At 43.5% G+C, this 57,671-nt stretch carries 49 protein-coding genes and 2 riboswitches (1 of these 51 running past the window's edge); of the genes, 27 read left to right on the forward strand and 22 right to left on the reverse strand.

Annotated elements, in window-relative coordinates; all coding sequences use genetic code 11:
* The first annotated feature begins 204 nt into the window (after window positions 1–204).
* A complete protein-coding gene (locus JMY00_RS06585; RefSeq protein ID WP_201579553.1) occupies window positions 205–762 on the forward strand; it encodes a hypothetical protein in 558 nt (185 codons plus the stop codon).
* A gap of 424 nt (window positions 763–1,186) precedes the next feature.
* Here the strand turns inward: JMY00_RS06585 and JMY00_RS06590 are convergent, their stop codons facing one another.
* Window positions 1,187–1,516 carry a hypothetical protein gene (locus JMY00_RS06590; protein WP_201579554.1) on the reverse strand — a complete coding sequence of 110 codons (330 nt, stop codon included), beginning with the start codon at window positions 1,514–1,516 and terminating at the stop codon, window positions 1,187–1,189.
* Between the two features lie 379 nt (window positions 1,517–1,895).
* On the reverse strand, window positions 1,896–2,672 hold the full coding sequence (queC, locus tag JMY00_RS06595) for a 7-cyano-7-deazaguanine synthase QueC (protein ID WP_201579555.1): 777 nt from the start codon (window positions 2,670–2,672) through the stop codon (window positions 1,896–1,898).
* 287 nt (window positions 2,673–2,959) lie between these two features.
* Between queC and ttcA the strand changes: the two genes are divergently transcribed.
* Window positions 2,960–4,129 carry a tRNA 2-thiocytidine(32) synthetase TtcA gene (gene ttcA, locus JMY00_RS06600; RefSeq protein WP_201579556.1) on the forward strand — a complete coding sequence of 390 codons (1,170 nt, stop codon included), beginning with the start codon at window positions 2,960–2,962 and terminating at the stop codon, window positions 4,127–4,129.
* Window positions 4,130–4,254: 125 nt separating this feature from the next.
* On the opposite strand, the gene JMY00_RS06605 is transcribed toward ttcA, so the two are convergent.
* From JMY00_RS06605 to ccoN, 6 genes are all read right to left on the reverse strand, one after another.
* Entirely contained in the window at window positions 4,255–4,836 is a 582-nt protein-coding gene (locus JMY00_RS06605; protein ID WP_201547827.1) for a FixH family protein, read from the reverse strand.
* A 212-nt stretch (window positions 4,837–5,048) separates the two neighbouring features.
* Entirely contained in the window at window positions 5,049–6,458 is a 1,410-nt protein-coding gene (gene ccoG, locus JMY00_RS06610; RefSeq protein ID WP_201579557.1) for a cytochrome c oxidase accessory protein CcoG, read from the reverse strand.
* Window positions 6,459–6,985: 527 nt separating this feature from the next.
* Window positions 6,986–8,134, reverse strand: coding sequence for a c-type cytochrome (locus tag JMY00_RS06615; RefSeq protein ID WP_201579558.1), 1,149 nt, complete (start codon window positions 8,132–8,134; stop codon window positions 6,986–6,988).
* Window positions 8,134–8,313, reverse strand: a complete 180-nt coding sequence (locus JMY00_RS06620) for a CcoQ/FixQ family Cbb3-type cytochrome c oxidase assembly chaperone (protein WP_057760804.1) — start codon at window positions 8,311–8,313, stop codon at window positions 8,134–8,136. Before JMY00_RS06620 ends, JMY00_RS06615 begins: the two co-directional genes overlap by 1 nt.
* Window positions 8,313–8,951: a cytochrome-c oxidase, cbb3-type subunit II gene (gene ccoO, locus JMY00_RS06625; protein WP_102093628.1), complete on the reverse strand. Its 639-nt coding sequence runs from the start codon at window positions 8,949–8,951 to the stop codon at window positions 8,313–8,315. Before ccoO ends, JMY00_RS06620 begins: the two co-directional genes overlap by 1 nt.
* A 9-nt stretch (window positions 8,952–8,960) precedes the next feature.
* Window positions 8,961–10,442, reverse strand: coding sequence for a cytochrome-c oxidase, cbb3-type subunit I (ccoN, locus tag JMY00_RS06630; protein WP_057760799.1), 1,482 nt, complete (start codon window positions 10,440–10,442; stop codon window positions 8,961–8,963).
* An 866-nt stretch (window positions 10,443–11,308) separates the two neighbouring features.
* Between ccoN and JMY00_RS06635 the strand changes: the two genes are divergently transcribed.
* Window positions 11,309–11,698, forward strand: a complete 390-nt coding sequence (locus tag JMY00_RS06635; RefSeq protein ID WP_057760797.1) for an SCP2 sterol-binding domain-containing protein — start codon at window positions 11,309–11,311, stop codon at window positions 11,696–11,698.
* Between the two features lie 146 nt (window positions 11,699–11,844).
* Here the strand turns inward: JMY00_RS06635 and JMY00_RS06640 are convergent, their stop codons facing one another.
* Window positions 11,845–12,819: a hypothetical protein gene (locus JMY00_RS06640; protein WP_201579559.1), complete on the reverse strand. Its 975-nt coding sequence runs from the start codon at window positions 12,817–12,819 to the stop codon at window positions 11,845–11,847.
* A gap of 443 nt (window positions 12,820–13,262) precedes the next feature.
* Between JMY00_RS06640 and JMY00_RS06645 the strand changes: the two genes are divergently transcribed.
* From JMY00_RS06645 to JMY00_RS06655, 3 genes are all read left to right on the forward strand, one after another.
* The gene (locus JMY00_RS06645; protein ID WP_102092330.1) at window positions 13,263–14,498 is read left to right on the forward strand and encodes a lipoprotein-releasing ABC transporter permease subunit; all 1,236 of its coding nucleotides are present in this window, start codon (window positions 13,263–13,265) and stop codon (window positions 14,496–14,498) included.
* Between the two features lie 57 nt (window positions 14,499–14,555).
* Complete coding sequence (gene lolD, locus JMY00_RS06650) at window positions 14,556–15,236, forward strand: lipoprotein-releasing ABC transporter ATP-binding protein LolD (protein WP_057760792.1); 681 nt, start codon at window positions 14,556–14,558, stop codon at window positions 15,234–15,236.
* A 177-nt stretch (window positions 15,237–15,413) separates the two neighbouring features.
* Window positions 15,414–15,719, forward strand: a complete 306-nt coding sequence (locus JMY00_RS06655) for a hypothetical protein (RefSeq protein ID WP_057760791.1) — start codon at window positions 15,414–15,416, stop codon at window positions 15,717–15,719.
* A gap of 58 nt (window positions 15,720–15,777) precedes the next feature.
* On the opposite strand, the gene JMY00_RS06660 is transcribed toward JMY00_RS06655, so the two are convergent.
* On the reverse strand, window positions 15,778–16,350 hold the full coding sequence (locus JMY00_RS06660; protein ID WP_240990674.1) for a DUF2062 domain-containing protein: 573 nt from the start codon (window positions 16,348–16,350) through the stop codon (window positions 15,778–15,780).
* Window positions 16,351–16,595: 245 nt separating this feature from the next.
* Here JMY00_RS06660 and JMY00_RS06665 point away from each other — a divergent pair, with 245 nt between their 5' ends.
* The 4 genes from JMY00_RS06665 to JMY00_RS06680 all read left to right on the forward strand — a co-directional run bounded on the left by JMY00_RS06665 (window position 16,596) and on the right by JMY00_RS06680 (window position 22,859).
* Window positions 16,596–19,556: a ComEC/Rec2 family competence protein gene (locus JMY00_RS06665; RefSeq protein ID WP_240990675.1), complete on the forward strand. Its 2,961-nt coding sequence runs from the start codon at window positions 16,596–16,598 to the stop codon at window positions 19,554–19,556.
* Window positions 19,557–19,778: 222 nt separating this feature from the next.
* Window positions 19,779–20,831, forward strand: coding sequence for a signal peptide peptidase SppA (gene sppA, locus JMY00_RS06670; protein WP_201579561.1), 1,053 nt, complete (start codon window positions 19,779–19,781; stop codon window positions 20,829–20,831).
* 280 nt (window positions 20,832–21,111) lie between these two features.
* Window positions 21,112–22,002, forward strand: coding sequence for an alpha/beta hydrolase (locus JMY00_RS06675; protein WP_201579562.1), 891 nt, complete (start codon window positions 21,112–21,114; stop codon window positions 22,000–22,002).
* 68 nt (window positions 22,003–22,070) lie between these two features.
* The gene (locus tag JMY00_RS06680) at window positions 22,071–22,859 is read left to right on the forward strand and encodes a CPBP family intramembrane glutamic endopeptidase (protein ID WP_240990676.1); all 789 of its coding nucleotides are present in this window, start codon (window positions 22,071–22,073) and stop codon (window positions 22,857–22,859) included.
* Between the two features lie 81 nt (window positions 22,860–22,940).
* On the opposite strand, the gene dusA is transcribed toward JMY00_RS06680, so the two are convergent.
* The 3 genes from dusA to JMY00_RS06695 all read right to left on the reverse strand — a co-directional run bounded on the left by dusA (window position 22,941) and on the right by JMY00_RS06695 (window position 27,217).
* Window positions 22,941–23,924, reverse strand: a complete 984-nt coding sequence (gene dusA, locus JMY00_RS06685; RefSeq protein ID WP_201579563.1) for a tRNA dihydrouridine(20/20a) synthase DusA — start codon at window positions 23,922–23,924, stop codon at window positions 22,941–22,943.
* 131 nt (window positions 23,925–24,055) lie between these two features.
* Window positions 24,056–25,360, reverse strand: coding sequence for an MFS transporter (locus JMY00_RS06690; protein ID WP_201579564.1), 1,305 nt, complete (start codon window positions 25,358–25,360; stop codon window positions 24,056–24,058).
* Between the two features lie 222 nt (window positions 25,361–25,582).
* Entirely contained in the window at window positions 25,583–27,217 is a 1,635-nt protein-coding gene (locus JMY00_RS06695; RefSeq protein WP_201579565.1) for a phospholipase D family protein, read from the reverse strand.
* A 446-nt stretch (window positions 27,218–27,663) separates the two neighbouring features.
* On the opposite strand from JMY00_RS06695, the gene JMY00_RS06700 reads away from it, so the two are divergent.
* From JMY00_RS06700 to JMY00_RS06715, 4 genes are all read left to right on the forward strand, one after another.
* Window positions 27,664–28,938, forward strand: coding sequence for an O-succinylhomoserine sulfhydrylase (locus JMY00_RS06700; RefSeq protein ID WP_201579566.1), 1,275 nt, complete (start codon window positions 27,664–27,666; stop codon window positions 28,936–28,938).
* 111 nt (window positions 28,939–29,049) lie between these two features.
* A complete protein-coding gene (locus JMY00_RS06705) occupies window positions 29,050–29,379 on the forward strand; it encodes a YbaB/EbfC family nucleoid-associated protein (RefSeq protein ID WP_045445429.1) in 330 nt (109 codons plus the stop codon).
* A 117-nt stretch (window positions 29,380–29,496) separates the two neighbouring features.
* Window positions 29,497–30,090, forward strand: a complete 594-nt coding sequence (gene recR / locus JMY00_RS06710) for a recombination mediator RecR (protein ID WP_201579567.1) — start codon at window positions 29,497–29,499, stop codon at window positions 30,088–30,090.
* 135 nt (window positions 30,091–30,225) lie between these two features.
* The gene (locus tag JMY00_RS06715; protein ID WP_240990677.1) at window positions 30,226–31,581 is read left to right on the forward strand and encodes an HRDC domain-containing protein; all 1,356 of its coding nucleotides are present in this window, start codon (window positions 30,226–30,228) and stop codon (window positions 31,579–31,581) included.
* Window positions 31,582–31,676: 95 nt separating this feature from the next.
* On the opposite strand, the gene JMY00_RS06720 is transcribed toward JMY00_RS06715, so the two are convergent.
* The 5 genes from JMY00_RS06720 to gcvT all read right to left on the reverse strand — a co-directional run bounded on the left by JMY00_RS06720 (window position 31,677) and on the right by gcvT (window position 38,325).
* Entirely contained in the window at window positions 31,677–32,366 is a 690-nt protein-coding gene (locus JMY00_RS06720) for an alpha/beta fold hydrolase (protein ID WP_201579568.1), read from the reverse strand.
* Between the two features lie 206 nt (window positions 32,367–32,572).
* On the reverse strand, window positions 32,573–35,470 hold the full coding sequence (gene gcvP / locus JMY00_RS06725) for an aminomethyl-transferring glycine dehydrogenase (protein WP_201579569.1): 2,898 nt from the start codon (window positions 35,468–35,470) through the stop codon (window positions 32,573–32,575).
* 64 nt (window positions 35,471–35,534) lie between these two features.
* The gene (locus JMY00_RS06730) at window positions 35,535–36,293 is read right to left on the reverse strand and encodes a nitroreductase family protein (protein ID WP_201579570.1); all 759 of its coding nucleotides are present in this window, start codon (window positions 36,291–36,293) and stop codon (window positions 35,535–35,537) included.
* A gap of 352 nt (window positions 36,294–36,645) precedes the next feature.
* Window positions 36,646–37,026 (reverse strand): glycine cleavage system protein GcvH, encoded by a 381-nt coding sequence (gene gcvH / locus JMY00_RS06735; RefSeq protein WP_057760766.1) that lies wholly within the window; start codon window positions 37,024–37,026, stop codon window positions 36,646–36,648.
* A gap of 117 nt (window positions 37,027–37,143) precedes the next feature.
* Entirely contained in the window at window positions 37,144–38,325 is a 1,182-nt protein-coding gene (gcvT, locus tag JMY00_RS06740; RefSeq protein ID WP_201579571.1) for a glycine cleavage system aminomethyltransferase GcvT, read from the reverse strand.
* Window positions 38,326–38,493: 168 nt separating this feature from the next.
* Window positions 38,494–38,642, reverse strand: a riboswitch (glycine riboswitch).
* A 69-nt stretch (window positions 38,643–38,711) separates the two neighbouring features.
* Window positions 38,712–38,851: riboswitch (glycine riboswitch) on the reverse strand.
* A gap of 249 nt (window positions 38,852–39,100) precedes the next feature.
* Here gcvT and JMY00_RS06745 point away from each other — a divergent pair.
* From JMY00_RS06745 to JMY00_RS06765, 5 genes are all read left to right on the forward strand, one after another.
* Window positions 39,101–39,421, forward strand: a complete 321-nt coding sequence (locus tag JMY00_RS06745) for a YcgL domain-containing protein (protein WP_057760762.1) — start codon at window positions 39,101–39,103, stop codon at window positions 39,419–39,421.
* A 261-nt stretch (window positions 39,422–39,682) separates the two neighbouring features.
* A complete protein-coding gene (locus tag JMY00_RS06750; RefSeq protein ID WP_201579572.1) occupies window positions 39,683–40,279 on the forward strand; it encodes a hypothetical protein in 597 nt (198 codons plus the stop codon).
* A gap of 299 nt (window positions 40,280–40,578) precedes the next feature.
* Window positions 40,579–41,442: a MoxR family ATPase gene (locus JMY00_RS06755; protein WP_057760758.1), complete on the forward strand. Its 864-nt coding sequence runs from the start codon at window positions 40,579–40,581 to the stop codon at window positions 41,440–41,442.
* A 153-nt stretch (window positions 41,443–41,595) separates the two neighbouring features.
* Entirely contained in the window at window positions 41,596–42,819 is a 1,224-nt protein-coding gene (locus tag JMY00_RS06760; RefSeq protein ID WP_101205694.1) for a VWA domain-containing protein, read from the forward strand.
* A gap of 315 nt (window positions 42,820–43,134) precedes the next feature.
* Window positions 43,135–44,331, forward strand: coding sequence for a globin domain-containing protein (locus JMY00_RS06765; protein ID WP_201579573.1), 1,197 nt, complete (start codon window positions 43,135–43,137; stop codon window positions 44,329–44,331).
* Window positions 44,332–44,471: 140 nt separating this feature from the next.
* Here JMY00_RS06765 and JMY00_RS06770 read toward each other — a convergent pair whose 3' ends face one another.
* Window positions 44,472–45,284 (reverse strand): phosphodiester glycosidase family protein, encoded by an 813-nt coding sequence (locus JMY00_RS06770; RefSeq protein ID WP_201579574.1) that lies wholly within the window; start codon window positions 45,282–45,284, stop codon window positions 44,472–44,474.
* 105 nt (window positions 45,285–45,389) lie between these two features.
* Window positions 45,390–47,204 carry an FMN-binding glutamate synthase family protein gene (locus JMY00_RS06775; RefSeq protein ID WP_201579575.1) on the reverse strand — a complete coding sequence of 605 codons (1,815 nt, stop codon included), beginning with the start codon at window positions 47,202–47,204 and terminating at the stop codon, window positions 45,390–45,392.
* A gap of 268 nt (window positions 47,205–47,472) precedes the next feature.
* Between JMY00_RS06775 and JMY00_RS06780 the strand changes: the two genes are divergently transcribed.
* Window positions 47,473–47,688 (forward strand): hypothetical protein, encoded by a 216-nt coding sequence (locus JMY00_RS06780; RefSeq protein ID WP_201547797.1) that lies wholly within the window; start codon window positions 47,473–47,475, stop codon window positions 47,686–47,688.
* 3 nt (window positions 47,689–47,691) lie between these two features.
* A complete protein-coding gene (locus tag JMY00_RS06785) occupies window positions 47,692–48,684 on the forward strand; it encodes a hypothetical protein (protein WP_201579618.1) in 993 nt (330 codons plus the stop codon).
* A 75-nt stretch (window positions 48,685–48,759) separates the two neighbouring features.
* Here JMY00_RS06785 and JMY00_RS06790 read toward each other — a convergent pair whose 3' ends face one another.
* Entirely contained in the window at window positions 48,760–49,587 is an 828-nt protein-coding gene (locus JMY00_RS06790) for an IclR family transcriptional regulator C-terminal domain-containing protein (protein ID WP_240990678.1), read from the reverse strand.
* Window positions 49,588–49,763: 176 nt separating this feature from the next.
* On the opposite strand from JMY00_RS06790, the gene JMY00_RS06795 reads away from it, so the two are divergent.
* Together JMY00_RS06795 and JMY00_RS06800 are read left to right on the forward strand one after the other, a co-directional pair.
* Window positions 49,764–50,948, forward strand: coding sequence for an acyl-CoA dehydrogenase (locus tag JMY00_RS06795; RefSeq protein WP_179799224.1), 1,185 nt, complete (start codon window positions 49,764–49,766; stop codon window positions 50,946–50,948).
* Window positions 50,949–51,152: 204 nt separating this feature from the next.
* Window positions 51,153–52,361, forward strand: a complete 1,209-nt coding sequence (locus tag JMY00_RS06800; protein ID WP_201579615.1) for a CaiB/BaiF CoA-transferase family protein — start codon at window positions 51,153–51,155, stop codon at window positions 52,359–52,361.
* Between the two features lie 52 nt (window positions 52,362–52,413).
* On the opposite strand, the gene JMY00_RS06805 is transcribed toward JMY00_RS06800, so the two are convergent.
* Window positions 52,414–53,184: an IclR family transcriptional regulator gene (locus JMY00_RS06805; protein WP_201579576.1), complete on the reverse strand. Its 771-nt coding sequence runs from the start codon at window positions 53,182–53,184 to the stop codon at window positions 52,414–52,416.
* 219 nt (window positions 53,185–53,403) lie between these two features.
* Here JMY00_RS06805 and JMY00_RS06810 point away from each other — a divergent pair, with 219 nt between their 5' ends.
* The 4 genes from JMY00_RS06810 to JMY00_RS06825 form a co-directional block, all read left to right on the forward strand.
* On the forward strand, window positions 53,404–54,867 hold the full coding sequence (locus tag JMY00_RS06810) for an NAD-dependent succinate-semialdehyde dehydrogenase (RefSeq protein ID WP_240990679.1): 1,464 nt from the start codon (window positions 53,404–53,406) through the stop codon (window positions 54,865–54,867).
* 201 nt (window positions 54,868–55,068) lie between these two features.
* Window positions 55,069–56,331 carry a 4-aminobutyrate--2-oxoglutarate transaminase gene (gabT, locus tag JMY00_RS06815; RefSeq protein WP_201579578.1) on the forward strand — a complete coding sequence of 421 codons (1,263 nt, stop codon included), beginning with the start codon at window positions 55,069–55,071 and terminating at the stop codon, window positions 56,329–56,331.
* Between the two features lie 114 nt (window positions 56,332–56,445).
* On the forward strand, window positions 56,446–56,595 hold the full coding sequence (locus JMY00_RS06820; RefSeq protein WP_166739214.1) for a hypothetical protein: 150 nt from the start codon (window positions 56,446–56,448) through the stop codon (window positions 56,593–56,595).
* A 60-nt stretch (window positions 56,596–56,655) separates the two neighbouring features.
* Window positions 56,656–57,671: the 5' portion of an APC family permease gene (locus JMY00_RS06825; protein WP_102083155.1), read on the forward strand. It continues 427 nt past the right edge of the window; the window shows 1,016 of its 1,443 coding nt (coding positions 1–1,016); the start codon lies at window positions 56,656–56,658; its stop codon lies beyond the right edge, outside the window.

A 57,671-nucleotide genomic window follows, 5' to 3' on the forward strand; every position in this document is an offset into this window, starting at 1 on the left:
GCTGAGTAGGTCGTCTTTTATATTTCTCTTTGCTTGGTTTAAAAGCATTGTACCTTTTCTATTTTGGACTGACTATATGAACATATCATGATTCATTTGTACTCTTAGTCGAAAAAAATAGGTTGGTGAGATGCTCTTCTTTTTTCAATAACTTTCGAGATTGAGATATACTTAGTAATTGTTTTTACAGATAAAGGATATGTAATGAAGAAAAAAATATTAATATTTGCACTGGGGTTTTTGGTGACAGGATGTACTACTACAAAACAATATAAATTGAGTTTTGATTCACAACCTCAAGGGGCCTCGCTAATTTGTAATGGACAAAGCATGGGCTATACTCCTCAAGTTCTTTACTATGACGATGTTGAATACAGTCCAGAAGGTCCAAACACCTTTGGAATAAGTAATCGTTGCCAAGGAGTATGGAGTAGTGGCGCTAGTGGATTTTATCCAACTCAGTTCCCAATATATCCATCAGGTGGTACGGTCTATACTTTACAAAGACCTAACGTACCTGGATATTCTCAAGATGCTGAATTTGCATTAAAAGTTAGAAATTTAGAAGCGAATCAAAGAGTTGCAGTAGCGGCACAAAGATCAGCGTCAGCGGCTGAGCAACAGAATTTTAATAAAATAATGAACCAAAATAATTCGTTTAACAACACTATAAACTGCAAGAAGATGGGAGTTTCTTTATATCCCGAAATAAAAACGTTTTCCAGTATGATTTGTCCGTTAGGATGGATGCAAGCATTTTAATTAAAGGCATATAATGTGAGCCCAAGCAAACATATATATTGTTTAAAAAAGCTAAATTAAAAACTAGATAGCCTAACTATTATTTGGAAAGGCTGTTGACGCTTAACCACACTAAAACAGATATACATAATATTTAAGTACTAAACCTAACTTCGAGAAAGAATTCAGGTTTTGATACGTTATCTGATATAAGTAATTGGTAGTGTTCTAAAAAGTATGATAGCGATAAAAGTTAATAAGAAGCCTTGAAAGCCCTCTGATTCTACAGGCCTTTCAAGGCTTCTAGAGTTGTTAAAATTTTAATCAGAATACTTTTGGATACACTACCAATTAATTTATTTCATAATTTGTAGCTCTATTGGTAATCGCTAGCAATTAAAAAGACTAACGACTGTTAGTCTTTGAGATTTTGTAAATTATCTGTTTAAGCAGGTTTTTGTGGTTGCTTAATGTTTAACCCTTCTTTACATTGCTGTCCTTCTTCATACATTTTTTTTACATATGGCAAGTTTGAAATATCTTTTTTGTCTTGCGCGTAACTTTCAATTTCCCACGTTTGACCAATGGTCATTTTACTGCGGATATCAATAGTACAGTTGCAAAGTTTGATGGCATCGCTTTTGTTAGCAACTTTGTATTTGACTGTGTTGTTGACGCAAGCATTAATATTATCCTGCTTAATATCAGTAGCGTTCGCTTGTGGTATCGCAAAGATGGCCGCTAAGGCTAGGGGTAATATTGGCAAAAGCTTCATAAATGTCCTCTTACAGATGGCGTCAGTTTGTAAATCTTAGTCAATAATCAAGTTATTCACATAAGAGTGACTAGGATATGTCTTGATTTCAAAAATATTTAAGACACAGCCTAGCCTAGCTATTTATGCTTTGGGATAGACATAATCGTTCATACAATAACAAGTATACGGATTAAAATACAATGGCGACGTGCTGTATTAATGCAAGCGAATGTTGCGCGAATGTTGATGCATATAATCATGCTACGCAACATTTAGCGCTAATACATAGTTAGCTTTATATGATTTGGGTACAAGATAGGCGAGTAAACGTAATACAAGTAGTAGACTAAGCGCGCCTGATACCGTACCCAACTTATATAGGACTGACTAAAATTAATTAAGACTGATAATGAGTAGGGTCGGTTACGCCAGCTTGGGCAAAGCCTTGACGACGCAATGCGCAACTATCACAAACACCGCAAGCAAGACCGTTGGCATCTGCACGATAACAAGAAATCGTCTGTCCGTAATCGACACCTAATGACAGACCAAGCTCAATAGTTTGGGCTTTTGATAATTGCTGCAATGGCGTTTGAATCGATAAGCGATGACCAGTAACGCCCGCTTTTGTCGCGAGATTGGCCATATGTTCAAAGGCAGCTATATACTCTGGGCGACAGTCAGGGTAGCCAGAATAGTCAACTGAGCTGACACCGATGACGATATGATTGGCATCAGCGACTTCGGCGACTGCCAACGCGTATGATAAAAAGATAGTATTGCGTGCAGGCACATAGGTATTTGGAATAGCGTCGTTATCGATTTCGTCGCGTTTTTTGCTAGGAAATTTATCCGAATCACCGTCTGGCACAATCATGCTGTGATCTGTTAGTGATGAACCACCCAGTTGTGCGATATCAATATCGATGACTCTATGATTGACGCCTGCTGTCTCAGCGATGGTCTTTGCGGCCACAAGTTCACTATTATGACGCTGACCATAGTTAAAGCTGACTGCGGTCACTGATGCATAGCGCGCTTTTGCCCAATATAAGCAAGTCACCGAATCGAGACCGCCTGATAGAAGGACAACCGCATTTTGGCTTTTGGTAAGGGCAGCTAAATCAGCATCTGATACTTGATTGGGGGTGTCTTGCAAAGTAACGTTAGTCATAGTGATATCTATTATTGGTTTACGAAAACGGCTATTTTAGCAAAAATACGTCTACTACAGAACCACGAAGCGACCAATCACCCGTCACTAAGCTGCCAAAGCAAATTTAAATAGCATCGTAATAAAATAAAGTCGGTATTACTGTCATCTTTTCAATCTGTTAGCAATATTTGTTATAATCGCAGCTTTTAAAGTATCAGTCACATGACATTGGTGATAATGCTTTAAAAGCCTTATCGCAAATCGCTTTATAGTAAAATCACCCTTATAAAGATATTGAGTAACTTATGACCGCAGCAACCTTATTTACGCCAAATATTCCTTCTCAAGCTGATGATGTATCGGATGCAACGAGCTTTGATAGTCAGGCTTTGGACACCGATACTGATAGCAGAGAGTACGATGACGTCTCTGAAGATGGCAATGATGAGGACATGATTGACGAGCAGTTTGCCGATGCGCAAGCACCTACCGAGTCAGCGTACTTTCGTAAACTACAAAAGAAGCTGCGTCGCCAAGTTTCTTGGGCAATCCGCGATTTTAATATGATCGAAGATGGCGATGTGGTGATGGTCTGTGTTTCGGGTGGTAAAGACAGCTATACCTTACTTGATATTTTATTGCTGCTAAAACGCATTGCACCGATTCATTTTGATATCGTCGCGGTGAATCTTGATCAAAAGCAGCCAGGCTATCCGGAAGACATCTTACCTGCGTATCTAAACGAGCAGGGCATCGCCCACTATATTTTAGAAAAAGACACCTATAGCATCGTCAAAAGCGTAGTGCCAGAAGGCAAGACTTACTGCTCGGCGTGCTCACGTCTACGCCGCGGCTCACTATATGGCTTTGCTAAACAAATTGGCGCGACTAAGATTGCCCTTGGCCATCATCGTGACGATATGCTGGCGACCTTCTTTTTGAACTTATTCCATGGTGGTGCGCTCAAATCAATGCCGCCCAAACTGCTGAGCGACGACAAGCAAAACATGCTGATTCGTCCATTGGCCTATGTTGAAGAAAAAGACATCATTGAGTATGCCAAGTTAAAGGAATTCCCAATCATCCCTTGTAATTTGTGTGGCAGCCAGACCAACCTACAACGTGCTATTATCAACGATATGCTACGTGAATGGGATGACGCTCACCCGCAGCGTCTAGCTTCTATCTTTAAGGCCATGCAAAACGTCGCGCCATCACAGTTAGCCGATCGTGAGCTTTTTGACTTTGAAACACTCAGTCTTGATCGCGATAATGATGAGCGTTTATTTGAAGGCGACAATATTCAAGCTGGGCAGACGGATAGTTTGGCTGAGATTGGTTTGCCTGTATCACCAAGGACGCAAACGTTCAATCCTAAATTCGCTAGTGATAAGCCTTATTCAACAGAGACGGATAAAGCCGTACAAAACGAGCGTAAAGCACAGAAAATCCCAACGATTAACCCAGTGATTTAGTAGTTTATAAATTAGTACGAGATTAAATAGTACCTATTAATTAGTAGAATACTAAATAGCTCAAAAAAACCAGCCAATCTTTGATGAATGGCTGGTTTTTTTATGTCTGGATGCTAATAACAGCATTAACTTTTAGCAAAAACGGGTAGTGGGTCAAAGCTGATCTTTGAGCGAGGCAATTTTGCAACATCTTGCATACGCCAATCATCTTTACCGTCATTGCTAACCTGTAGGTAATACTTGGCTTTCACAGGATCAATATCGACTTGGGCGCTGTATTTATTGCCCTCAACATGCTTAAGGACAACATCGCGGTCTTTTTTGATATCCGTTGCATGAGAAATAGAAAGTTCCAATGTATCAGGATAAGTAAGTGGTGTGCCGTTTAGCAGCTTGCCTGACTGGACGCTTTGCTCAGGGTAGTTAAGATAAAACACAATATCGCCATTTTCTGCAAACTGCATTTGTCCATGCAAGTCTAAGTCATACGTGAGCTTGTCACGAGACACATCGTGATAGAGCGTTTTGCCATCCATATACCAGTCGTCACGTACCACGCTATCACGGATCTGGTAAGAGTAATAAACAAACCAAATACAAGCGATCACGACCGCAGCAGGCATGCCAATCACAAAGATAACGACCATGTAATTTTTATACCATGGCTGCTTATCTTGATGTTTAAAGTTCGGTGCTGGAGTAGACATAAAATACCTATGCATCAGATACGCATTCAATAGATAGCCGTTCATTAGACATCTATAAATGGTATTAACGGATAATTTGGCGGCTAAGCGCTACCAGTTTAATGGTAAAAAATTTATTCGATAGTCTTTAGCTAGAATAGTTATTTAACTACTTGAACTAGCTAGACTACCGAATGATATACATGAAATTAAACAATAGGTCTGCTAATCATTTACTGACCTTGGGTCGTAAAGATATTTTGTTTGCTTACCTTATACTTACCGTTTTCGCTGCTCACATTTAGCGTGACAGGTGTTTGGCCAAACTCTATCACATCAGGATCACCATAAATACTGACTGGCATATCAAAGCTTTCGCCCGCTTCTAATGGTACATCATTAAAGCGCAGCTCTAAGCTTAGCCCTTCTTGCGGTGTCAATGTTATCGTGTAGGTATGAGCATCCTGCGTCTTATTGGTTAGCTTAACGATATAGCTATTTTCAATCATGCCTTGATTGTTGATAGACGATAACTGATTACGGTCACGGCGGATATCAATTTCCAGTGGCACGCGATCGGTTAACGCATATATAACGCCGCCACATAGTACAGCCAACAATGTTAAGTAAGCAAATAGTCGTGGGCGCAGTACGCGGCTTGGCTCTTTTTCTGCCAGCTGACGTTCGGTTGTATAACGAATCAGTCCACGCGGATAGCCGACCTTGTCCATCACTTCATTACAGGCATCGATACAAGCCGCACACTGGATACAGGCAACTTGTAACCCATCACGAATATCGATACCAGTAGGGCAGACCTGCACGCACATGGTACATTCAATGCAGTCGCCTAAGTGCTCTGGATTTGTACCTTTTTTACGAGCGCCGCGCGGCTCACCGCGTTCATAATCATAAGATACGATCAATGTGTCTTTATCAAACATCACACTTTGAAAGCGGCCATAAGGACAAATCTGTACACACATCTGCTCACGCATGTAGCCTGCATTGGCATAAGTAGCGAAGGTGAAGATAAACATTGAAACCCATACCCACGTTGGCCAGTCAGGGAATGGAATCACTCCTATTGACTGCCAGCTATGATATAGAGAGTCTGTTCCCGCCACATAACTAACAAAGGTCGCTGCTGTAATCACAGAAAGCAAAAACCAAATTGAATAAACAACCGTACGCTTGAATACCTTGCTCGCACTTAATGGTGCTTTATCAAACTTGATGCGTTTATTACGATCGCCAATCACCCATTTTTCAACATACTGGTATAGATGCGTCCATATCGTTTGAGGACAAGCATAACCACACCAAACGCGTCCTGCATATACCGTCACCATAAACAGCGTAAACGCGGCAATAATGGCAAATGCAGCAATAAAATAGAAATCTTGCGTCAAAAATGTCATGCCAAAAATATAGTAATGCTGTGATGGCACATCAAACCATATCGCTTGTCTATCATTATAGCGCAGCCATGGCAAAAGTAAAAAAGCCGCCAAAAGAGCATACATCGTGATGACACGAATATTTTGATAAAAACCTGTGACAAACCTTGGGTGTACACGATGCTTGGTTGCATCAAGATCGACTTGTTGTACAGGAATTTTATTGGATTGTTGTGCTGACATAAACGTGCCTCTTTAAAAAAAGAATCAGTCTGCTGGCATGATGAACAAACACCTCTAGCGTCGAGGTATATGAGTGTATGATGTTATCAATGTCAGTAAATAGCGGATAGAAAATGCAATAAAAAATCTTCTAATCTGCTTACCAAATGATCGATTGTAAATATAGTCGGTTCAACATAGTTTTGATGCAAGGAAAGGGGAGCAAAGGTACTACAAATAGTAGACTAAACAAGCCTGCATCTGATTTATGTGAAATTGACTATCGTGTTATGTGATTGAGTCAGAGCGATATAAAGCCATGACCAATAGACTATTTTAAAAAATAGCTATTTTAGCATTCTCCTTACTAATAATGGGGTGATAATCATAAAAAGCAACGAATATATGAGAACGATTTCTAGTGTTTATAGCCGCTCATCATTGTCATTTCTAAATGAAAATCAATACCACTATACGCAAAAGGGAGAACTGCAATAACAGTTCTCCCTTCATTAAATCTCGTCCATATTCAGTACAGTAACAACGTCTTAGTTAGCAGTTGCTTCTTCAGCTGCTACAGGCTGAGTAGCTGCAGCATTAACCGGTGCTGCTTCAGGTGATTTGCCTGTTTTATCTGATAGTGAGTAGATATAAGCAGCAAGTAGCATGATACGCTCATTACCTAGCTTAGTTTCCCACTGAGGCATAACGCCAGCACGGCCATAACGTAATGTATTACGTACAGTCTCACGCTCACCGCCATATAACCAGATATTGTCAGTCAAGTTTGGTGCACCTGCTGAAATCATACCTTTACCGCTTTCAGAGTGACATAGTGCACACTGTTGCTTAAAGATTGCTTCGCCTTGATTAACCAAAGTTTGATCAAGTTCACCGTTACTCTTGCTACCGTTGTTCGGAGATAGTGACAATACATATTCAGAAGCTGCACGTACACCGTCTTCGCCGATCTGATCGCGCCAAGCAGGCATACCACCGATACGACCATTATGTAGCGTGGTCAGAATGTTGCTAGCTTCGCCGCCATATAACCAATCATTGTCTGTTAGGTTAGGGTAGCCTGTCGCACCTTTAGCGTTAGAGCCATGACATACAGAACAGTTCTGTAGGAACAAACGGCTACCAACTTTTAACGCATTTGGATTTTCAGACAGTTTTTCGACATAAGGAGCAAGTTCTGCAACTTTTTCGTCAATTTTAGTCTGTAGATCTGCTGGCGGATTTTCACTACGACGCATGGTCGCTTGTAACTCGTTTAGCGTACCAAGTGTCGCAGTCGCACCTGCAGCGTCTGCTTTTACCAAAATGCTTTTTTCAAAGTTATCGGTAAATACTTTGTTGTTGCTTTCAAGCTCACTGAACAACTCGTTTTTAGAGGTCCACGGTACAGTCTCACCGTCAACTTCTACGGTGGCGATACCTTCCCAGTGTTTCGGGAACATAGCTGGAAAGAATACCCAGTACGCCACACCCCAAACGATCGAGCCAAAAAATATCACCAACCACCATTTAGGAAGTGGTTTGTCGTATTCTCGGATACCATCGTATTCATGACCAGTAGTACCGTCTTCCTCAACGTCTGGTTTGTATTTTAGTACAAACAGCAGAAGGCCAAGAATAAAAAGCCAGCAACCGAAACTGATTAGCGTGATCCAAGAACTCCAAAAAAATGTCATCATTTATCCTTATTGCGCTGCTCTTCAGACAGAGATTTTATATCCTCGTCATCAAGCGCAAGTTGTGCATCTTCTTCGAAGCGTTTTTTGTTTTTTGGCGAATACGCCCACCATGCAACGCCTACAAAGGCAATAAAGGCAGAAACGGTCGCAATTGTTTGTAATTCACCAATACCCATTAGCGCTGTCCTTCCATTGCGGTACCTAACTGCTGTAGATAGGCGACCAAAGCGTCAAGCTCAGTAGCGCCAAGCACTGCATCTGGAGCACCTTCAATGTCTTCTTCAGTATAAGGAACACCGAAGCGATCGCGGAATAGACGCATTTTAGCTTGAACGTTTTCGCCATCTACTTCGTTAGTCGCTAACCAAGGGAAACCTGGCATAACTGACTCAGGCACTAGCGAACGTGGTGCAATCAAATGCTGCTTTTGCCAGTCTTCAGAATAACGGCCACCAACACGTGCTAAATCTGGTCCAGTGCGTTTCGATCCCCATAAGAATGGATGATCCCACGTCGACTCAGCGGCACGTGAATATGGTCCGTAACGTTCAACTTCTGCACGTAGTGGGCGAACCATTTGAGTATGACAAACGTGACATCCTTCACGAATATAAATATCACGACCTTCAAATTCAAGCGCTGTCCAAGGCTCCATTGCAGGAAGGGGAGCGTTCACCCCACCTTCTTCAGGACCCTTGTTATCATAGATCAATGGCACGATTTCAACTAGCGTTGCAAAACTAATAGCAATCACGATACCAATGACTAACAAGCCTGTATTTTTTTCAATAATTTCATGCGGTGTACCAGCCATGATCGCTCCTTATACGTTAGCTGTCGAAGGTTTTTCGACACTAGGTTCATGATCCGTTGGATCAGCGACATCTACAGGCTTACCTTCTGGCATTTTGAGTGTTTTATAGCAGTTATAAGCCATTACAAACATACCCGATACATATAAGAAGCCACCAAATGCACGGCCAATATATGGGAAATGCGAGAATTCAACAGTATCAACGAAGCTATATACCAAAGTACCGTCTGGATTAGTAGCCAGCCACATCATGCCTTGGCCAATACCTGAGATCCACATAGACACGATATAGAAGATCGTTCCTGCAGTCGCAAGCCAGAAATGCGTGGTGATTAAGCTGATAGAGTACATCTTCGGTTTGTTATAAATACGTGGTAACAGTACGTATAGCGAACCAATCGTAATCATACCAACCCAGCCAAGTGCGCCTGAGTGTACGTGACCAACTGTCCAGTCAGTGTTATGCGATAGCGCATTCACTGTTTTGATAGACATCATTGGGCCTTCGAACGTCGACATCGCGTAGAACGACAATGCAACAATCATAAAGCGAATGATCGGATCGGTACGCAGCTTATCCCAACTACCTGATAGCGTTAGTACACCGTTAATCATACCACCCCAAGATGGTGCAAACAGGATGATTGAGAAGACCATAGCAAGAGACTGCGTCCAATCAGGAAGCGCTGAATAATGCAAATGGTGACCACCGGCCCACATATATGAAGCAATCAATGCCCAAAAGTGAACGATAGACAAACGATAAGAATAGATAGGACGACCAATCTGTACAGGAACGAAATAATACATCATTCCAAGGAAGGCTGCCGTTAAGTAAAAACCTACCGCATTATGCCCGTACCACCACTGCACCATCGCATCAGTTGCACCGCCAAATAGCGAGTAAGATTTGAACGCGCTAACTGGAATCGCCATGCTGTTTACGATGTGTAGTAATGCAATCGTAATGATGAAAGCGGCAAAGAACCAGTTAGCCACATAAATATGTGAGGTTTTACGTTTGATGAGCGTACCAAAAAATACAATGGCATAAGAGATCCATACCAAGGCAATTAGGATATCGATCGGCCACTCAAGCTCAGCGTATTCTTTAGTTGAGGTCAAACCTAGAGGAAGGGTAATAACAGCGGATACGATAACCGCTTGCCAACCCCAAAAGGTAAACCAAGCCAAATATGGCGCAAATAAACGCGTCTTACAGGTACGCTGAACGATGTAGTAAGACGTTGCGAACAGGGCAGAGCCACCGAACGCAAAAATCACCGCATTGGTATGCAGTGGTCTTAAACGACTAAAGGTCAGCCATGGAATGTCAAAGTTGAGTGCTGGCCATGCTAACTGTGAAGCAATGAACACACCAAGACTCATGCCGACGATGCCCCAAACGACAGCCATGATCGTAAAAAATCTTACGATAGTAATTTCATACTCACGGTCAACTGGGGCGACTGCTGTGTTTTGTAAACTCATTGGATGATTCCTTTACAGCCCGAATTATCAACAGAATTAACCAACAATCTATGTTGTCTGCACTATAAATACTCTCAAATTTGTATTTATACTAGCGCCAACACATGTTGTTTTTTGGCTTATTTAGCGCAATGACGTCATTAACTATCGATTTAGGCCCTTACTGTCTATTAGTTAATACTAATAAATAGAAATAGGCATTTCATGCACCTTACTCAAGGTCAATCGATAGTAGGATTGTTAATAGATCATCAAGGTAAATAAGAAGACGCGCCGTTTTGAGCATCAAACATCTCATAAGGCTAAATATGTATCTTAATTATTACGAAAAAATCTGTACTAATGAAGATAGATACCCATATCTATAGGGCTATTAAAACGCATTGACCATAGATGTATGCTAGCGGCGGCTGACAAAAAACACGATTATGTAATGTTTGGTTAAAACTCCCGACTCTGTTTAAGGGTATTGTAACGCAATCCTAATTAAATATCATCAGAACTATGCGCCAAAATACAAACTCTTTGGTATAAATGTTAGCGAGCAACTTATTATTGCTGTGCTACTCCTCTATTTTATACACAATTTTGTCACTATTCTAGATGCTCGTTTTAATTGACTAGGGGAAGCGCTCGCTAGACATAAGCGTAGGCCTGCAAAGAAGTTTTGTAACAATAACATTGCTGAGCCGATAAATAGGTTTTACTTCTTATCAAGTCGCCCTTTATAATGAGGCTGAACGTCATTAATGGCTATGTATCGCATAGGTCTATTGATAGCAATCATTTTAATAATTCTAATAGTTAGGCCAATAGTGCCTCAAGGGATATTGGTCTGACAGAATATCAATTAAGGATAATATAATATGGCAGTTTTTTTGACAGATGAATGGTTTGAGCAAGTAGAAAAAATGGGCAACGAAGCAGGTGAGTTAAATTTACCGCCAGTACTTGCCAATATGGTCGTCAATCTAAAAGTGGCTGAAGCTGATAAAACTATCGAAGCCAATTTTGCAAATGGTTTGCTGCATCGCGGTTTGAACGATAATGCAACAACGACACTGCTACTAGATCGCGATATTCTACAGTCTATCATCACTGATTTTGATACCAATCAAATCATGGGTGCGTTTATGAGTGGCAAAATCCGTGTCGAAGGTGATATGTCACAGTTGATGGCCGTACAGACTGCACGTCCAAGCGCAGAGCAAAAAGAGCTATACACTCGCATCAAATCAATGACGACGATGGCTTAATCGTATATTTGTACGATTTTTACGTTACGTTTTTGCGTTGTAAGTTAATAAGACACAAAAAAGCCCCTAATTCATATTAGGGGCTTTTTTATTGGGTAATTACATAAGTAGCAGCATAAAAAGCTGTAAAAAGTCTTTCAAAAAGACTAGCTAGCTTTTGACTGCTGCGTCGCATTTGATTGGTTTTCTTTGTATATTGCTGCTTGTAGCCATACGTTTGCTTGGACGTAGTCATGTACTTTAATACTATTGGTTTCAGCAGTATTAAGCGCACCAATACGCACTACAAAAGGATCTGCATCCTGCTCACGTAGCGTCACCACATCAAACAATATGATAGATTTACCATTAAATACGGTTTCTTGTTTGCCAAGTACTTGCCCCTGACACCAAGCCTCGTCCTCTTGTCCTAGCGTATCGCCAAACAAGTAAGCGCACATATGGCCCAAGTTAATCTCGACAGGCGCCATTTGTTCTTTGGTTTCAGGTTTCCATTCGCTGATTTGCTCTTGCAGGTTATCAGGGATTTTTCCGTCATTTGCTGCCACGATGTCGTTAAAGGCTCGATGGTAACGGATAGACTCTTGGTCTTCTACCATGATGACTTCGTTTTGCTCGCTTAGCTTAATTTCATGCGCCCAAGCACTAAAGTTTACATAGTAAGAGGTATCGCGTTGATATAGATGACGATTGGTCGTATAGAGTTGATCAAACGCATAAATAATGCTGCCATCAGCAGTACGTAAGCGCAACACAGCATCATGTGAGTTGTCATTGGCGATGACACGCTCAATTTTACAGTTCAATCCGTAAGGACTATCGACACAAGGATAGGCATTGATAAAGCATTCTGGCTTACCATCTTTCATCGCGAGCACTTGATTAATATGACATGGCTGATCTTCTGATAGAAGCAGGCAGCTGTCTTTTGCACTGACGTTGTTGTTCAGGCCTTTAGGCATCGCTGCGACTTCGATCATTTTTTGTAGCCATTCAGGCACATCATGACTCATATCATCGGTCAGAATACGCCAGTGATCGGCGTGACCTGCAGACTGCTCATCGGTCAACGTGATCTTGGTAGGAGATTGAATGTTTTTGTATTGATAATTTATGGTCATGAAAATACTCAAAATTAAGTCAGCGTGAGGTTTGTGTATAATACTGTGTTTGCTTGTGTGCCATCCAACATTTTAAATGATTGGTTTATGATGGTCAGCAGCCTAGCCAGTAAAAAATCAGAAACCTCAATGAGGGGTTAATGACAATTGTCTTTAGCATATAATATATAGGTATTGGTACAGCTAATAGCAAGCCCCCTATAAAAAATAATAACAAAACCCAGTTTTTTGGTAAAAAATACTCTCAGTTGTTGCTAATGACTGGCACATATCAGCTAGTTTGTGTCAAACTAGCTCCCTTTTGACAGCTATTATTGGCTCGTCTGACACCCTGTTTTTGTGTTTGATTTATATGTGAGTAGTAGCAACTGTATGATGCATTTACTACTGCTCGTTATGCAACCTATATAAAGTCGCACGTAGATAAGATAAAGAGTTTGAATATGTTTCGTCCTTTAGCGTTATTTATCGGCTTACGATATACCCGAGCAGAACGTAGTAATGGCTTTATCTCCTTTATATCACTCATATCGATGATTGGTCTGACGCTTGGGGTTGCCGTATTGATTACGGTGCTATCAGTGATGAACGGCTTTGACCGTGAACTGAAAACCCGTATTTTGGGAATGGTACCGCAGGCTACTGTGGTCTCATCAGAAATTATTGGCGACTGGGAACAGCTCGCTGATCAGATCAAAGAAGACCCAGAAGTGGCAGCTGTGGCACCATTCATTCAACTGCAAGGGATGCTGACATCAAATGGTCAGGTCGCAGGTATCATGGTGACAGGCGTCGAGCCTGAATACGAAAAAAACGTCTCCATCATCAACGAGCACATGATTGAAGGTAGTATTGACACCCTGAAGAGTGGTGATTTCAGTATCGTGTTGGGCGAGGAGATGGTGCAGTCTTTGGGTCTGCAAATAGGGGATAAAGTGACGCTGGTATTGCCAGAGGCGTCACCATCACCAGCAGGTGTGATACCGCGATTTAAGCGTTTTACTCTGACAGGCATCTTTACGATCAGCCCAGAAGTAGACAGTCTCATGGCGTTTATCCCGATGGGAGATGCGGCAAAATTACTGCGTTTGCCAGAAGGCGCGCAGGGCGTACGCATGAAGCTGAACGATATCTTTACTGCGCCGATAGCTGCGGAAAAAGCGGCTGCTATCGCACCTGAGAAGCTATATCCAAATGACTGGACACAGACCCATGGCAATCTGTTTGGGGCAATTCAAATGGAAAAAGCCATGGTCGGCCTATTACTATTTTTGATTATCTTAGTTGCCGCTTTTAATATTGTCTCAAGTCTGGTCATGCTAGTGACCGATAAAAAAGCAGATATCGCAATCTTAAAAACCTTTGGTGCCTCTCCTCGTTTGATTACGCAAGTCTTTATGGTCCAAGGTGTGGTCATCGGTGTTATCGGTACTATCGCTGGTACGATACTGGGTGTGATATTTGCACTTACGGTCAGCGATATTTTAGGCTTTATTAATCAAGCCTTTGGTCTGAACCTGTTTGATGCGTATTTTGTCAATTACTTGCCATCGCAGTTGCGTTTGTTAGATGTGGTATTAATCACAGGTGCATCGTTTGTACTGAGCTTTTTGGCAACGATTTATCCAGCGCGCCGAGCGGCTAAGATTCAGCCTGCTCAAACGCTACGCTATGAGTAATCGCAAACGCCTAAATATCGAAATAAATACCGAAATAAATAAAATAAAGGAAGCGCTATGTCTGCCATTTTAGAGGCGACCAATATCAATAAGATATACGATGAAGGCGCAGTCAGTACGCAAGTATTGACTGGTCTTGATCTGACTGTTCATGCGGGTGAGCGCATCGCTATCGTTGGAACTAGCGGTTCAGGTAAAAGTACGTTGCTACATTTGCTTGGTGGTCTAGATACGCCAACCAGTGGTGAAGTTTGGTTGCATGGTCAGTTATTAAATAGCATGAATGAAACTGAGCGCGGAGCTATGCGCAACAAGCATTTGGGCTTTATTTATCAGTTTCACCACCTTTTGGCAGAGTTTACAGCAATCGAAAACGTAGCTATGCCATTGCTGATGCGTCCAGAAGTATCAACAACTGATGCTCGTAAGCAAGCAGTTGAGATTCTAGAAAATGTCGGTCTGGAGCATCGTTTGATGCATAGACCAGGTGAGCTATCAGGTGGCGAGCGCCAACGTGTAGCGATTGCACGCGCGCTAGTGACTAAGCCATCGCTTATTTTGGCGGACGAGCCAACAGGTAACTTGGACTACGACAATGCACAAAGCGTCTTTGGCCTGTTGTCAGAGCTACAAAGCACCATGCAAACCGCGCTACTTATGGTGACGCATGATCGCAATTTAGCTGCTCTTGCTGACCGTCAGTTATTGCTACGCAATGGGCATTGGGAACAGTATTGATAGTTTTTTATATTAGGTCGAAAAACTGACTGAAACGCATCTATTGGCGTTTGTCATGGATGTGATGGCTGTCATATTCAAGAGTTATTGTTGTATTATTAATAAAATATATCATAGAAACTAGCGATTAAGCGGTTGTGAGCCAGCCGCCTTATCTATTTTATAAGGATGCGTAAAATGCGTGAAGATGATAATCCAATTGCGGCTTTTGGCAGTGCAGAAGAGGGTGATGAGCCGTTAAAGCCTTACATCGATCCAACTTTGTTCGAAACGCTCGATAGACAGGCGCAAACTGAGCTACTAACACCTGTGTTTGATGCCATCACTTTGGCTGGGGTTGATTATGACCTAAAAGTTCAAGACAGCGCGACAGGTAAACGTTATACGCTCTGCAAAAATGATGAAGTCATTGAGATTGTACCGATGGATAGCAATTTCACTGACAAAGTTTTGAATGCTATAGAGAACAGTAAAGAAGAATAAGCTTTGCTAGCTAAGCTTAGCTAGGGCGTAAGCGTTATAGCCGTGTAATGAAGATAGATTACTTATCTGCTTCGTCAGAAGGTTTTTGCTGACGTTTCTGCCAACTAGCCACGGTTTTATAACGCCAAATGGCCTTAAATGCCAATCCGCAAATAAGACTGGTGACCACAGCTAAAATCGTTAGCCCGATACAAAATGCAGCAAGCGATACTGTACCGCGATAAGTAATGAACGGATTGGCACCATTTGATAATGCCCATAAGCTAAAATCAGCAATCATTCTACCGATGAATCGTAAGCTAATCATAGGTGCATCAATAATCTTTGCACCGATATAATATCCAGCATAGAAGATGGGTAAGCTAGTGACTGGGTTAGTAATCCACGTCAAACCAAGCGCCATAGGAACATTGGCACGAAAAATAAGCGAGCCAATAAGTGCCAGTAACATCTGTCCTGGCAGCGGGAAAAATGCACTCAATACACCGATATAGACGGCCTTATTTAGGCTGTGTCGATTGAAATGCCATAACCTTGGATCAGCCAAGTGCGGTGCAAACAGCTTTAAAGTGCGACTTTCTAAGATTTTCTCTGGTGTAGGAAGTAGGTCTTTTAGACGTTTTTGGGGCACAGGATCGCCTTTAATCATTAACTACAGTCTACTCAATGGTATTGAGAAGCTGGTATAAAGTAATATATGGTGATTAGGATAAAGGTTAGAACACACAGAATGGTGGTGTCAGATAGTTACCACCTAATACGTTGCCTCAGTATAGGGTAATATAAATATAAATGCTATTGCATCGCGTGTCATTTGCTATAGTAAGTAACCATATTTGGCCGAATAATATTTAAGTCATCAAGCAAGGAGTGCTGGTGTACTGGTTGATTGGTAGTCTCATAATTATAGTTATGATGGGCGTATTGGCAGTCGCAGATAATGTGATAATGCCAACCGACTTATCTTTGCTAGATATGATTGATCCGTCCAATCTGTTTTTGGCGCTGATTGTATTTGCTATATTTCTGTTGGCTTCTGCTCAATTCAACATACCCTCGATAGACAGCCACAGCGCTGATAACAGTACCTTTAACAACGCATCTCGTCATACTAAACTTCCTTTCCGAATTATTAGACACTTGGTCTTAGCTTTGTTAGCGACTGCGTTAGTGATAGGCAGCGCATTGCAAGCTTTGGTTACTCATCAACAAGCAGAAACCACTGAAATAACTGCACCGATACGAGTACATGCATTCGTGCGTATCGAAGGGTTGAGCGACAGTGTTTATGATGCTGCTACAGATAGCGGTTATAGACAAGTAGCGGTGATAACGAATATCACTCCGTTAGTCGCTGAGCTAAAGCCCCAAGAGTTAGCAACTAAAACATCCGACTACTTAGATGTGAATAAAAATAGCCTAAGCAGAAATTACGATGTTAATTCCAATGAAGTCAGTATCAAAGTCAGCGAACACCGAGTCCTACTTAACGCCTATCCAAGAAAGTCTGCAAATGATAGCCAGTTTGCAGCCTTAAACGATTTGCAGCCCGGTGATGAGATATTCATGAGCCTAGCACTGGCGCCGTTAGCGACTTCTGAGCAAGCAGTCAATAACCCTACTGGCTTTGACAGTTATCGCTGGTTACGAGGTCGGCATATTGATGGCGTTGCAAATATTTTGGCCGTTAGCCCTACATTGGTAAATAGTCGCGAAATTAGCAATGAAATCAGCGATAGAAAACGTCTCAAGCAGTTGCTAGACTCTGATTCATATCTTCAGCGCTTTCGTACTCGTATCGATCAGGGGCGTTGGCGATTACGACAGCATTTCTATCAAGACTGGTCAGCACAAACGACAGCAGAGCAACAAGCAAAAGCCGTGACATTAAGTCTGCTCACGGGTGATCGTAGCTTGATTAATCGTGATACTAAGGACTTATATCAACTGGCGGGTATCTCACATCTGCTCGCTATTTCAGGCACGCACGTACTGTTTTTAGCTATTGTATTGGCAGGCATAGTTGTACTGCTGTTTGATCGTAATTATTCAACGATTTATCGTCGTATTCCGCGTTGGCAAGTGCGCTGGTGGGTAATGATCGGTGCCGCTTTTATTTATGCGCTATTTACTGGTTTTGACGTGCCTGCTGCTCGTACGGCTTGGATGTTATTAGCGATTGGATTCGTTAGACTAACATTACTTCCTATCAGTACGATGCGCGTGCTATTAGCGCTAGCTGTATTGATGGCTTGGGGTGACCCTTACGCATTGTGGCAGGCAGGGTATTGGCTATCTTTTATTGCAGTGGCGTTATTACTCAAGTATGACGATACGTCGTATCAGCACCAGACTACTGCTGCAACGAATTTATACGATGATAAGCCACGTACTCATATCAATAACGCGCTATCTAACCGTGTTTGGCAAATGATTAAGCGTGTGTTTAAACTACAGTTTTGGCTGTTTCTTACTTTATTACCCGTTACGTTGCTTCTATTTGGTAAGGCATCGTTATGGGGCCTTTTCATCAATTTATTTGCTATCGGGCTATTTGGTTGGGTGATTGTACCGCTCAATTTATTAGCCGGGTTGTATTATCTTTTGGTGCCAAGTATCGCTGATATTCTTTGGGTAATTATTAGTACGATAGTTGGTCATCTACACGATTTGATGAGTTGGCTGACGTCATTGCCAGCGCTATCGGATGCGTGGCTCTATACACCAGTTAATATCGCGATACTATCGATGGCTTTGCTAAGTGCATTGCCTTGGCTGTTGCCACGAGGTTTACTCAGTCGTTGGTTGATGTTGCCACCATTAACGTTACTGATAATGACAGTGTATGCTAATCAGCAGTCATTCGTCACGGTACCGACCCTATATATTTTGCCAACGGGTGATTCGTATATAACGGCGGCATTGCTGCAATATCCTACTTCTAATGAAGACAGTACCAATTGGTTGTTCTTAGCTGATCATAGACCAGCCTCTACACGAACGATGCCAAGTAACCTGACAGCAGACAAATTATCTGAAAATTTAAAGCAGCAATTGGGCAGTTTATCTGTCAATAATTTAGAGAGTATTGTCGTACAGAGTAGCAGTACCGGCCTGACGGATACGTTAATTCCTGACAATAAGAGTATTGCTAATACCGAAAATTCTGAATTACTACCGATGACTGTTGCTCAATTAAATGACCGCTTAACCATTAGCCAATATTGGCAAGCAGGGCGTTCTGATCGTTGGTCTACATTTCAGCAAGCTTATAAAACAGTTAGACAATCTGAAGATACGCCCACTATCAGTGCTCAACGTTGTGAGCAAGGCAAAACATGGCAGTCGACTAACGATGAATTGTCAGTACAGGCCATTACTGGTTGGACCAAGATAGGTGATACCAGCGTTTGGGATTGTACGATTGCTCTTGATACTAATCTGCCTATACGCGTTCTAAGATACAATGCGGCAGACCCACTCAATTCGTTACCTGCCAATTCACCTGTTAGCCTTCAAGCACAAATAGCCACTAATCAGTTAACTGGCAAACAGTCAGCGTCTTCCCAGTCGCGTTTGATTCTAGATACTGCTACTCATCAACGCGTTTGGCAACTGTGGTCATTACTATGTTCAGTTGAATCGGATAATGATGACATGCTATTCAAAAATACACGTTGGCTTGGTCATAGTGCCTCGCAAATTACAGGCGATGTCATAAGTCATCAGGGAGTCGATGAAGTTATAACCTATGATAATAAGCCGTTAGACGCGGCATTATCGCTAAATAACATTGATAACATTCCCACTGCCGAAACTACTAACCTTCAAAAGTAAGGCTTATATTATCAGCGTTACAATATAGTGATATTTCACAGTTATACTATTGAACCAATATCGAAATACCACCATACTTAGCAGCCTATTAATACAGGTCACTGACTATTAACATAAGTCACAAATATGGTGAGACAGTATCAGGTATACATCACCGCTTTAGCTGTATTTCTCGACAACCTCATTTTATTGTTTTAGATTGTTTCTAACTTAGGAAGTTATATGCCCAACTGGCCACCAGACCCTAACAAACGTCCTGATAACTCGGCAAATCAGCCAACGCAACTGCAGCAACCAAGCCCGCCAAGTGGACAAGAATGGAAGGTGCTGGAAAACACGTTATTAGCGAGTGTGGTTGAGCAGCGCCGCGCTCGTCGCTGGAGTATCTTTTTTAAACTACTGACTTTTGGTTATATCTTATTGATATTTTTGACTCTTGGTCGTGGTTGCAGCAGTGCGCCAACAGGTACGGACGCAGTCGATACTAGCGACCCACATTTGGCAGTGGTTGAGCTACAAGGTGTTATCAGTAATGATGATGTGGCGAATGCGTATGATGTTAACGAAGCCTTGAGAGACGCTTTTGCAAACAGTAACTCAAAAGCAGTGGCCTTAGATATCAATTCACCTGGCGGTTCACCGGTACAGTCTGACGAGATTTGGCAGACAATGATGGACTTACGCCAAGAGTACCCAGACAAAAAGCTTTACGCAGTGATTGGTGATATCGGTGCTTCAGGTGCTTATTATATTGCATCTGCCGCTGATGAGATTTATGTCAATCCATCAAGTTTGGTCGGCTCTATCGGTGTCATTATGCCAAGCTATAATGTTAAAGGCTTGATGGACAAAGTTGGCGTAGAAGATCGTACGATTACGGCTGGTGAGTATAAAGATATCTTAAGCTTATCTCGTCCGTTGACTGACTATGAAGAAAATCATGTCGAAAAAGTACTAGCAAACACGCACAAGCATTTCATCAACGCTGTCAAAGAAGGGCGCGGCGACCGTCTGAAAAATCCTGAACAAAACAAACTGTTCTCAGGGCTATTCTGGACAGGTGAGCAGTCTATTGAGCTAGGCCTAGCAGACAAAACAGGTAGTATCACAAGTCTAAGTAAGCAACTAGACCTTGATACGATCATTAGCTATAGCCCAACTGATCCGTTCCAAATGTTTATGGACCGTTTTGCAGTGAAGTTAGGTGCAGGTATTGGCTCTAGCGTTAGTCTTGATGTATTGCCACAAGAAAGCAACACTGGGCAGATGCGTTAAGCGTTTTATGTTTTAGATATAATGTGTATGATTGTTAAGGCTGAGCATATAATTGTGCTCAGCCTTAATTGTATGCAATACCAAATAAAAAACCTTGGTCTGAGTGATAGCCTGATTAAATTAGCTATACAACTATAACCATCAAACACAGTCGTCAAACTTGCCATATAAACGTTATTGGTTTTGATTAGGGTAGTTTTGATGGTATTAGTTTTAATAATGGTACAAGGTTCAATCATTAAAATAATATATAACATAAACGATCCTACGAGAGTCTGTCATGAGTGATGAAATAAATTCGCAGTCCTTTGCTAAACTACCTGTCTCTAAAATAACCAATAAACCTGTGCTGCATTTTGCTCATGCTAATGGAGTGCCAAGTGCGGTATATGAGCCGTTCTTTAAAGGTTTATCAGAATTTTTTACGATTGAGTATATTGCGATGTTGGGTGATACGCCCGATTACCCAGTGGACGATCATTGGCGCAGTTTGACGCAGCAAATCATTGATAGCGTAAACAGTGCCTGCAAAAAGCATGGCGTTGCACAGGTAGTAGGAGTGGGGCATTCGCTTGGGGCCATGTGTACGTTGCAGGCCACGTATCGTCAGCCTGAACTATTTGCACAAGCGGTGCTTATGGACCCGCCTTGGATTTATGGCAAAGTCAGTTTGTTATGGCATTTGGCAAAGACAGCAGACAGATTACCGCTCATGAATAATCGTCTGATGGACAAACTGTCACCAGCTGGCGTGTCTAAGCATCGCCGTGATGTGTGGGATAGCCGGGATGAAGCATATGAGAAAATGCGGCATAAAGGGTTTTTTAAGAATTTTAATGAGCGTAGCTTTCAAGGATATATCGATCACGGCTTGCATGAGCGCGCGGATGGCAAAGTGACATTGGCTATCCCTAAAGCCAGCGAAGTTGCTGTTTTCCGTACCAATCCATCTTGGTATTGGCTTGCACCAAACCGCGGCCCTAAAGTGCCTGTGACTTTAATCATTGGTCAAGACAGTATCTTTTTGAAACGTCGCTTTCCGCAGCAGATAAAATCGCGCTTGGGTATTCCTTATGAGACTCACGAAGGGGGCCATATGTTCCCACTTGAGCATCCAGAGTCTGTCTCAACGCAGGTGCTAGGATTGATCAAGCAGCAATTGTCAAAATAAACGCAACATATCATCAGTCATGCTTGTAATAGATACGAGCGACCAGAGTATTCTTAAGTGATACCTTTATGCCAAAGAACCTAACTGTACCATCTAGTACGACTGCCTCACCTAAGTCTCTGCCACTATTTTCGCGCGTGGGTACATTCGTGCTAACAGTGGGAATGGTGCTTGCGTTTTTTATCAGTCAGTTGGTAGGCGTTTATGTCGCTGGCAAGCTGATATTACCTCCCGATGAAAGGACATCGATAGGGCGTATATTCTATTTTGGTAGTAATGATGGAACGGTCGTGAGCCTGTCTATACTTATCGGCTGTGTATTGCTAGTGGCAATTAGCATGCTTATCATTCGTTTAAAAGGTGGCAGTCTGTGTCAATATTTAGCACTAAAACCGTTCTCACTGTCGGTGGGTATAGGCATGCTTGGGTTGCTACTGATATTTATGATTGCCAGTCAGGCGCTGACGTATGTACTCGATATGACGCCGTTGGTGTTTGTTGATCCACTCTATCAGTCTGTCATTTCGGTTTGGCTGTTGGTGTTTGCCATGGTGGTCGTCGCACCAATTTATGAAGAAGTTATCTTTCGCGGTATATTGTGGTCAGCCATCGCAGAACAGTTCACAGCTCCATCATATTCAGCGAATCATGGGGCGATTGTCGCAAGCATTGTGACAAGTTTGATATTTGCTGTGATTCATGTGCAATATGGTATCTATGAGATTAGTACTATCGTAGTATTGGCATTGATATTTTGCTATGCACGGATTAAGTCAGGCTCGCTATTACTGCCAATCGTACTGCACATTGTCAATAATGGTGCAGCGATGTGGCAGTATATTGTGCAAGCGGCGTAGATAAAATGCTGACCACAACGATGGCTGGCATGTAAATTCTATCGAGCCAGTTAGATATAAAAATTTGGCTGGACGATAAAATTATGCATCAGGATTTAATGATAGCACTTCATCGGCAGCTCTCTTAATATCATCAATCGTCAGCTGAGGTTTGCCGCTCAATGCTTGACGCCACTTACGCGCGCCCATCAGACCTTGGAAGAGTCCTAAATAATGCCGTGTCATCGTTGGCAGCGCTTCGCCTTTTACGAGTTGTTCTTCTAGGTAAGGATATAGCTGCTCTAAAATCTCTGAGCGCTTAGGTATTGTCTCGGACGTTGCCTCGTTCCATAAGCTATTGGCCTCTGCTAATAGATACGGGTTGTGATAAAACGCCCGGCCAATCATTACGCCATCGATATGCTGTAGGTGCGTTCGGATGTCCTCAATTGTATCGATGCCGCCATTGATTTCGATATCCAGCTCAGGAAAGTCTTGTTTTAGACGATAGACATCCTCGTAGCGTAGCGGTGGTATCTCGCGGTTTTGCTTAGGACTCAGCCCTTGTAGCCACGCGGTACGTGCATGAACGATAAAACGCGTACAGCCAGCAGCCGCAACGGTCTGCACAAAATCCACCATAAACTCGTAACTGTCAAAATCATCGATACCGATACGGTGTTTGACCGTCACGGGGATATCGACTGCAGCTTGCATGTGCTTGACCAAGTCAGCCACCGTTTTTGGCTCTGCCATTAGACAGGCACCTATCTTGTTGTGTTGCACACGATCAGAAGGGCAACCAACATTGATATTGACTTCATCATAGCCGTATTGCTGAGCAAATTCGGCGCATTGTGTCATCTCACTGATATCTGCTCCGCCAAGCTGCAATACCAGTGGATGCTCAAGTGTGTCAAAGCGTAGGTGCCGTGCGCGGTTACCGTGTATCAATGCACCGGTGCTAATCATTTCGGTATACAGGTACGTGTGCGGGTTAAATAGTCGCGCAAAGTAACGATAGTCTGTCGTTGTCCAATCAATCATTGGCGCAACAGAGAGGCGTTTGTTGGTCATATCAACCATGGTCATCAAGCCTTAATATTTGTGTCTTAAATAAATGGAGAAGGTGCAATGGATGAGACAACCCATTGCACCTTATTTTCAAGCGTTTCCACAGCTTCAAGCGTTATGCGAAGCGGCGATTGACTGTTTACTTATACAATAACGTGGTCAATCTTTTTCAGCTCGGGCAAATTATAGAAATACAGCCCCATGATAATACCGATAAAGCCAATAAAGGCAATGTATAGTGCTGGTGAAAAGCTTACTAAAGTTGTGGCATAACCAAGACCAAAAGGTATCAGTACACCAACGATACCGTAGGTCACATTATAACAAAAAGAGATACCTGTGAGACGCACGTTGGTTGGAAACAATTGCACCAAGATAGCAGGAACCATACCGACAATACCAGCACAGAATCCCAAAAGCGCGTACATAATTAAAATGTAATCGCCACCTGCTTGTAGATGATAAAAGAAGGCTAGTATTTGAGCAATGAGGAGTATCGAACCAATTACTAGAACCTTACCAAAATTCTCATGATTAGAAATTATCCCATAGAATATACAGCCAAAAATCATAAATACGATGCCCAAGCTATGGGAGAATCCAAACAAATCGCTGTCTAACGTAAAGTTTATCTCTATCAAGTCTGGCAATAGTAGAACAACCACAGAGGTAATGCTAGAAATCACTAACGTCAGCACCATGCCGACAAACACAGAGTGTTTGCAGTGTTTAAAGAGTATGGTAAGCGGCTTGCCTGAGTTTTTGCCGGCATTTAATTTTGTAAGTGCCAGAAAAAAGGGTGTTTCTCCGATGAATCGCCAAAATAAGAGTGGTAAGAAACTAAGAGCCGCCGCTACTAAAAATGGTAAACGCCAACCATAATCAGTTAGCTCAGTCGTCGTCATAAAGCTAGATAACCACATAAAAAAGGCATTTGAAAACAGCACACCTACAAAGAAGCTAGCAGTCGCATAGCTACAGGCAACTGACAGATATTGTCTGGGTACATGCTCTGCTACAAATACCCAAGATAGCGGTACATAAAGACCAAACGCCATACCCTGTATGATTCTTAACAATATAAATAAGGCAGGCGCAGCAGCCCCCCATTGTGCATAAGTGGGTAAAAATGCCATTGCTAGGAGACTACATGCGGTAACTATTATACTTAGCAATAAAACTGGCTTTCTACCTTTTATATCACCATAACGACCGATGAGAACACCTCCGATTGGACGTGCTAAATAACCGATAACAAAAAGCCCCATTCCTTGCAGTTTAGCAACTCTAGGGTCAGCATTAGCAGGAAAAATCGCCGCTGAAACAATATCTGAGATATACAAGTAAATCAAAAAATCAAAAAAGATTACAGCGCTGATAAAGCTTACGAATATGACTGTATTTTTGTCTTTTTTAGACATCAGGGCGTATTGAGAACGAGTCGGCATAATAGATCACGCATCCACAGGGTAAAGTGGCCATTAAGACGATCATCGTTTAGATAATCGGCCATGATAAAAACCGGCAAATCAAAGTATATAAACAATGATTCGCCGAAACAGTAATTTTGTGTGTTGTACTAGGAACTTTGATTACAGGATCTGGCCTTTAACAGAAGCGAGACTGCACATCCTGTACTTTTAAGGACTATTTAGAAAAGAGTTTACATATTACAGCAGCCAGTCGATGGGTAGCCAAGACATGATAGTAAGCCAAACATGGTCACCCATGTCCACTCGTGGCTCGGAGTCATAGACGACTTTTTTGCCATCTTCCATCGTGTGCCACTCTAGACTACCATTGTCTAGCAGCTTGACCTCATACGCTTGATTTAATAGATCGTCGCTCAAAGCACCATGCAACTGCCTTGCTAGTTCATCATCATTAATAATCACGCCCATTTCGGTATTGATATTGGCAGAGCGTGGGTCAACGTTGTAGGAACCGATAAAGACTTGATAATCATCTACTGCAAACGTTTTTGCGTGCAAGCTGGTCGAAGATTGACTACGTGCTCGCCACAGTTTATTGTCACGTTTTTCTTCAGCAGCGGTCGATTTAAGCTCATATATTTTGACGCCTGAACGAAGCAGTCGAGGTCGCCACTGGCTATAACCAGAATGCACGGCAGTCACATCGGTCGCATCAAATGAGTTGGTTAATATCTTAATATCGACACCAGCTTCAGCCAGTTTAACCAACGTATCGACGCCATCTTTGGTCGGTACAAAATAAGAAGAAATAATCGTCAATTTCTTGGTTGGGCTACCAAGCAAGTTACGCAACTGATGTACCAAATTGGTATCAGCAGGAACCGTTTTGCTTAGTTTGCCAACATCATCACTTAAGAACTGCATGTCTGTCCAACGAAAAGGCACACGCTTATTAATCAAGTCACTATCAATCGTCGAGTCTTTGATCGCAGCTTTATAAACAGTCAAGCTGCTGCCTTCGTTGTTTTCTTCATCCAGACCGAGCTTATCTAAGGCCTTTAAAAAATCAGGCGTAACGTCATCATCAAATTTTGCTAAGGTCTCGATATCAAATGATAAAGGCGATGACCAATAGTCATAAAAACTGTTATCAATATCTGCGACGACTTTACCAATCAGTAAGACATCCAAATCTGCAAACTGGCTGCTTTGGTCATTACTAAGGTATTCGTTGCCGATGTTACGCCCGCCGATGATAGTAATCTGCTTATCAAAGGTCATGCTCTTATTGTGCATGCGGCGATTAATACGCGGCAAACCAGTCACATAGTTCAACGTCGGAAACTTACGATGCATCAAAGGGTTGATGATGCGCACCGCAATGTTAGGATGGCTAGCAAAACGTAATAAATGCTGGTCAAACTTGGCACTATTATTAAAATCATCTAACAATAAGCGCACGATCACGCCGCGTTCAGCTGCGTCCCATAAGTCTTTTAATAGAAGCTGGCCAGCCTGATCGTTATGCCAAATATAGTACTGTGCATCAATATTGCGCGTGGCCATATCTGTCAAGATGCTACGAGCAGCAAAAGCATTCGCTCCGGTTACGATTGGGTGATAACCAGACAAGTCAGGATGAATATCGTTCTGCGCACTAATAGCAGAGACCAAATCAGTACTGCTGGTCTTAATCGGCTCACCTTGCGTCGTTTGCTCGTCTGAATATAGCTCATGTACACGTTCTGATAACGCTTGGCTTTCCGGTAAATGTGGCTGCTTGGGCAAACTCTGGCAAGCACTAAGACCTAAAGTCAGTCCTAGGGTTAGACTCAACGATAAGCTGCTTGGTTCTATATTGAACATCGACATAACGAATTTACCTTAATGAGCCTAAATGTACTGATAAATAATGATTCAGAGTGCTGAAACCACTCTTTTTAGACGAATTACCAGACTGTTGTTGTATTATGCGTGGCAAAATCTAAATCGTCGTTAAGCTTAGCAGCTGTTGCGATATCTGCCTATTATAAATACGTTATTTTTGTTAGATTTAGCGCATGAAATCATTGTTTTTTAAGTAGTGTTTAATTATATCTGTGGCATATTTTAAGCAGTAGAATTGATACATCTTCGGTATTCGAAAATAATATTTAGTGGCCATTTGAAACCAGCTGTGCGGAATAAGTCGACATGATATGATAACGCTGATAAATTCGGTCGATAATCAGAAGAATAAGCAGTCATTTTATTTCAATTAAAAGACCAACCAATAAAATACTAATCAATAAAATACCAACCAAAGTAATGGAACGTTTATGAGTCAGTCGCAAAACCATGATGAGAGCAGTTTGAACAAGTTAGATCCAAACTGGCGCAACGATGCCTTAGATTTAGGGCTTGATTATGGCATGCAGACCATTGCAGTGCGGGCAGGTCAACACCGTACGGACGAAGGCGAGCATTCAGAGCCTATTTTTACCACCAGCTCTTACGTTTATCGTTCAGCCGCTGATGCCGCTGCTCATTTTGACGGTACAAAAACAGGCAATGTCTACTCTCGTCATACTAATCCAAGTGTACGTACTTTTGAGCGTCGCTTGGCTGCATTAGAAAACGGTGAACGTGCGGTTGCGACAGCTTCTGGTATGGGCGCTATTTTGACCATGTGCTTGGCATACCTAAAAGCGGGCGACCATTTGCTAGCGGCCAACCAGTTATTCGGCTCATCTATCGGTCTGTTTAATAATTATATGGCCAAGTTTGGTGTTGAAGTCAGCTACGTTGATTGCTTCGACAATGAAGCATGGGCCAATGCCGTTCAACCAAATACCAAGGTGATTTATTGCGAAAGCCCAAGTAATCCATTGGCACAGATTTGCGATATCGGTTATTTGAGTCAGCTATGTAAAGCCAATGACATATTACTCGTCGTCGATAATTGCTTTGCAACGCCAGCATTGCAGCGCCCGCTAGACTTGGGTGCGGATGTGGTCATTCACTCTGCGACTAAATATCTGGATGGTCAGGGACGCGTATTAGGCGGTGCGTTGGTCGGTAGTGATAAACTGATGCAAGAAGCGTTTACCGTGGTGCGCTCAGGCGGTATCAGCATGAGTCCATTTAATGCTTGGGTATTTACCAAGGGGCTTGAGACGCTTAAATTACGTATGCAAGCGCATTGCCAAAATGCCAATCAAGTGGCAGAATTTTTGGTCAATCATCCTAATGTCAGTACCGTACACTTTTCAGGCTTGAGTGATCATCCTGCACACGAGCTTGCCACACGTCAGCATCATATGAAAGATGGCTATGGTGCTATCATGGGTTTTGAAGTCAAGGCATCTGATAGCCGTGATACCAAAGAAGCGGCGTGGCATGTGATTGATTCAACACAAATGGTCTCTATCACCAATAACTTGGGCGATGCCAAAACCACGATTACTCATCCTGCAACCACCACGCATTTCCGTCTAACTGCTGAGGCTCGTGCCGAAGCTGGTGTCAAAGATGGTCTGATTCGTCTATCGGTAGGTCTAGAAGATGTGGAAGATATTATCAAAGACTTGGCACGTGGTTTAGACAGTTTGTAAAGATAGCGGTATAATCTGCATTAACGCATTGCATTAACTTTACGTTATTAATTATTCATTACTATACGCACTAGCATAAAATACAAACCATAAATAACAAAAGAGGCAACTATGAACATTCAAGCATTGATGCAACAAGCACAAACGATGCAAAAGAAAGTAGAAGCGAACGTTGAAAACGCTAAGAAAGAACTTGCTAACAAAGAAGTGCAAGCAGAAGCGGGCAGTGGACTAGTTAAAGTAACGATGACTGGTCGTCATGTGGTTAAGCGTTTGACTATTGATCCAAGTCTGTTAGAAGATGAGCCAGATATGATCGAAGATCTTATCGCTGCTGCTATCAATGATGCGGTTCGTCAAGCAGATGCACTATATGAAGAAACGATGGCTGGCGCGACCTCGGGCATGGGTCTGCCACCAGGTATGCAAGGCATGTTTTAAGCATTAAATACTTCATACTGAAGACAAAAATGGGGTTGTTATCGATACGATACGACCCCATTTTTATAGCTACGATTTATAAATTCAGTTAGATAAAGTCAACTAAAGGAAGCTACTTTGCTTACAGCCAAATTTGATCAGCTGGTCAAACAGCTGCGTATATTGCCAGGCGTCGGTCAAAAAAGTGCCCAACGAATGGCGCTACATCTGCTCAGTAAAAAACGCCCACAAGGTATGGCACTCGCCCAAGCACTAGATGAAGCCATGCGTGATATTGTTGAATGTCAGCGTTGCCATAGCTTTAGTGATGAGGCTGTATGTCCGCTATGCCAAGACCCTAGGCGTGATGACAGTTTACTCTGTGTGGTCGAGACAGCAGCAGATGTGATGGCGATTGAGCAGACAGCTGGTTACCGTGGTCGTTATTTCGTGTTGGGCGGGCATCTATCGCCAATTGATGGTGTCAGCGCCGATGACTTAAATATTGATCAGCTCGTATGGCGAGTGAAGCAAGAGCCTGTCGAAGAGCTAATACTTGCAACAGGTACGACTGTCGAAGGTCAGACTACGGCGCACTTTATCAGTGAGGCAGTCAGTCGTCATGTCAATAAAGTGACGCGCTTAGCTCAAGGTGTACCGATGGGCGGCGAGCTTGAGTATTTGGATAGTATGACGCTTGGTCAAGCCATGCAAAATCGTTCTTTTTTATAATGTTTTGATTGCTTCAAAGTCTTACCCAATTCATTTCTTGGAATTGTTATAATTACTTTATTATTGTTTATCTTTTAATTTTATTAAGGCGCGGTTTAGCGTTTTATTTTCTCCTATTAATGCAGGTATCTGCCCGTGTCCAATAACGTTTCAAACGCCTCAGCTCAATCAAATGCTTCTGATACCAATGATGGCTTATTACAAGAAGCCGCTAATACTGAGCCAATGTCAGCAGCCACTTCATCTGAGTCAGCTGCTAATAATCCAGATGTTGAAGTACCTGATATTGAGGTGCTAGATATTGATGCACTGTTGGATATTGCCGATGACGTTGCTATTACTTGGGTACGTAAGCAAGGCGATTTAGATGAAGTTATTGATGCCTTAGCGACTTGCGGACGCGTAGCCTTAGATACTGAGTTTATCAAGCGTGATACTTATTATCCGCGCTTGGCACTGGTGCAGTTGAATACTGGCGATCATGTTTATCTACTGGATGCACCGCAGCTACAACTAACTAAGCTGTGGGAAGCGCTACGCAAAGTAGATGTGGCTATCTGGCACGCTTGCGGCGAAGATTTGGGCATTTTTTATCTGTTGTCTGGTTGTCCGCCATTGACCAATATATTTGATACGCAAATAGCGTTGTCTTATCTAACGGGTCAATTGCAAATGGGGTATCAGCAGGCACTGGCCGATCAGCTAGATATGCATATTGATAAAGAACACAGCCAGTCTGACTGGCTCCAGCGTCCGTTGACAGATGAGCAAGAGCAATATGCCATCGATGATGTGCGTTATTTGCCAGCGCTGTATCTCAGTATCGAGCATGAGCTTAAGGCGCAAGGTTTATATGATTATGTCTGGGCCGACTGTCAGCTCTATGCCAGTGATTTGTATGACACGCAACACGTCGAAGATGAAGCGATGTATCTAACGATGGCAGATTATCGCTATAACTCGCAGCAAATGGCGATACTCAAAGGAGTGGCTACATGGCGAGAAGAGCTGGCACGTGCGACCAATCAACCCCGTACCTTTGTGATAAAAAAACAAGCAGTACGTGAGATTGTCACTGAAAAGCCAAACAGTATGCGCGAGCTGGCACACAAAACAACCATGCACCGTAGTATGCTGCGACTATATGGCGAAGAGCTGCTGAAAGTAATCAGAGATGCCAAGAGTCTACCCCCTACAGAGCATCCAGACTGTCTAGTGCCACCATATCGCTCAAAAAATAAAGTATTATCGAAAGCAGTGCAGCAAGCGATTGATGAGCATGCGCGTGAGATTGGTATACCTGCTAGCGTATTGATGCGCAAAAAATGGCTAGGGCAATTATATGAAGTGGTTGCTCTTGATAAAGACGTGAGCGAACTGCCGCAAGGGCTAAAAGGTTGGCGTAACGATTGGGTTGTTAAAATCTTAATTCCAGTCATCAAAAAGCATAAAACCGAACTGCAGCAGGGCATGGGTATTCGTGTTCAATAAGGAATCGTTCGATAATACGGTGTTTAATAAGGCACCGTTTAACAAGAAATCGTTCGACAAAAATGAGAACTGACCTTCAAGTATTCATACAGCTCTTAGCGTTTAAATCGTCCATGCTCTAAAAAGTATCGAGTCTGCTCGGCGACCTCTGGATTTACTAGCATGCCAGTATGTGAGACTGGCATGATGATATGATCAGCTGCAGACTCTATTTTCGTCTCCTCTATATATACTGTCCCGTCATGTGCAAGCTGCTCGTTAAGGGGTGGCTTGTCAGATTTGCGCAGTTTGCGATTATGATATTGTAAGAATAGCTGACCTAGACCATAAGGGCGGTTGCCAGCGATAACGCCTAGCGTTACATGTTTGGGCAATGGCGCGACTGTGCCGTCGAGGGCGTCGACATACGAGCGACCTACGACAGCAGGAGTTAATCGCCAGATATAATCTGCACAAACACTGCCTATATGTGGTGTCCCTAGCGTCACGCAACGTCCAATTTGCCATTTTGGGTACTGAGCGACAAAATCACGAATGATCAAACCGCCTAAACTATGCCCGACCAAATCTATAGGATGATCTGGGTGATGGTTTGTTTCTAGCCAGCTATTTAGGCGAGCGCTATTGGTTTTGATACCATCACGCATACTACGGTAGCCATACTGATGGGTATCAAATCCTGCTGCTTGCAGGCGCTTGGCTAATGGTCGCATGATCCATGGGGTTTGGTGTAGCCCGTGAATTAGAATGACGCGAGTTTTTTGTTTAGGCGCTTTATGTTGCATAGCAGTGTCCAATGGTTGCTTCAGAAATTTAAGATAAATAGCTTATTATCAATATAAGCTTTTATTACATTGAGTTCTTATCGTTTATTTTATTGATAATATTACCTGCTAACGTAATAGATAAAAAGTCAGACAAATAAAAACCTCCTAGTCAGCTGCTGACTTGGAGGTTTTTTACTACAGAGAATAACTATCCGAAATAATAATTACATATAGTTTTCGATACTTGGGCAAGAGCACATTAAGTTCTTGTCACCATAAGCATCATCGACACGAGCGACACTTGGCCAGAACTTGTTTGCACGGATGTACGGCAGTGGGAATGCAGCAGTCTCACGGCTGTAAGGATGCGTCCACTCTTCGCTAGTAATCATAGCAGCCGTATGCGGTGCATTGACTAATGGGTTGTCTTCTAGCGTCCAGTTATCTTCACCAGCTTTGGCTTTCATGGCTTCAGCTTTGATAGATTTTAGCGCACTGATAAAGCGATCCAACTCTTCTTTTGATTCAGACTCTGTTGGCTCAATCATAAGCGTGCCAGCGACTGGGAAGCTCATCGTTGGCGAATGGAAACCATAGTCCATCAAGCGCTTAGCGATATCGCTTTCTGTGATGCCAGTCTCTTCTTTTAACGGACGAATATCGATGATGCATTCGTGAGCCACGCGGCCATTTTTGCCTGCATACAAGACAGGGTAGTGACCTTTTAATTCGGCTGCTACGTAGTTGGCGTTCAGTAATGCCAGCTCCGTTGCTTTTAATAGACCATCACGGCCCATCATAGCAATGTACATCCATGAGATAGGTAAGATGCTCGCTGAACCATAAGGTGCTGCTGATACTGCTGAGCAGTCCTTTTGTGCATTGTGTACAGGGCTCAAGGTATGGTTGGCCATAAATTTTGCCAAATGCGCCTTCATACCGATAGGGCCCATACCTGGACCACCGCCGCCATGCGGGATGCAGAAGGTTTTGTGCAGGTTCATGTGTAGTACATCAGCACCAACGTCTGCAGGCTGCATCATGCCTACCTGAGCATTCATGTTCGCGCCGTCCATATAGACCTGCCCACCATGTTTGTGGGTCAAATCACAGATATGACGGATGCCTTCTTCGAATACACCATGCGTCGATGGATAAGTGATCATTAGCGCACCTAGGCGATCGCTGTACTCTTCACATTTGGCGGTTAAGTCGTCGATATCAACGTTGCCATTTTCATCAGTTTTGACCACGACCACTTGCATACCCATCATCATGGCAGTAGCAGGGTTGGTACCGTGCGCCGACATAGGAATCAAGCAAACATCGCGATTGGTTTCGCCCAATGACTCATGATAACGGCGAATCGCTAACAGACCAGCATATTCACCAGAGGCGCCAGAGTTTGGCTGCATAGAGACATCATCAAAACCAGTAATGGCTTTTAATTGATCTTGCAAGCTATCGATCATCGCGATATAGCCAGTGACTTGATCGCGCGGTGCAAAAGGATGCACGTTGGCAAACTCAGGCCAAGTAATCGGTAGCATCTCACTGGTGGCGTTTAGCTTCATGGTACAGCTACCCAGTGAAATCATGCTGCGGTTCATCGCCAAATCTTTGTCTTCAAGCGACTTTAGGTAGCGTAGCATTTCATGCTCGGTGTGATGCGAGTTAAATACTGGATGAGTCAAAATGTCATCCGTACGTAGGTGTGCGCTATCTAGAGAGACGCGAGCTGTTTCAGGTAGATTATGTGACTTGTTGACGAATAGCTGAGTCAACGTGTTGAAGTCTTGCTGATCGCTGGTTTCACTAAAGGCAACGCTCAATTTGGTGTCGCTTAAACGCCATAAGTTGTAGCCGACGTTGTCTGCATTTTTGAAAATTTGAGTAGCCAATTTTTCTGAACCACAATCAACCACGACTGTATCGAAGAATTGATCATGTACCACGCTCAAGCTGCTGTCGTTAGATGCTGTGATAGCGTCAGCAAACGCAGTGGCAAACGCATGAATACGAGTAGCAATACGTTTTACGCCGCCTGGACCATGATATACCGCGTACATACCAGCGAGGTTAGCTAGTAATACTTGTGAGGTACAGATGTTTGAGTTGGCTTTTTCGCGGCGGATATGCTGCTCACGCGTTTGTAGAGCCATACGTAATGCTGTATTGCCTTGTGCGTCTTTTGAGACACCAATGATACGACCAGGCGCTGAACGCTTTGCTTTATCGGAGAACGCAAAGTAAGCGGCGTGTGGACCACCGAAGCCCATTGGAATACCGAAACGCTGAGTACTACCTAGCGCTACGTCAGCACCCATATCGGCTGGTGATTTTAATAACACCAAGCTCATGATGTCACTGACGACACTGACGTAAGTCTTGTTTTCTTTTACTGCACTGATGACGTCTGTTAAGTCTTTAACGTCGCCTTCAGCACCAACGTACTGGAATAGCGCACCGAAATAGTCGCCTGATTTAGCCGTTTCAAAATCACCAACAACGACTTCCCAGCCGAAGTATTTCGCACGAGTATTGATAACATCCAGCGTTTGTGGATAGACACGCTCATCGACGAAATACTGTGTTGATTTGCTTTTGCTCACACGCTTTGACATCGCCATTGCTTCTGCCGCTGCCGTTGCTTCATCAAGTAATGACGCACCAGCTAACTCAAGACCAGTCAAATCGATACATACTTGTTGGAAGTTCAGCAATGCCTCCAAACGACCTTGAGCTATTTCTGCTTGGTAAGGCGTATAAGCGGTATACCAGCCTGGATTTTCAAGGACGTTGCGCTGAATGACCGCAGGCATACGAACAGGAGAGTAGCCTTGACCGATATAGCTCTTATTGACGGTGATGTCATCTGCCATAGTGCGTAGTTTGGCAAGTGCCGCATGCTCACTCATCGCTACTGGCAAATCCAACTCTTTGTGCAAACGTACCGGCTCAGGCACAGTGTCATTGATAAAGCTTTGCATATCTTTATAACCAACAGCGCTGAGTAGGTCAGCTTGCTTGGTCTCGTTCGAACCTAAGTGGCGATAGACAAATTCAGCTTCGTTGAACAATCCTTGAAAGGTATCAAACGATGGGTTTTGAGAGATAGTCATGACAATCCTTGGTTAAGGGAGTAATAAACAAAATAGCAATTAAGGGAATAATATGAGCGGTACGTTATACGTAATGCACAAACTGTTTTTGATCAAAGCGGAACTGAGTGTTGTAAACGCCATTGTCAGCACGCTCACCTGCGCCAACCATCATAACGATATGATGGTCGTCGCTAAGATTGAGCAACGCTTTCATGGCAGGCTCATCAAAGCCGCCCATAGGACAGCTATCAAAACCATGAGCACGTAGTGCCAACATTAGGTTTTCGGCGGCAAGGGCGGTGTTATTGGTTGCCCAGTTTTTGGTGTCTTCAAAGGTATAATAAGGCGATTTGATTGGGCCTTTTACGCGTCTGACCACTTGCGTCGCGCCCCATTTTGCAGCCGAAACCACGTTGGCTGGGCCGCGCAAAAAGTCCATTGTGACGACTTTGTTGTAGTAGTCTTTCACTTTCTTTGGCACTGGCTGGTCAGGATATTCGCGCAATACTTGCTTAGCGTGATCGTGCCAAACATCAGTACGAGCAACGATGGCAATCAAACGGGCTGATGTTTTTGCGGCGTTTTGGTTCATACAGTTTTTGATGGCGCGTTTGCGATTGTCAGCATCATCGATAACATAAAACTCCCACGGCTGTAAGTTGCTAGAGTTTGGTGCTAGCATGGCCAAACGCAGACAGTCTGCCAGTACGTCGTCAGGGATGGGCGTGTCAGTAAAACGGCGCACGGAACGGCGTGATTCTACGATATCGCGAAAGGCTTGTAGCTGCGGCGTATGGTTTGGTGTGGCGATGGGGTCTTTATTATCGGTGTTGGCATTCATATTGGGATCCATGCTGAGAATTGGGTTATCAGTTTGCGTCGTTATTGATAGCACGTATTCATTGGAATTCGAAGAGGTGATCAATACGAGTCAATGAGATAACGCTTGGTAGCAATAACATCGGACGATAATGATTGTTGGAGATCTATATATAAAGCTACTTTCAAATAACAAGCATGGTCACTAAGACAATACTTTTAATGAGAAAGGTTTTTAAATCGTTTAAATAGGGAGTATAGATACCAGCTGCTGCCAGTATCTATGTTGTTTAGTCGGGGCTAGTGCTTTGTACGAGCTAATATCTTACAAATGTTAATGTCTTGCGAGAGCATGATTAGCTTACGTGCTTAGCTTATAAGTCGCTTTCGTACTCGTCAGCAGTCATTAATGCTTCGTAGTCAGCGATGTTGTCAGGCTTCATTCTGAAGAACCAACCTTCACCGTATGGGTCAGAGTTGATGATTTCAGGATCATCTTCTAGTGCTTCGTTGATAGCGATCACTTCACCTGAAATAGGGGCATAAACGTCAGAAGCCGCTTTTACTGATTCAACAACTGAGATTTCGTCATCAACAGCGATGATATCGCCCACATCTGGTAGCTCAACGAATACCACATCACCCAATAGATCTTGAGCATGGTCAGTGATACCAACAGTGATCGTACCGTCGTCTTCTAGGCGTAGCCACTCGTGACTAGCAATATATTTTAGCTCTGCTGGGATGTTGCTCATGGTCTCTCTCCTAAGTGATAGAGGTTAATTAACAAAAATAATGGAGGCTAGGCGTGTTGCCATTTTTATAATTGCGCGCAAAATGACAACGCGCTCTAATGATAGAATTTATAAGACCTAAGAGTCAAACTGTTGCTTGCCGTTACGGACAAAAGGTAGCTTTAGTACGCGTACATCGACGAATTTACCTTTGCCGCGTAGATCGACTTGTACGCTGTCATCTTCTGATAAGCTGGTAGGTACACGAGCAATCGCGATTGAATTTTTTAGGCTAGGGGAGAATGTACCGCTGGTGATAATGCCAGTTTGCTCGTTATCAGTGCCTTGATTGATAGTCACTGTCATGCCTTCACGCAATACGCCGCGCGTGGTCAATAGCAAGCCCACTTGCTTCATAGCGGTGTTGTCTTCTTTTGACTGCTTACGTTTGCTGACCAATGCTTCACGACCGACAAAGGCGCGGTCGTCTTTGAGCGCTAGCGTCCAGCCCATGTTGCACTCGTAAGGGCTGATGGTCTCGTCCATGTCATGGCCATAAAGGTTCATGCCTGCTTCCATACGCAAGGTATCACGTGCGCCAAGACCGGCAGGTTTGATGCCATTTGCTTTTAGCTGCTCAAAGAAAGCAGGGGCATCATCGGCATGCATAATGACTTCGACGCCATCTTCACCAGTATAGCCGGTACGAGCCACAAACCAATCAGTGCCTTCGATATCGGTCAAATCAGCACCAACGAAAGGTTTTAGTCCTGCTAAGGTATCTGTCCAGCTTGGTTTGGCCTGAGCCAGTTTTGCAATAGCATTTGGACCTTGCACGGCAAGCATAGCAAGCTCAGGTCGCTCGGTAATCGTAATATCGAAACCTTCGGCGACTTTATTAAACTGTGCTAAATCCTTGTCACGAGTGGCTGCGTTAGAGACGATGCGGTACTCAGTTTCTTCTGCATTCATCAGGTAGACGATCAAATCATCGATAACGCCGCCTTGCTCATTGAGCATGCCAGAGTACAGCGCTTTACCAGCGGTAGTGAGTTTGTTGACATCGTTTGCGAGCAGTTTTTGTAGCCATGCTTTGGTATCAGCGCCTTTGATATCAGTCACAACCATATGTGAGACATCAAACATACCTGCATCTGTACGTACCGCTTCGTGCTCTTCGATTTGTGAACCGTAATGAATTGGCAATTCCCAACCAGAAAAATCGACCAGTTTGCCCTCACTATCAATATGAGATTGGTAAAAAGGGGTGCGCTGAGGGGCTTGGGTGCTGCTAGAGTCTTGAGAATGGGTATCAGTCATAACAAATCCTTATGTGTACATCAGTCGTACTCGGCAGAGTAGGGAGTGATGCGCAACGTAAAAGTAGCGAGAAGCAATATTGCAAGGCGCAAATATCACATCAAAGGGTGACACAGAAAGCAAAGATGAAGACGTAAGCCAAACAGACGCTATACGTCAGTTTGAGCTAAAGCCCTATCTGTCCTGTGACCTGAGATTTTCAACACGAACCATCATTTTTGGGCAGTTGTATGAGCCCTATCATCGATGATAGCGTATTTTCTCCCCTTCGGTGGGTAAGACGTCGTCCGTTCTTACCACTCTCCAGATTTGTTATGCCTTATGTTTGATAAAAAAGTAGTGCGCTATGAGCGTCATACTACTAAACACTATCAAACAACAGTGACATGCGTTTTTCAGTCCTTTTACCTGAGCGATTGGCAGGGTGGATGCGCCTTCGGTGGTTATCTAGCAATTGCGATAGTTGTATAACCAATAGGGTTTAATACAAAAACGATGCTGATAAACTCTCTCCTGAAAAACGCTTTTATTATGAAAGGTTCAAAGCGCTTTTACAAGTCATCAAAGCCATTAAAATAAATAAATTTGGCAAAAATAATGTTTTGATAGGGAAGTCTGTCAAATAGGTTATGTTTTACAATGATATTTTTATCGCTCATATCAGCGTTTTGTCTGTGTGTTTTGACAAAAATTACCATAGCAAAACGCAAAGCGACTACTGGTATTTGCCTGAAATATGCTAACCTACGCCCATAGTTTCTGATAGGTGGTTTTTATGCATTGCGATATTTATAAATTTCCAAAACATGACGACATGTATATCTACATTGCGCGTCCTGATTATCCTGACGATACTGATGAGATCAAAGACTGGCTTGGCGTATTACCAAAAGATTTCCGTGCAGGTTTAGGCCGTAGTAAGTTCGTCATGCATTTGGACTTATCAACTAAAGATAAGCTCGCTCGTGTCGATAAAGAAGAAGTACTGGCAAAATTACAGTCTCAAGGTTACTTTGTGCAGTTGCCGCCGCAAGACGTGATGCGCCGCCAAGCAGAGCTGCGTGCTCGTGAATCGCAGGACAGCATCTACAATTAATAGATTTGTCAGCAAGTAATTGTGGTAGGACATATCAATGCGCTACCTTAAAAACGGCGTCAATAAAAACCTACGACACACTTGCTCACATGCATTTGAGTAGAGAGTCGTGATAAACTGACACCCTACGCAAGGTACATACAAGCCTACATAATGCATAAGTTCATTATGTAGTTGGCCTCATTCTGGTTCTACAGAACGCACATATACCGCTAGACACAGATTGTGTCACCGGCGATAAACGCAGGTAAATAAACACGCATGGACTGGTTAAAAAATATCTTACATAGCTTACCGCTAGAGTCTATCAGTGACATTCTCGGTGAGATTGCCATTTGGTGGGGCCAAATGGTAAAGGATGTCCCGCCCGCTGATTTGCCTATGTATGCTTATCTGGGCGGTGCTGTTTTGGTACTAGTGCTATGGATACTCGTTGCTCGTGTACTGCCAAAGCCGCTAGGTGGAATGAGCTGGATGGTTCTGTTTGCAGTATTGCTAGCACCAGGTACAGCACTTGGCGATCCGAGCGAGCTTGCACCAGCCAGCATTAGCGTCGTCTATGCTGTAATGATGAAAGATTACGCAGGCGCAGTTGCCAATATGCTGCCGATATTGGTGATACTGGTCGCAGGGCTGTTTGTTGGTTTTGTATGGCAACTGATACGCAGCGCATTTGCATCAAGTTTGGACAAAGCCCGTAGTCGCAGCGCAGAAGATACACAGGCCACATTGCAAATGACCACAGGCAGTTATTTGCCAGAAGGCGCTACCGTAACCGAACAGCCCGACACTAACGTGAGCTTAAAAAAAGACAGTACATTGGCTAAGAAAACGGATAGCGATACGTCTGATAAGTGATAAAAATAGGCTAGGTATTAAGATAGTACTATTGTTTTAGAATTTATTTTATACCCGAATAAAAAGACACCGCTGCGTGTCTTTTTTTGTGCTCGATTGTTTATTAGGCAAATAAATAATTGCTCACTATGAACTGAACATAACAATTGTTAATAAATGCGAACGCATGAGTATTTTGGCAATGCATCAGGCTGTGCTAATCTAATTTATTCTTTACTAATTTATCCTTTATTAGTCATTTATGTTTTAGACCTATCCATTTATAACAACTCATCTATAACAACAATCGAGATCTGATTATGACCACAGCTGACAATACTAAGCAAAACTTTACTGGTACCAGTAGTTATATTGCTACCGATGATTTGCAACTGGCCGTAAATGCCGCCATGACCTTACAAAAGCCATTGCTGATCAAAGGAGAGCCTGGTACAGGCAAGACGTTGCTTGCCGAAGAAGTTGCTGAGAGCTTGGGCATGCCATTGATTACTTGGCACGTCAAATCGACGACTAAGGCTGAGCAAGGACTGTACGAGTATGATGCAGTATCACGCCTGCGCGATTCGCAGTTGGGTGATGACAAGGTCTATGACATTGCCAACTATATCAAGCCGGGCAAGCTGTGGGACGCTTTTACCAGTACAGAGCGTAGCGTACTACTGATTGATGAGATTGATAAAGCCGATATCGAGTTCCCAAATGACTTGCTACATGAGCTTGATAAGATGTCTTTTTATGTTTATGAGACGGGCGAGACTATTACTGCGGCGCAGCGTCCAGTAGTTATTATTACCTCAAACAATGAAAAAGAGCTGCCAGATGCGTTTTTGCGTCGTTGCTTTTTCCATTATATCGACTTTCCAGAAGAAGAAACTATGCGCCAAATCATCGAAGTGCATTTTCCAGACATTCAAGAAAAACTGGTCAATGATGCGTTGGATATTTTCTATAAACTGCGTGGTATTCAAGGTCTTAAAAAGCCGCCATCAACGTCTGAGTTGGTCGACTGGTTAACCTTGTTACTTGCTGATGATATGGCTCAGGACGAGCTAGAAGAAAATCTGCGCGGCGAAAAGTCTATCCCACCATTATATGGCGCGTTGCTCAAAAACGAGGCAGATGTGAGTTTATTACAGCGTTTTGCCAATATGATGCGTCGATAATGTTTGCCGCTTGCGTTGGCTTTAACCTTTTATATCCAATATCGAATGTCTGATGTAAAAGTCAGCGTAAGCGCTCAACCTGTGACTGTACCAATTAATGATATCAGCAATATCACCAGATAATAATATCAGCCAATAAGTGATACGACTCTTATGTTTATCAAACTATTCTATACCTTGCGTACTTACGGCGTGCCAGTCAGTACGCGCGAGCTGCTCGATCTCAATGCCGCGTTAGATAAAGGGCTGATGATGCAGTCGCATCCTGAAGATCCAGCACTGACTACTTTTGCTAGCCGCGAAGATATGTATCGGCTGATTCGACTGTGCATGGTCAAAGACGAGCGCCATTTTGATAAGTTCGATCGAGCCATGGCGGATTATTTTGAAGGTGTCGATAGTCTCGATATGGATGAGCTATTAGCCAAGCTAACGGACGTGCCCAAAGAATGGCTGGATCTAAAGCTCGACCCAAAGAATCTGACTGAAGAACAAAGACGCCTACTAAAAAAGTACGGCTCGCTTGAAGAGCTGATGAAGGCGTTAGAGGAACGGTTAAAAGAGCAAAAAGAGCGTCATCAAGGTGGTAGTAAATGGGTAGGAACGGGCGGCACTTCGCCATTTGGTGCCTATGGTGACCATCCAGAAGGAGTGCGCGTCGGCGGTGAGTCTCGCAAACGTAGCGCAGCAAAAGTCTGGGAGCAGCGTAAATATCGCAATCTCGATGACGATAATCAGCTCGGTACTCGCCAAATTCAAATGGCGCTACGCAATCTGCGTCAGTTTGCACGGACCGGCAGTGCTGACGAGCTAGATATTCATGAGACGATTAAGCGTACGGCAAAAAAGGGGGTGCTCGATATACATATGCAAGCGGAGCGCCGTAACCGCGTCAAAGTGCTGATGTTGTTTGATGTGGGTGGCAGTATGGATATCCATGTCGAAGCGCTCGAAAAACTGTTTTCTGCGGCAAAAAATGAATTTAAAACATTAGAGTTCTTTTATTTTCATAACTGTTTGTATGACTATGTGTGGAAGGACAACAATCGTCGCCATAGTGCGCCGATGCCAACGTTTGAGCTACTCAATAAATATGGCCGTGAGTATCGTGTTATCTTCGTCGGTGATGCATCGATGTCACCTTATGAGCTGATGACAGTAGGCGGCAGCGTAGAATATATGAATAATGAAGCGGGCATCGTATGGCTGAAGCGCGTACTTGAGCATTTTGATAAAGTCACTTGGCTCAATCCTGAAAACCCATCATATTGGCAATATACACAAACCATCGTTGAGATCAAAAAGCTGTTTGAAAATAAAATGTACCCGATGACACTACATGGTGTTGAAGAAATGACTCAATATATGGCGCGGTAATTTTGTTATTCAGCCTGATTGATGAATAAATAAATAGAGCCTACTAATACAGCTTAAATCTTTATAAAAGCAGCCGTTATGACAACATAGCGGCTGTTTTTTTGTTGATGCAAATAAGATCGATATTAATTGTATATTGGTATGCCTAACAAAGTGTGTTAACATTCATTTAAAATGAATGTTATAAATATTCTGAATTGAACTGCTAAAGATTTTGACGACCACTGTAAAAAGGTCTGCTCATTATTGCCAGTTTAGACGGATTATTTTTAACATTTCAATTTATCAATGCAGTTAATGACTAAGAGAAACAACATGGCCTCACCAAAAACGTTAGAAATCGTCACCGCAACTGTTCCTGTACTTGAAGAACATGGCGTTGCGATTACCACTGTGTTTTACAAAAATATGTTTAATGAGCACCCTGAGCTGTTAGATATTTTTAATGAGACCAATCAAAAATTGGGAAGACAGCAGACGGCACTAGCAATGACGGTATTGGCTGCTGCCAAGCACTTGGACAAGTTGGCTACGCTATTGCCACAAGTGACCCAGATTAGCCATAAACATAGAGCCTTACAGATATTACCTGAGCATTATCCTATCGTCGGCAAACATCTAATTGGGGCGATAAAAGAAGTGCTAGGAGAGGCAGCCACTGACGACATCATTACCGCTTGGACAGAAGCTTATGATGAGATCGCCTCCGTGTTTATCCAGATTGAACATGGCATGTATGAAGAAGCAATGTGGCAGGGGTTTGCGCCTTTTAAAGTGACCGAAAAGGTAGCGGCTGCTACGGATATCGCAGCCTTTACAATAGTGCCAGTGAACGACAATGAAGATAGTAATCAAGATATTGACCTGAGCAAATTGACCTTAACCGCTGGTCAATACATCACGGTGAAAACAGACCCAAAAGACAGCGACCATATAGCCTTACGTCATTATTCTTTATACTCTGCCAGTACTGATGCAGGCATTCAGTTTGCTGTTCGACGTGATAACCGTAATGAGCATCATGGGTTGGTTTCTAACTATATGCATGATCAACTAGAAGTCGGTGATACGGTTTTATTATCGGCACCAGCTGGTGACTTTGCGCTCAATCAAGATTTGGTACAGCAAAATGATATTCCATTGGTATTAATGAGTGCAGGGGTCGGGGTTACGCCTGTACTGTCTATGCTAGAGGCGCAAGTATTAGCCAATCCTAAACGACCTATTATATGGGTTTATGCATGTCAAAATATCGCCCATCATGCTTTCTCTGATCAGGTAGAAGTATTACTCGAACAGGCTGAGAGCGTAGAAAAACATATCTTTTACTTTGAGTCTGGGCAGATATTAGATGAGACATGGCTTGCTACCTTGCCTAAGCCTGCTGATATCTATGTGTGCGGCTCGATGCCATTTATGGAAAGTATGATTGATGGGTTGGTAGCATTAGATCATGGTGCCGATAGCGTTCACTACGAACCGTTTGGCCCTAAAATGAGCTTGGGTGGTTAGTTTTTAGCGATTGTTAGCCATTAATTATTACCAATAACAAAAAAAGCACTTGAATGACAACGTCATTTCAAGTGCTTTTTATTGAACGCAATATAAGAAGCAATAGGAGTTAGATATTAACATTGAAATATAGATGCGTATTACTCTTTATTTTCAACCAATCCAATCATCACGCCCATCTCTTTTTTATCCTGCTTATCGATACTAGGCGCATACAATGCTGAGGCAATACCACCGTCTAAAAACAGCGCGTTTGAACAACCTAACTCATTCTTAAATAGTTCTGCAAACTGATAAAAGGTCACAGGCTCATAGCTATTAACGAGCTGTATACTGCCATCACGGCAAACACCTGCACCATTACGCAGTTTGATTGAGCTGCTATCAGGGTTGAACTTTGGGTGTATCTCGTCATTGATGACCAGCATAGGACCCGACTGCGTCGCATACCAAGGCTGCACATCACCATTGCTTATCTGCTCATTTAACGCATTACTTTCGGTGATTTGCACGTTGCCAGCTTGGTCCCACCACATAACCCCATTAGGTAATAGATGAAAATTACCGCCACCTTCTTTTGTATTTAGCGATTTGAGTTCTTTGCCTTCGATGACGGTATAGCCAATCGGCGCATAGTTTTCATTATACATGCCTGCATTCATCGCAAATTTGAGGGTCTCATGATTCGGTAATGTGGCCAATAACGCATCAAAGGTCAGCAGAGGCTCATTGTTATCAGAGGATTGCCAAAACAGTTGTAATGAATAACGCTCGCTCGCTAACGCGGTAGCATCGACACGGCAAATACTATAAGCAAAGGGCGTGTCTTTAGTCTGACATGACCAGCTATCGGTATCGCTACTAGTCGCATTGGTATTTGTCTGCTGGCAAGCGCTCAGGCCTAGCGCAAGCACTATCGTTGATAAGAATAAGTTAAAAATAGAACTTGGCATCAATCACGCGTCTTTTAATGTGTAAATTATTTGAGTTTGGTTACTATCTACCGCTTAATTACTCCTTCATCACTACTTTTTAAATACAACGATTTAGGCACTGATTCAGTCATTAGTAGGCGGAAAGTCACGGATTGTATTGTTCACATTACCAATTAATCGTCCACCATCGGTGAGATTGGTCAAGTGCTCAGAATTATACCCAGCGCTGTGTTCTGTTGGCGCGCCAGTTTCCTTGCCCTTATCACGCGAGTCTTTGTTATAAGCAATGAGTGCGTCATTATTGGCTAAGAAGCTATCAGGGTTTGCCATGACCCACATCTGGTTAAATACATCGGCACGGGCACTATGATCGAGCAATGCGCCTTTATCAGTAAAGTAGAAGAATTTGGATAACAGCTTAATCTGCCCATCGTCTAAGCGGCGTGCAATATGATACGGCTGTAATTGGCTAGGATGCTGTAAACCAACCGCACCTACGATACTGGCAAGCGATTTTAGCGTGTTTTTATGGAAACTTGCAACACGCTCAGCTTTACTAGGGACGTCGAGCGCCTTTTGACGATATGGATCTTGGGTAGCTACACCCGTTGGGCAAGTGTTGGTATGACAAGAGCGCGACTGAATGCAGCCAACCGCAAACATAAAGCCACGTGCTGAGTTACACCAATCGGCACCTAGCGCAATCATGCGAGCGATATCAAAGCCTGAGACTATCTTTCCACTGACGCCAAGCTTAATTTTGTCACGAATACCTGCACCGACTAAAGTGTTATGTACGAGCAAAAACCCTTCAACCATTGGCATGCCGACATTGTCCATAAACTCAACGGGCGCTGCACCTGTGCCGCCTTCTGCACCATCAATAACGATAAAGTCAGGGTAATTATTCGTCTCTATCATCGCTTTGACAATCGCCATAAACTGCCATGGCTGACCAATACATAGCTTAAAGCCAACTGGCTTGCCACCCGATAAATCACGTAGCTGCTGCCAAAAGGCGACAAGCTCGCGCGGGGTGCTAAATGCGCTATGCGAAGAGGGCGAAATGCAGTCTTGACCCGTAGGCACTTGACGTGTGTCCGCAATCTCTTGCGTGATTTTACTAGAAGGAAGGACGCCACCTTTACCAGGCTTGGCACCTTGTGAAAGCTTAATTTCAAGCATTTTAACTTGCGGATCGACAGCTTTTTCAGCAAAAGACTGTGGATCAAAGTTACCATCATTATCACGGCAACCAAAATAACCCGTACCCAACTCCCAAATCAAATCACCACCGAACTTACGATGATAAGGGCTGATCGCGCCTTCGCCTGTGTCATGGGTAAAACCGCCGAGTTTTGCGCCTTGATTGAGTGCCATGATGGCGTTTGCTGACAGGCTGCCAAAGCTCATCGCTGAGATATTAAATACCGACATATCGTGTGGCTGCTGACAACGCTCACCACCGACCATAATACGAAAGTCTTTGTTTTCTAGTGGGGCACTGATGGTAGATTGCAAAAACCATTCTTTGCCATGAGTATATAAATTATCTAGCGTACCAAAGGCATTAGTGTCACTAACGTTCTTAGCACGTTGATAGACTAGCGCACGCTGCTGACGTGAGAACGGTACTTGTTCTTTATCGTCCTCAAGCAAGTACTGGCGAATCTCAGGACGGAAATCTTCCAACACATAGCGAATATGTCCAGCGACAGGGTAGTTGCTCAATATCGCGTGCTTAGACTGAATCAAATCATAAATACCAAGCGCCACAGCCAAACCACCGATTACAATCAGCCACCAACTTACCAATAATAAACCCGCTAACAGAATTAAAATCGCCGCGCCAAACGTGCTATAGCGAAGTAATAATCCGATAAAGTACGGCGAACTGGTTTTGGGTTCAGGGTTTAGATTGGTACGAGATTCAGGCATAGCGAGGCTCAATAGTAATGATTGATATAGATAAGATGCTTACATTGGTCGCGTACATCATACACGCATGACGTCATTACGTCGGTATCAATGGGTAACAGTTTGGTCAGAATCACTTTCGTTAGGAGCTGCGTTAGTTCGGTTGCACAAACAAGTAATGACAGTATATGCAATAAAGTGATTAAAAATAGCTCATATGCTACTTTAGATAGCGAAAACCATCGAGCAGGGTAGCCATAATATTTTAAGAAGATATTTCGATGAAGACATGCTGACAACTATTGATCCATTTGATGCGGTGCAATTGGCATATGTGATTGAGATTTGTATTAATCATAGAAACCAAGCGCCAGCAGGGCGCTATCTGTATGCCAACTCCAGAACTCAGCTAAAAAGCAATAACGACAGCGACCGACTGCGTAAGTATCTGCTAAAGTTTGGGCTGAGGTTTGATGGGTTAAAACGACAAGATCAAAAAGGATAAGACATGAATAACACAGGATTCGTGGCAGGAACGCTCGTGCATACGGATAAAGGACTAGTGCCGATTCAGGACATTAAAGTCGGCGACTTAATTTTATCAAAGCCTGTACTCTCCAAGCCTGAAGATGGTAGCGGTGACATAGAGTATAAGCCTGTCATAAGTACGTTTACATCCCCGAAAAAGGAAAGAATCTTTAAAGTTGAATACTTTAACGAAACGGTAGCCAAGCAAGGTGAGAAGGGTAGAAACTATATCTTATGTACCAGCAACCACCCATTTTGGGTAACTCGGCAGCCTGAAGATTTAGAGGGTGAGTGGTTATCGGCGGAGCGTTTACCAGCTGGATATCTAACGTCTGCTCATGGTGATACGATTGCACTTGATGATTACTCGTTTATCCCTGTACGCACCTTACCTAACTTCCCTGAAGGTACAGCGTATACTCAAAGTATTGAGGAACATGACTTATGGGAGACAGATGGTCTGGTTCAGTTTGTGAAATTTACGGATGATGGCTACCAGTTTGTCAGTTTAGCCAATACAGAAGAAGCGTTCAAAGAAGAAATCAAAACTGTCAATCTGCAAACTTCTGATGCCAAGTTGCTCATCAATGAAAAGGCACCCTTTATTATAGACCCTGATCTTTATAAAACATTGAATGTAAGATTACGTCAAGACATAGCGCCTAAGACACATAGTGCAGAAAGGTTTGTAAGAGAGATGCACTCACCTCTAATATTTGAGGGAAAAATAATCAAAGAAAATAGAATTGGTGATGAAGGTTTATTCAAAAAAGCTTTAGCCAGTATCAAAAAGTATGGCGATTCAATGGGATTAACAGAAGAAAGTATCCATGAGCAGATGCGACGCTATAACGATGTCTGCCCCAATCCTTATGAAGACTATGTCTATAACATAGAAGTGGCGGACCATCATACGTATTTTGTTGGACACGATGCCGTGTGGGTATTAGACGCTAAAGAGCCAGCCAATTAACCAGCTCTTTAGTTTATATCAATAGAAAAGTGTCATGACTGGCTAAAAGGCTTATATCTTCACCATATTACTGTTTTAAACCCCGCCACCAATCCGCTCTGCCAACGCCTGCAATTTTGGCACTATCATCGCAGCATACTCATCCGCTTCCCAATTAGCGCTTGGTACACTGGCATTCAGCGAATACGCGTATTGTCCTGTTGCGACATCATATACGCCAACCGCGACTGCTAATATGTCAGTAGAGAATTCCCCATCAGACACGGTATAGCCATACTTTTCATAATGCTCTGCCGCGCTGTCTAGGGCAGTTTGCGCATGGTTATAATCTTCATCAGACAAATTCTCTTGTAGGTTGCTAATGATGACCGCCTGTCTCGCTTGCGTACTTACCGCATAAAAAGCACGTCCAATGGCAGTGCGTGCGACAGGTACGGCGGAGCCAACCTGTAAATTGACCGATAGACGAGCAGGACTACGGCAACAGGCGTGATAGCGCATTTCTCCTTCGACTTCGGTTGCCAAATTCACCGATACTTCGTTTTCACTAGCGAACTGCCGTAATAGTGGTTCAGCTGCTGCCACCATATCATGACGACTCCACGCGGTCGCACTGAGCCGTACAGCACTACTGCCCAATTGATACTGTCCGTGCTCAGTGACACGTAAAAAACCGAGCATGGTCAAAGTATGAATAAGGCGAGTAATGGTTGCTTTTGGTAGTTCGGTCATTTGACATAGCTGCTGATGGGTGAGCCGCTCATGGTGCTCAAAAGCCGCCAGTATGATCAGTCCCCGTCCCAATGCCGTCACAAACTGGCGGTCATTCTCTTCCTTATTTTGACTCATTGTTGCATGCATGCGTTCGAGTAGTGGAGTAACTGTTGATAAGGGTTTTGTCATTTTATACTCATCTTTTTTTGATAAAGGTTTACAGCGCAGCGAAAGTTTGGTTAAATGGTTTTAAATTATGAAACTAAGTTTCGCACAGCGGAATAATGAAGTCAATGACTTGTTAGACCAAATGATGTATCAATCACTATTCGTCAGTCAGGATGACTGATACCAAGGAGATCCACATGGCAACATCTACTAGCCCACGCTTTGATTGGGAAGATCCTTTTTTACTACGTGACCAGCTCACTGAAGAAGAGCGCATGGTCACCGACAGCGCGCGTCAGTTTTTTCAAAAAGAGCTGATGCCTGGCATTATTGAGGCCAATCGCAATGAGAATTTTGACCGTAATATCATGCGTCAAATGGGTGAAATGGGTCTGCTTGGTGTCACGATTGAAGGTTATGGCTGTGCTGGCTTATCGAGTGTTGCTTATGGTCTGATTGCCAAGGAAGTAGAAGCCGTTGATTCGGGCTACCGTTCAGCGATGAGTGTACAATCAAGCCTAGTGATGCATCCTATTTGGGCGTATGGCACAGAAGAGCAAAGAGAGCGTTATTTGCCTAAGCTTGCCACAGGTGAGTATGTAGGCTGCTTCGGTCTGACTGAGCCAGATTCAGGATCTGATCCTTCATCGATGTCTACTCGTGCGCGCGCTGTGGATGGCGGTTATGAGCTGACTGGCAATAAAATGTGGATCACCAACAGTCCTATCGCTGACGTATTCGTCGTGTGGGCAAAAGACGATGCTGGCGAGATTCGCGGTTTTGTTTTAGACAAAGGTATGAAAGGATTATCTGCGCCGAAAATCGAAGGCAAGTTCTCATTACGTGCGTCAGTCACGGGTGAGATTGTCATGGACAAAGTATTCGTCCCTGAAGCCAATGCTTTCCCAGATATCCGTGGTCTAAAAGGGCCATTTGGCTGCTTGAACAAAGCCCGCTATGGTATCGCTTGGGGTTCGATGGGTGCGGCAGAATTCTGTTGGAAAGCCGCTCGTCAGTACACGCTCGATCGTAAGCAGTTTGGTCGTCCGCTAGCCGCAACGCAGCTGGTACAGCTAAAGCTGGCTAATATGCAGACAGAAATCACCTTAGGTCTACAAGCAGCGCTACGTGTCGGTCGTTTGATGGATGAAGACAACGCAGCGCCTGAAATGATTTCACTTATTAAGCGTAATAACTGCGGCAAGGCGCTTGATATCGCTCGCATCGCTCGTGACATGCATGGCGGTAACGGTATCTCTGATGAGTTCCATATTATCCGTCACGTGATGAACTTGGAAGCCGTCAATACTTACGAGGGTACACATGATATTCATGCGCTTATCCTAGGCCGTGCACAGACAGGCATTCAAGCGTTCTTTTAAGAATTTTTAGCTAATAATTTTTGGTACAACTGTATTTTATGACGTACGTTACTGCTTGGCTTTTTATCAAAAGAGCATTAACAGTAGCGTACGTTTTTCAGTTGTTATTCATGATTCAACGGTTAAATAGCTAAATCATGAATAACAATTTTATGATTAAAAGTCGCAAAATACGCGACAGAGTAAGGGAAGCTCATGACAGATATGATTGATATGGCTAATATGCCAAAGGGCGCATTGCATGGTATTAAAGTGCTTGATTTATCGAGAGTGTTGGCAGGGCCTTCTTGTACCCAAGTGCTTGCTGATCTTGGTGCCGAAGTCATCAAGGTTGAGCGTCCACATATCGGTGATGAGACACGTCATTGGGCACCGCCAGTATTCAGTGACGATACCTCCGCTTATTACGCTACGATTAACCGCAATAAAAAGTCGCTCACGGTAGATATCACTACGCCGACAGGGCAAACCATCATTAAACAGCTAATCGCTGAGAGTGATATTTTGGTTGAGAACTTCAAAGTCGGTGGTCTAAAAAAATACGGCTTGGATTATGACAGCTTAAAACAAGACAATCCGCGGCTGATTTATGCGTCATTGACAGGCTTTGGGCAGACAGGTCCCGATGCCGAACGCCCCGGCTATGACTATATTATCCAAGGATTGTCAGGGCTGATGAGTATCACGGGTCCAAGCGATGGCGAGCCGCACAAAGTTGGCGTGGCAGTGGTCGATTTGTTTGCAGGTTTACAGTTGACGATTGGTATTCAGGCGGCACTATTGGCGCGTCAAAATACGGGTGTTGGTCAACATGTCGATGTGGCATTGCTCGATAGCGCGCTCGCCATGCTGGCCAATGTCGGTATGAATCATTTGGCTTCAGACAAGATTCCACCAAGACTGGGCAATCAGCATCCTAATATTGTGCCGTATCAAGTGTTTGCTGGCGAGGGCGAGCAGCACTTTATTTTAGCTTGCGGTAATGACAGTCAGTTTGCCAAACTTTGCACCGTGCTCGCAGTCGATTGGCATACCGATGAGCGCTTTGCGACCAATCCACAACGCGTTGCCAACCGCGAACTGCTGTGTAGTGACCTGACTAAGCAATTTGCCAAGCAGCCACGTACTTATTGGCTAGAGGTTTTAGATCAAGCAGGTATTCCATGCGGCGCGATTCATAACGTAGCTGAAGCCCTGGCCATGCCGCAAGCGCAAGCAAGGAATATGATTGTTAATTTCACCGAGCAAGGCAGTCCAGTACGCGCACTTGGTAACCCTATCAAGTTATCCGCATCACCAGTCAGCTATCGCACGCCGCCACCGCAGTTGAGCGAGCATACTGATAGCACACTTGCTAAACTGGGCTATGACAGCGAGATGATCGCAAAGCTAAAAGCCGATGGAATTGTTTAACAGAGTTTTTGGATTATATTTTTTAGACCTGCACCGATATTTAATCCTAACGCTACCTTTCAGCGTTAGGATTAAAGCCTAAATGCTGCTCAATTTGCTCCGCCAATTCAATCAATACTGCACTGACCTCAGCCCGTTTAGACTCATACTCTCCTTGTAAAAAACTTACTGCCATACCAGCAACTGCATTGCCTGATGCGTTACGAATATAAGTGCCCAAGCAGTACATCCCATCGCGCAACTGTCCATCATCGAGAGACACTCGGCTTTCTTGTATCGCTGCAAGCTCAGCGGATAAATCGGTAAAATTCTTGACCCCATGTTGGGTCATCGGCGTCGGAAACGTGTCTTTATACAATGATTTGATACTGTCCATCGACAACGTCGATAGCATGGCTTTGCCTGTCGCCGAAAATACGGCAGGTACGCGAACGCCTGCTCGAAAAGTAAAGCCAAGCGGTGCAGGCGACTCATGACAAGCCAAAAATACCACTTCGCCCAAATCAAGCTTGGACAAGGTAACCGTGTGCTGAAGAAGTACCGGATATTGCATAATCAAATCTTTAAACAACTGCACTACGCCTTGCTGCTGCTCATACTTGCCTGCCCAATACATCAAATATGAACCCAAATAAAAACGGCTTTCAGGGTCTTTGTAAATGACATGCTTGGTCAATAGACTTTGCAAAATATTGTGAGTGGAGCTACGCGGAAGCCCAAGTTCTTTTGCGATATGAGCCGCTGTCAGAGGCTGTGAGCTATCAGTAATCAAGTCCAAAATCTGAAACGTTTTGTCTAGCGCAGGCACGGCAGTCGAGCTCATAAATAACCTATAAAATGAAATAAAAGAAAGAAGTACAAGATAATTTTTAAAATAATGAGATTAAGGGTTGCAAATCGCGACATATCGTTCTTATAATGATGTCTCGTATATAGAATACGTGTTCAGTATATTGAACAAAAAAACAATTATCAATCATTATCTCATGATTACTATTATATCCACTCTTATAAACATACCTATATGACAAGGAGCGTCAACATGTCAAATACGCTACAGTTATCAAATCCAGACCTACTCAAACAATCTTGCTTTATCAAAGACGGCTGGCATGCTGCTAGTGATGAAGCTGTACTTGATGTCAACAACCCTTTTGATGGCGAGCTCATTGGTACTGTACCCAGCCTGACCACAGAAGATGTCAACGAAGCCGTTGCTTATGCTCATGACGTCCAAGCAGATTGGGCAGCAAAAACAGCCAAAGAACGTGCAGAGTTATTGCAAAAATGGGCTGATCTAATCGATGCCAATAAAGAAGATTTGGCTATTATCATGACCGCTGAGCAAGGCAAGCCGCTGACTGAGTCACGTGGTGAGGTAGGTTATGCCAACAGCTTTATCCGTTGGTTCGCCGAAGAAGGCAAACGCGTCTATGGTGATGTGATTCCTGCCAACAGCACACAGCTACGTCATGTCGTTCTTAAGCAGCCAGTTGGTGTTTGCGCCGCTATCACGCCTTGGAATTTCCCAGCTGCGATGATCACGCGCAAAGTTGCTCCTGCACTAGCAGCAGGCTGTACGATTATCGTCAAACCTGCTACCGAGACACCTTACTCTGCATTGGCACTAGGTGTATTGGCAGAGCAAGCGGGTATTCCAGCTGGCGTCATTCAGGTCGTAACCGGTAAGTCTTCTGTCATCGGCGACATCCTAACGGGTGATGCACGCATCCATAAACTATCATTTACAGGCTCTACAGAAGTAGGCCGTACGCTGATGGCACAATGCGCGCCAACTATTAAGAAGCTATCGTTAGAGTTGGGTGGCAATGCGCCGTTTATCGTCTTTGATGATGCCGATCTAGAGAAAGCCGCTGCTGGTTTAATCGCTTCTAAATATCGTAATGCTGGTCAGACCTGTGTCTGTGCCAACCGCGTATACGTTCAAGACAGCATTAAAGATAAATTCTTAGATGTCTTTGTCAAAAAAGTCGCTGAATTAAAAGTAGGTAACGGCTTAGAAGAAGGCGTAGATATCGGTCCTCTTATCAACAAAAAAGCGTTAGATAAAGTTCAAGCCTTGCTAAAAGACGCGCTAGATAAAGGCGCAAAACTGGTCACTGGTGGTAGTGTCAATGACGCTTCAGAACTGACTTATAACCCAACGGTTATCACAGATATTAGTAGTGATATGGACATCGCTTCTGAAGAAATCTTTGGACCAATTGCAACCATCTTTACCTTTAAAGACGAAGCAGAAGTTATCCGTGCTGCTAACGATACTATCTATGGCTTGGCCGCTTACTTCTATAGTAGCGACTATGCCCGCTCATGGCGCGTTACCGAAGGTCTTGAGTACGGCATCATCGGTCACAACACTGGTTTGATTTCTACAGAAGTTGCCCCATTTGGTGGTGTGAAGCAATCTGGCTTTGGCCGTGAAGGCTCAAAATATGGTATCGAAGACTATATCACGACCAAATACTGGTGCTCTGACATTACCTAATAGTTATAACCTAATGAGTTGGCCTAATGGTTAGCAAAGTAACAATTAGCAAAGCATTAACTAGCGCAAGTTTTTAGATATCTATGGTGTTTTGGGTCAACCAAGCACCATTTGATATCTACTAAGTACAAAGACAAACATCAAATAAACCGCCATTCACTAGATGGCACTTATGTTACGAACAAAGAAAAGGACATTCCCATGACGACTACCAATCAATCATTACTTGAGCGCCGCAAAGCTGTCTTACCAACAGGACTTGGGGTTGCCTTTCCTATCTTTGCAGAAAAAGCAAAGAACTCAGAAATCTGGGACATCGAAGGCAAGCGCTATATCGACTTTGTCGGTGGTATCTCAGTATTGAACACCGGTCATAGCCATCCAAAAATCACCCAACGTGTCCATGAGCAGCTAGACAAATTTACGCATACTGCGGCGCAAATGATTAACTACGAATGCTATGTGGATTTGGCTGAAAAGCTATGCGAAAAAGCGCCTATCAGCGGCGATACTAAAGCGTTCTTTTTGACCACTGGCGCAGAAGCCGTTGAAAACTGCATCAAGATTGCTCGTGCTAAAACCCGTCGTCCAGGCGTGATCTCTTTTGTTGGTGGTTGGCATGGTCGTACCATGATGTGTATGAGCCTGACAGGCAAAGTATTGCCATACAAAAAGAACTTTGGCCCGATGCCAGGACCTGTGTTCCATGCGTTGTTCCCTGCAGAAGAGTTGAACGTAACAGAAGCGCAAGCGCTACATAGCCTTGACATGATTTTCCAAGCAGATATCGATCCTAGTGAAGTGGCTGCAATGATCATTGAGCCAGTCCAAGGCGAGGGTGGTTTCCATCAGGTAACGCCTTCATTTGCTAAAGCGTTGCGCGAGATTTGTGATGAGCATGGCATCGTGCTTATTTTTGATGAAGTACAGTGTGGTTTCGCCAGAACCGGTACGTTGTTTGCAGGTGAACAGCTAGGGGTTGAGCCTGATCTAATGACTGCCGCGAAGAGTTTGGCTGGTGGTTATCCTATCTCTGCGGTCATTGGGCGTGCTGACATTATGGATGCGCCGCAAGTCGGTGGCTTGGGCGGTACTTACTCTGGTAACCCATTGGCTTGTGTGGCGGCGCTTGCTGTTATGGAAGTTATTGAAGAAGAGAACTTACTTGAGCGTAGTGTGGTGATTGGTGATACCATCGCCGCGTTCTTAAAAGGCTTGAACCTAAGCAGTATCGGTCATATCCGTTATAAAGGCGCTATGCTAGCGTTTGAATTGATTGATAGCGAAGGCAAACCTGATGCCGCCGCTGCTGCCAATCTAAAAGCAAAATCATTTGAGCAAGGTTTGCTACTAGCGTCTTGTGGTATGTATGGCAATGCCATTCGTGTAATGGTGCCATTGACGGTTGAGGATGAAGTGCTACAAGAAGGCCTTGATATCATCAAAGGTATTCTAACGGCATAAGCAATACTGAGTGTCATTTACTTTAGCGATGGATCGCTTTTAACCAAGCACAGCTAGTTCAAGTACCGATATTGGTTAAAAGATTGTATGAAAGATAACGGCAAGGTTGCCCTTATGACACTCGCTTTGAGTGAGTTTTTCAACGGCGCCTTGCAAGTCAAGACGCCGTTTTTGTTTTTGCTGTTTGAATACTATACCGACGGCAAATACAAGTTTTTCGGCGACGCGACAGACACAACAAACATGATGGGTATGATTCCATGAAACAAAAATAGTGTAACTGTAACAGGTTGACACGGATGACACACAGACAAGGAGTAAGTTATGTCTGAACTAAAGAAATCGTTAGGAACGCTGGATATTATTGCATTAGCATTTGGTGCAATGGTTGGTTGGGGCTGGGTAGTGTTGGCAGGTGGTTGGATTTTATCTGCGGGTACGTGGGGCGCGATGTTGGCGTTCTTGATAGGCGGGCTAGCAGTGATACTGATCGGCGTGACTTATGCTGAGCTTGCTGCCTCTATGCCGATTACTGGTGGCGAGCATACCTATACGCATCGAGCGCTAGGGGTCAATGTCTCCTTTATTTGCTCGTGGAGTATTTTATTCGGTTACTTCTCAGTCGTCGCGTTCGAGGCGGTTGCCTTACCGACAGTCGTAGAATATTTCATTCCTAATTATAACCAAGGGTATCTTTGGACCATTGCTGGGTGGGATGTGTATGCCACTTGGGTGGGCGTCGGAATGCTGGGATCTGTCATCGTCACTTGGCTGAATATACGCGGCATGGAAGTCAGTGCTTGGTTCCAAAAAACGGCCGTATTGGGCATTTTATTCGTTGGTACGTTATTGTTCATCGGTGCGGTCTTGTTCAATCCCGAAACCTCAAACTCGATACAAGCGCCAGCATTCATTGGTGGGGTTGGCGGTATCATGGCAGTGATTGTCATGGTGCCTTTTATGTTTGTCGGTTTTGATGTCATTCCACAAGCGGCAGAAGAGATTGATTTAACTCGGCCCAATATTGGCAAGTTTTTGATTGTCTCTATTGTGGTTGCCGTGCTGTGGTATGTGGGTATCGCTTGGAGCGTCGGCACGACTTTGCCACTTGTCCAAGCAGAGAACTCAACCCTCGCTACTGCTGATGCGATGACCAATGCGTGGCAAGGTAAGTGGGCAGGTATCTTACTGGTTATCGGTGGTGTGCTGGGTATTTTATCAAGCTGGAATGCATTTCTTATCGGTGGTAGTCGCCTGTTGTACGCGATGTCAAAAGCACATATGTTGCCAGCGTTTTTGGGCAAATTGCATCCAAAATACAATACGCCATCAAATGCTAT

The organism is Psychrobacter sp. Pi2-52, from assembly GCF_904846705.1.
Lineage (GTDB): Bacteria > Pseudomonadota > Gammaproteobacteria > Pseudomonadales > Moraxellaceae > Psychrobacter.

Excerpts from the sequence above, each read along its gene's own strand:
- JMY00_RS06810 (WP_240990679.1), top strand. The coding sequence starts at position 53,404 with ATGTCAAATACGCTACAGTTATCAAATCCAGACCTACTCAAACAATCT.
- JMY00_RS06780 (WP_201547797.1), top strand. The coding sequence starts at position 47,473 with ATGCTGACAACTATTGATCCATTTGATGCGGTGCAATTGGCATATGTG.
- gcvP (WP_201579569.1), bottom strand. The coding sequence starts at position 35,470 with ATGACTATCTCTCAAAACCCATCGTTTGATACCTTTCAAGGATTGTTC.
- JMY00_RS06620 (WP_057760804.1), bottom strand. The coding sequence starts at position 8,313 with ATGGGTATTGGTGAATTACAAACAATTGCGACCGTTTCTGCCTTTATT.
- JMY00_RS06720 (WP_201579568.1), bottom strand. The coding sequence starts at position 32,366 with ATGCAACATAAAGCGCCTAAACAAAAAACTCGCGTCATTCTAATTCAC.
- JMY00_RS06590 (WP_201579554.1), bottom strand. The coding sequence starts at position 1,516 with ATGAAGCTTTTGCCAATATTACCCCTAGCCTTAGCGGCCATCTTTGCG.
- JMY00_RS06615 (WP_201579558.1), bottom strand. The coding sequence starts at position 8,134 with ATGACATTTTTTTGGAGTTCTTGGATCACGCTAATCAGTTTCGGTTGC.
- JMY00_RS06770 (WP_201579574.1), bottom strand. The coding sequence starts at position 45,284 with ATGCCAAGTTCTATTTTTAACTTATTCTTATCAACGATAGTGCTTGCG.
- ccoG (WP_201579557.1), bottom strand. The coding sequence starts at position 6,458 with ATGTCAGCACAACAATCCAATAAAATTCCTGTACAACAAGTCGATCTT.
- queC (WP_201579555.1), bottom strand. The coding sequence starts at position 2,672 with ATGACTAACGTTACTTTGCAAGACACCCCCAATCAAGTATCAGATGCT.
- JMY00_RS06775 (WP_201579575.1), bottom strand. The coding sequence starts at position 47,204 with ATGCCTGAATCTCGTACCAATCTAAACCCTGAACCCAAAACCAGTTCG.
- ccoN (WP_057760799.1), bottom strand. The coding sequence starts at position 10,442 with ATGAGTTTACAAAACACAGCAGTCGCCCCAGTTGACCGTGAGTATGAA.
- JMY00_RS06805 (WP_201579576.1), bottom strand. The coding sequence starts at position 53,184 with ATGAGCTCGACTGCCGTGCCTGCGCTAGACAAAACGTTTCAGATTTTG.
- JMY00_RS06635 (WP_057760797.1), top strand. The coding sequence starts at position 11,309 with ATGGCAGTTTTTTTGACAGATGAATGGTTTGAGCAAGTAGAAAAAATG.
- JMY00_RS06585 (WP_201579553.1), top strand. The coding sequence starts at position 205 with ATGAAGAAAAAAATATTAATATTTGCACTGGGGTTTTTGGTGACAGGA.
- JMY00_RS06655 (WP_057760791.1), top strand. The coding sequence starts at position 15,414 with ATGCGTGAAGATGATAATCCAATTGCGGCTTTTGGCAGTGCAGAAGAG.
- lolD (WP_057760792.1), top strand. The coding sequence starts at position 14,556 with ATGTCTGCCATTTTAGAGGCGACCAATATCAATAAGATATACGATGAA.
- JMY00_RS06745 (WP_057760762.1), top strand. The coding sequence starts at position 39,101 with ATGCATTGCGATATTTATAAATTTCCAAAACATGACGACATGTATATC.
- gabT (WP_201579578.1), top strand. The coding sequence starts at position 55,069 with ATGACGACTACCAATCAATCATTACTTGAGCGCCGCAAAGCTGTCTTA.
- JMY00_RS06750 (WP_201579572.1), top strand. The coding sequence starts at position 39,683 with ATGGACTGGTTAAAAAATATCTTACATAGCTTACCGCTAGAGTCTATC.
- dusA (WP_201579563.1), bottom strand. The coding sequence starts at position 23,924 with ATGGTTGATATGACCAACAAACGCCTCTCTGTTGCGCCAATGATTGAT.
- JMY00_RS06760 (WP_101205694.1), top strand. The coding sequence starts at position 41,596 with ATGTTTATCAAACTATTCTATACCTTGCGTACTTACGGCGTGCCAGTC.
- JMY00_RS06800 (WP_201579615.1), top strand. The coding sequence starts at position 51,153 with ATGATTGATATGGCTAATATGCCAAAGGGCGCATTGCATGGTATTAAA.
- JMY00_RS06675 (WP_201579562.1), top strand. The coding sequence starts at position 21,112 with ATGAGTGATGAAATAAATTCGCAGTCCTTTGCTAAACTACCTGTCTCT.
- JMY00_RS06690 (WP_201579564.1), bottom strand. The coding sequence starts at position 25,360 with ATGCCGACTCGTTCTCAATACGCCCTGATGTCTAAAAAAGACAAAAAT.
- JMY00_RS06640 (WP_201579559.1), bottom strand. The coding sequence starts at position 12,819 with ATGACCATAAATTATCAATACAAAAACATTCAATCTCCTACCAAGATC.
- gcvH (WP_057760766.1), bottom strand. The coding sequence starts at position 37,026 with ATGAGCAACATCCCAGCAGAGCTAAAATATATTGCTAGTCACGAGTGG.
- JMY00_RS06730 (WP_201579570.1), bottom strand. The coding sequence starts at position 36,293 with ATGAATGCCAACACCGATAATAAAGACCCCATCGCCACACCAAACCAT.
- JMY00_RS06820 (WP_166739214.1), top strand. The coding sequence starts at position 56,446 with ATGACACTCGCTTTGAGTGAGTTTTTCAACGGCGCCTTGCAAGTCAAG.
- JMY00_RS06790 (WP_240990678.1), bottom strand. The coding sequence starts at position 49,587 with ATGACAAAACCCTTATCAACAGTTACTCCACTACTCGAACGCATGCAT.
- JMY00_RS06605 (WP_201547827.1), bottom strand. The coding sequence starts at position 4,836 with ATGTCTACTCCAGCACCGAACTTTAAACATCAAGATAAGCAGCCATGG.
- ccoO (WP_102093628.1), bottom strand. The coding sequence starts at position 8,951 with ATGGCTGGTACACCGCATGAAATTATTGAAAAAAATACAGGCTTGTTA.
- JMY00_RS06755 (WP_057760758.1), top strand. The coding sequence starts at position 40,579 with ATGACCACAGCTGACAATACTAAGCAAAACTTTACTGGTACCAGTAGT.
- JMY00_RS06680 (WP_240990676.1), top strand. The coding sequence starts at position 22,071 with ATGCCAAAGAACCTAACTGTACCATCTAGTACGACTGCCTCACCTAAG.
- sppA (WP_201579561.1), top strand. The coding sequence starts at position 19,779 with ATGCCCAACTGGCCACCAGACCCTAACAAACGTCCTGATAACTCGGCA.
- ttcA (WP_201579556.1), top strand. The coding sequence starts at position 2,960 with ATGACCGCAGCAACCTTATTTACGCCAAATATTCCTTCTCAAGCTGAT.
- gcvT (WP_201579571.1), bottom strand. The coding sequence starts at position 38,325 with ATGACTGATACCCATTCTCAAGACTCTAGCAGCACCCAAGCCCCTCAG.
- JMY00_RS06705 (WP_045445429.1), top strand. The coding sequence starts at position 29,050 with ATGAACATTCAAGCATTGATGCAACAAGCACAAACGATGCAAAAGAAA.
- JMY00_RS06795 (WP_179799224.1), top strand. The coding sequence starts at position 49,764 with ATGGCAACATCTACTAGCCCACGCTTTGATTGGGAAGATCCTTTTTTA.
- JMY00_RS06695 (WP_201579565.1), bottom strand. The coding sequence starts at position 27,217 with ATGTCGATGTTCAATATAGAACCAAGCAGCTTATCGTTGAGTCTAACC.
- JMY00_RS06700 (WP_201579566.1), top strand. The coding sequence starts at position 27,664 with ATGAGTCAGTCGCAAAACCATGATGAGAGCAGTTTGAACAAGTTAGAT.
- JMY00_RS06765 (WP_201579573.1), top strand. The coding sequence starts at position 43,135 with ATGGCCTCACCAAAAACGTTAGAAATCGTCACCGCAACTGTTCCTGTA.
- JMY00_RS06645 (WP_102092330.1), top strand. The coding sequence starts at position 13,263 with ATGTTTCGTCCTTTAGCGTTATTTATCGGCTTACGATATACCCGAGCA.
- JMY00_RS06785 (WP_201579618.1), top strand. The coding sequence starts at position 47,692 with ATGAATAACACAGGATTCGTGGCAGGAACGCTCGTGCATACGGATAAA.